This window comes from Pedobacter alluvionis, from assembly GCF_003664035.1.
Lineage (GTDB): Bacteria > Bacteroidota > Bacteroidia > Sphingobacteriales > Sphingobacteriaceae > Pedobacter > Pedobacter alluvionis.
This window is the reverse complement of the sequence record NZ_RCCK01000018.1, coordinates 1-50,212: the sequence shown is the minus strand read 5'-3', so window position 1 is coordinate 50,212 and position 50,212 is coordinate 1. Positions and strand designations below refer to the sequence as shown.

Genomic DNA, 50,212 nt, shown 5'->3' with positions numbered 1-50,212 from the left:
TCTTTTTCAGCGAATGCAGCCGCTTTCTGGCTTGCTTCGCCTCTTCAGCCGTTTCTCTGGCAACTTCTTCCGCATAGGCTTTTTCCAACGCCTCGTTTTCCAGCTTGATGGTGTTCTCTTCCATCGCCTTGGGATTACGGATGTAGGTCGTATCCGCCCAATGTCCCCATTTAGGGGCGATCTGCCTAATCGCACGAAACTTGATGTAGTTGGCCGCAAGAAGGTTGTTTTCGTGGTTCAGGTACAAAGCTGTTCCGACAGATGAGGCTGTAATTAGGAAACAGGCTGCAACACCAATGATGAGGTTTTTTGACCATGCCCCGAAATGGTGGTGATGTTCGTTTTTTACGGTGATTACCTTTGGCATGGTACCCACGAGGTCTTTGACCTTATCGATCTGTTGGCTGATTTTCTGATCGTCATAACGCTTGTTGGATTTTTCTATCTGCCCGGAGATGCTAGCTAAAGTCTCTTTATACTGTTCTAAAAACGACTTTAAAAATTCCGGCAGTTCGCTTTCTATGACTTCCATTCGCTTAACTAAGCCCAGAATAAGCTCTTCGGCCATGTTTACTTTTTCTTCTAATTCATCTTGTTCCATAACATTGAATTTTGTTGGTGGATAGTTTGTTTATTTATCTGGTTACTCCCTGAGATTGCTCTGCCTGATGTTTCTTTCGTTTCCTGCGGGCTATTTCTGCGTCTCCGACCGGGTCTGGTGCCGATGGCACAAACTCTGGGCTAAGCAGGATATTCAGCAGGTTTTCAACTACACCAGACGCATTCGGACTATGCCCATGCTCGGCATGAATGTCATGTCGGATGGTCTCTCTCGACTGCTGCGCCAGTGAGGGCTGATGTGCCTCCCTTGCTGCATGGTAAGCCTGTACCTGCTGGTTGCGGTTCAACTGTGCATTCATACGGGAAAAGCTTAAACTCCTATCAATAGCGGAACCCTTCATTTTCAGCCCGCCCTTTTCAAACGAAATGCCCTGCACTTCTTTGGTACCGCTTTTGAACTTATAGGCGATACCGATGCCCCGGAAGGTCAGCTTCGCTTCCAACTCTTTCCAGTTCGTGGACGTTTTCATAGCCGCCTTGATGGCATCGTAAAGTTCATACCTGATCTTTTCCTTGCCATTTAAAGCCTGCCTGTTGACCTGCTCTTTGCCCTTGCCCCAATGGTAACCGTATTTTAAGGTAAGCTCCCTGCAGGCTTTGATATTGCGTGCGTAATTATTCTTATCGGTGATCGTAGCCCCCTTGTTATCGACCCGGTTATAAACCACGTGCAAATGTGGGTGTAGTCTATCATGATGACGTACCACCATGTACTGCGTATCTCGGATACCCATCTTCTGCATATACTCTTTCGCATGTTCCAGCATGATCTTGTCGGTCAGTTTGGCCAAGTCTTCCTTGCTCCAACTTAAGACCAGATGCCCGACCGCCTTACCCAGTTCCGGCCTCATTTTGCGTTGCAGGTTAAAATCATTTGTTAACGTGGTGGCGTTCTGCATCCTTACACCCTCGGCAAAAAGGATCTTCGCTTCGGGCTTGTCCACGATGTAGCGGACACAGCCCCCGAAGCTTCTTCCTGTGATCGGTTTACCGATCATGGCTATTGATTTTGGTTAACAGTTCTTCGATCTGCCTGATCAGTGCCTGGCATTTTAAAGCCAGCGTAGGCAAGCCTTCCACATGGGCAAGGTGGGTCAACTGGTTAAGGTTATTGGCCATGCCTGATAGCATCCTGAACCATCCGCTTTCCTCCGGGGTAAAGCGGGGAAAAACTCTTGCACTCTTTGCCGCCTTGCGGAACCATTCACTAGGTTTCAGCCCCGCATTTTTTGCCCGTTGCCCGATCAGTTGTTTTTCCGTCGGGGTTAACCGGATCATCAGCAGGTCACTACGGCTAACCGTTTTTTTTGGTCTGCCGGGGACTCTTTTTTTCTTTATTTCGTTGTTGGCTGTCGCTGTTTTCATGCGCTGTGTTCCTTTCCAAAATCTTCAGTAGATCCTTTCTTTATTTCTTTTTTTAACCGACCAACGGGAGCGAGTCCGGGGCATCCCTTTAGGGTGAATCCGGGTTTTTGTATAGCAAAAACATTAACTCGCTCCCTACAAAGCGCATAAGTTTGACGTACTAAAAGCTTCGGCAAACCTTAGCGGTTTCCATGACCTTGATGGCTCCTGTAAGGAGCGTCAGTGCTCAATACTTCGCCGGGTTTTCCGGCTCCTTTTTTGGTCGGTTGACCCGGCTCAACCGGGTGGCCAATAGACCAGGCTGCCCCTGATCGGATGGTAAGATGGCTGGTAGCAGATGTACCCAAATGCATCTAATTCTTTGATGCATTTATGGTATGTGGCAACCGATACGATACGGCTGTATGCCATGAGCTTTTTACGTGTAACGGCAAAGGGACTGGCAAATCCGCTATGTTGCCAGCAGACAAAAAGTGCGGCAAACAGGCTGACATGGGTAGCCAGCATCCGGCTGTCTGCACCCATGCATCTCACTAGTTTGCTGTAGTCAGCCGTCTTGTTATGGATGCATGTTTCTGTCATTGGTTACCTCCCTCTAATAGCCTGGTAATGTCTTCCAGTTTGTAATACATCATGCCCCCAATCTTTGTAAATCGTAGCGTACCGTTAATGCGCAGGTTTTGCAGGGTTCCCGGTGAGATGTTAAGCAGCTTTCGCACTTCGGCGCTTTTCAGCCATTGCTTACTCTGCCTGTCTTCCGGTTTAATAAGCTGCCTGATCTCGGCAAGCATTTCGGTCTTTAGTTGTTTTAAATCTTCCTTAGTGATGATTTCCACGTGCATAATAATTCCCTCCTTAAATTAATCTGTAATGTCTTGTTGCATGATTTTAAGCACTTCGCTTTTTTTAAAATACACACGTCTGTGCAGGCGTAAAAAGGGCAGCCCCTTTTTCATCCAGTCCGTCAGGGTGACCAGCGATACGCCTAATTCGTCGGCTAGTTCCTGTTTGGACAATAGGCGTTCTTCCTGTTCCTGCCTGGAACTGCCGCCCGTTTTAAAATGCGTTTGTAATTCTGCCCTCAATGCATCCCGGATGCACTGGCTAAGGGCTTGTTCATTGATAATTTCCATAGCCTTTGTTTTGGGGACAAAAGAATGCTAATGGATTGTTTTTCTGGTACCATAGCGATCTGTATGGTAATTTGACGGGTAATAGGTTAAGCTATAAATAACTCAATATCAGAATGATACTGTTTATATCAGTATTATATTAAATAAAGTTTTATCTCCGTTTTCTTAGGCGTTTAATTTCAAAAAGTTTTTGATCTTCTGAAACATAACGTGCTCGGTTGCCCGGATTTTCTAAGTTCTGGTAGAAATAACCGCGAATCCCTTCGAAGTCGATCTCCTGGTCATCATTTCGGAAATACTTGCAGATCAGCTTAACCCAAACTATTGGAAAATCGGTAAACAAAAGCTCGTCTTTTTCTTCAACTTTGAGGGTTCGCAGTTTTACGCACAGGTCTATAAAAGCCAGCAGCCTGCCTTTGGGAATATTGATATATTGTTTGGTTTCCAGTTTATTTGCCTTTAACAGGTCGGCTTTTAGTTGTTTTACCTGTTGTTTGAGTTCATGGTTTTCCATTTCTAGCTGAGCAACTACAGCGAAATTAGATTTATGGAAATTCCACTGGTCAAGCGGAATGAGTACCTCGGTAAATATTTTAAGCCGCTTGATCTCCCGCTGGTTCCGAACATGGTTGCTATCGTAGACATCCTTACCCGTTAATACCTTTAATTGTCCTTCGATCAGTTCCCATAGGTGTTTAAAAAAGATCTCTTCGGTTCCATTGAGATGGCTGGTTAGGAAATAAGACAGATGATGGCGGTAAAATTCCTCCAGCCGATCTTCACTGATGGCAAAGACCCTTTTAAAAAAGTGTTTTAGGAATGTGGAGCGGTTCCAGCTTAAAGGGTTGCCGATATCTAGAGTATCATTACTGAAATCAAAACGGTCACGGGGCTTAAAATAGCTGATAATCATAAGCATTTAGTTGGAAGTGTATTTCCAAATTTAAACATTCTAAACCTTAAATAAATCACACTAAGCTTAATCAGGAGCACCGTGCATGATGGGGATATGTATTCAATTATTTTTGCTAAAAACAAAGAATAATGTCTTTAACAAATTAGCTTCTATTAATAAAATCTTCTTCTAAAATTGCGTAATGAAAATTATCTTTCCATTCTCCTTTTATTGGTAGGATTTTTCTTCGCATCCCTTCTTTCTGCATTCCAATTTTTTCCAGAACCTTGATGGATGCGATATTTTCGGTAGCTACGCCAGCTTCAATTCTATGAAGAGCTAATTCCTCAAAACCGAATTTTAAAATAGCTAGTGCAGCTTCCGTAACATATCCATTGCCCCAATATTTAGGATGTAATTTAAACCATAGTTCAGCATTCTTAAACTTACTTAAACTGTTACTAAGTCCAATTAATCCGAGTGGCTCTCGATTAACTAAAGACACACACAAACCATACTCCTCTCTAGGGTTATGATTTTGTTGATCTATATATTTTCTAAGATAATCTTCTGATTCAGCTATGGAATTTGGGATGTCAAGAGTAGCATATTTTTGAACTTCAGCAATAGAATGTATCAAATGAATGAAATTTAAATCATCGCAATTTAAGTCCCTAATTAATAAACGATCTGTTGATAAAGTTATAATTTCAGACATATTAACTAATTGATAAATATTCCAATTCTTTTAATAAATCATAGCAATTCACCAGTCTAACTTGTTTTACGCACAGGTTTATAAAAGCTAGCAGCCTGCTGGTAATGGTTTCATGTAATTGAATATTCGAGCACTCAATTTCTAAAATAGAGTCAATTTAACAATTAAAAATAACTTTCTGCAAGAGAAGCCTGTAAACCTTCTTGTTTCATTAACTGAAGAACCAAGGCATGAGAATAATCTACCTGCTCAATTTTTTCAGTTAAAGGGTCATGTGTGATAGACAGATTGAGATCGAAGTAGACGCTAGCTTTAAGTACTACTCCTAAGTGAGTGTTTGAGTCAAAAAGTTCCTCAAGACTAGGTGCCAAGGCTACTATATTTACAGATAGCCCATTAACATCTCTTTTTGGATCTGGTCGGAAGGCAATCCTGCTTAGCCGCATGCTGCCGTCTGGCATAATTTTCATCAAGTCATTTTGATCACGATTCGGTGGGGGAAGTTTCACCCTCCTTAATATATCATTATCAGGCAGCACTGTATATTTTTCAATTGGCATAGCTTTAACTTTGATTAACGAAATCATCCAGTAAATAAAGAGAGGATACTGATAACTCATGTTTTGTGACAGTGTTATCAGAGCCAGTATAGCGCCTAACCTCAATTGAAGTAGAATCAAGTATCTCTATATCAGCCTTAAGGTATTGTCCATCAAGTTCGATCTGTATACCATTGTCTTGATTAGAAAAAATATGGATTGCAACATCTCTTTCAATGAAACGTTTGACAGAAAGCCATTTTAAAATTTCCTTTGTAACGTAGAAAGTAGAGCCTGAGATATGATATTCTGAGTCCTCCTGACCAATTTCTTTTGATGCGAAGTAATCTATTTTTGACAACAGTTTAAAATATCTCACAGACACAATGCTCGATAGAGGTATAGACTTGGGTGTCTTGGTATAGGTTATTGCCGGAGGTGGTGTATCTGGGAATAACGTCCAGATATTTTTAAATTCTACGTCCGATTTTTTTTTTACAATTGTCGCCATATTTAAACCTGTGGAGTGTTTTCAAAATTATAATGCGCTAATTTGAGTATGATAGAAAGTACCAGAAAAGGTGATTCAATACCATATTCAACATTATCTACCAATCCGTGCGCTATCTTATTTCGGAGGTTCAGTCCCATCTTATCGCTCATTACGAATCTTATAAAAGTATAATTATCCTCTTCAAGATCGTCTTTTAAATCTCTTAATAGGTCATCAAAAAGCTTTTCCATAACTATATTCTGTTCTCTTTTGTCTGGACGCTGCTTAAACGTAACGATCCCTAACTTGAGACAAAATTCTCTTAGAAGATACTCAATCTTTAATGTTAATGAATCGGTGCTGAGTATGTAATCTGGCAGAACTTCTTCGCCATTCAGCCATTTTTCAGTCTCTAAAAATAGATTTCTGATACCTGGTTCTATTAATTTCAAGTGGCTTATTGGTATGTCCTGTCCACTGATACGCCGGGCTGAAGATTCACCTACCCAAGTTTTTGATAAAACCTCCAAGACCGCGTTTGCCGACAGCTTACCCGCCTTTATACTTTCGACGATTATCTGGATTAGTGTTTGCGAAGCAAGCTGAAAATGGTTGGAGTAATGTTGTAGAAAAGAAAACTCCTTTTTTTCATCTTCTAAAACATAGGACTCTATTGTGTTTCCAAACTTGTCCTGAACATATTTGGGAATCATTTCCATGAAAGGGGCTGTTCCTTCAAGTGCAACCGCCATACTCCTGATTGTTTGAACATCTGCAAGCATGGGTGTCTGCGTAATTACTGCAATAATATCAGCGGTTCCACCATCAGTTATAAGCCTATTAATGTTTCCGGTAATCCGTTCGGTGGCTTCATCTGGAATTGCCATCGATATTTCAGAAAGACTTGTTTCAGTGCGTTGCTTCTGATATTTTTGAGATAGTCGTTCATAGTCGGCATCACTTTTTATTTCTCGATAAATCCTTAATGCCTTATCGATAAATGTAACAGCGACATTATTATAATTTGGTGCGTTTTCGGCAAGCCTTTCATATTGATATGCAATTCTATTTTTCCAGTTATATCGCTCGTCCGTTATTTTATTAGCGAGGCGATCACTTTCACTGCATATAGGAATAATCTCCCATGGATCGTTAGCCGCGATAGCATCAATAACCTGCTCATTTTTGTCGAGAATTACTTTTAGATCCAAACCCATCTGTAGAATATCCTTTGACCGTTCGTTTATCAATCCTGTTGAGTCCACGATGAATCTCATAAGACCAAAATTGTTTATATTCCAGCTTAAATGTCTTGAATATATCTTATTTAACATCTTATCATAAACACTCGCAATAGTAATTTCCGCCCTTCTCCTGGCAGATGCGATATTCAGTAGCTGCTTTATTGAAGCAAAATATTTGAGCAGGTTATAATTTTTTTCTTGTGAGTCGGATAAATCCCAGAGGATATCACATCTTTCTTGCAACACCTCCAACAGCTCTAATAAATCTTCATTCCTTTTAAGCCGCTTGGAATAGAAAAGAAAAAGCCCAAATTCTGTTTTAAGATATTTGTTTTGGGTTGATTTGTAGCGTTTTTCTATATTAGAATAATCTTCCTCCCGGAAACTATTACTATCAGGCCACTGTATCGGAATTTGATTACCACCTTCATCAGTTCCTGTTCCTGTCATTTTTGGAGTCAAGCCTTCTTCTGCTGTTTTAACAAACATCAATGCCTCTCGCTCTCTGTTCAGGAGCACCGCCTGATCCAGATCCGTCTTTTCCATCTCTTCAATAATCCCAATATATTGGGAATTTATTTCGATTTCAGATTCATCTCTTAAAAAATCAACTTTTTCTAGACTTTTATAAAAATCAGATATGACGCTCATAAAGTTAAAGGTATCGATATTTTTGCAAATCTTCTTCTGTAATTTCTAACTAACTATTTTAAAACGGTGCTATCATTTATATTATTCCTTTAAAATAGCTAATCAATTTACTAATTTATTTAGTAAATTGCGTGCCGACATTTCTGCAATGATGAATTCAGCCAATAAATTAATAACTTCACGATCTGATGTTGATATGCCATTTTCGCATCATAATGTAAACAGAGAGGCTAAACACTTAAATACAATGAAGAATAAGGTAGGTGTAAACAATAACAGTATTGATTCCGCTGGAATAACCAAAGACTACATGGACGCTGTTTCAGAATTGGTCTGGAACGGTTTTGATGCAGGAGCTTCCAAAATCGACATCAAATTCAGCTCCAACGAGATAGACCATATTGATGAAATCAATATCGTTGATAACGGTACAGGCATTTGCCTTTCAGACTTAAGTGAGACATTTGGCTCTTTTTTAGACTCTGTAAAACGAGGCTCTTTCCAACGATCTTCCTATGTGCGGGGAAAAAAAGGTAAGGGTCGGTTTTCCTTTATTGCCTTTGCAGGTACAGCTGTTTGGTCTACCGTTTTTTTAGATCCTGATTCCGAAAAGTGCTTAGCCTATGACGTAACAGTACACGCTAATGATAAAGACCACTATAACGATGAGAATAAAAGAATAGCCGATACCGAAGAAACAGGCACGTGGCTAAAACTAACCAATCTCCACGGCGTGACGGCCTATTCTTTTCAATGTGATGATTTCATAAATTATTTAAAATATGAATTCGGCTGGTTTTTACTTCTCAATAGTAAGAAAGGATATACGCTGAGCATCAATGGAAGACCTTTGGAATATGATGACATATTGGGAGATCATGAAGTTTCCAACAGGATAATTGCTGATATTAAAGGCGTAGACCACAATTTCATTATTACTTACGTCAGATGGAATGAAAAAATCGGCGATAAGTTCTATTATTACTTTTTAAATGGAGAGAAAAAAGAGATTTTTAAGCAACTCACTTCATTTAATAACAATGCTATTAATTTCTTTCATAGTATTTATATTGAGTCAGACTTTTTTAACGATTTCACTTTTTCCGACAATGAGGATTCGGAGCCAATTTTTGGGCAAACACAGAACAGCCCGGTATTTAAAATACTAGTTAAGGAACTGCAGAGAATAATCAATTTAAAGCAGAAAGAATTTGTTCGAATTAATGCTGCCGATGAACTTATATCCCGGTATGAGAAAAATGGCGTTTTTCCAAAGTTTAAGAACAATAAATATGAACAGGAAAAGCGAAAAGACCTTGTAGAAGTTGTAAGGGAAATATATTGTATTCAACCCAAAATATTTAAGGGCTTAAACGAGACTCAGGAGAAAACAAGCATTGGGTTCATCAATCTTTTGTTGGACACAGATGAACGTGAGAATATATTGTCTATTCTTGAAGGTATTGTGAGTATATCAAGTGAAGAACGTGAAAACCTTTCCATCCTTCTTAAAAAAACGAGCTTTGGGCATATTACGAAAACTATAAATCTGATAGAGAGCAGGTTTAAGACAGTGGAGCTTTTAAAAACTCTAGTATTTGACCTCAAACATTTTTCTAACGAAAGGGATCATATTCAACATGCAATTGCCGATAATTATTGGCTTTTTGGCGAGCAATTTCATTTGGTAACCGCCAATGAAGGTTTTGAAAAACTTTTATCTAATTATTTATATCTGGTTGACGGTTTATCCAAACCGTCTAAATCCAAGCTAAAAGATGAAGAAAAAAACCGCAGGCCAGATCTATTTATGTGTCGGCAAAGAAGTATTCCTGATCCTAACAATCACGATGATGATATAGAGGAAAATATTATGGTAGAACTTAAACGCCCTAACGTAACAATTGGAAAGGATCAACTTAGGCAGATCGAAGATTATATGGACTTCATTACACGAGAAGATCAGTTCAATTCACAAACCAGAAAATGGAAATTTTTCGTAGTCAGCAACAAGGTTGACGAATATATCGAAAAGCAATATGATGAATTTAAGGATAAGGGTAAACGATACCTAGTAAAGTCATGGGGAAACCTAGAGGTTTTTGCAATGACATGGGATGATGTATTCAGAAGCTTTACTATTAAACATAAATACTTGCTGGATAAACTTGATTTCGATCAGAAAGCAATCCAAGAAGAACTAAACATTAAGGGGATTAAATTGGATGTTTCAGGCTCGCAAACCATTACTAATACTGTTAGGTTAAAAGCAGTACAAAACAATTGATATAGAAAATACCAAGACTAAATTTTTTAAGCCCAATTAATATCTAAATGGAACTTACAACGCCTCAAAAAGGGAAATGGAAAAGATTAAAAGCAGAAATAATTGAACGACCATTTATTGCTTATTCAATGGGGCTGAGCCCTAAAGATATAGAGCGCCTGTTTCTAGGCGGCTATCCAACGCTAAAAGAATTAGATGAATTACTTGCTAAAATGCTGGACGTGAGAGAAGCAAAGATTGAACGCCTAAGGCCGGTATTGACAAGAGTCGTGGGACATAGAGGATCTGCCCAGTTTGCAGCTAAAATTCATACAGACAGCATGAGCATTAAATATATTATTGACAAGAGATATAAGTCTGTTCCTTCTCATGACCTTATTTCTAGGATTGAAATTTATCTAAATTATCTATGCGATTTTGAATTATCCCTGGAATACCAAACAGAGGCCAAATTATTCTTTTCAGGCAAAATTGAAGAATTATCATTAAAAGCCAGTAAGGTTTCTGCGAGTATTAACACGCTGCCAGGATATTTGGAAAAAATTAAGGTCTTTGATAAAAAAAATACATCCCAGCATTACGGTGATAAATACGCCATTGGTAGCTTAACCTATCATTTAGACAAGGCCATTGAAGACTTACAGGAAATGAGGTTGGAAGTAGAAACTATCCTCGAAAATTTGATTGATGTGTAAGGTTTATCCATTAAACATTATGATAGTATTGCTCTCTTTAACAATCGCTACCTAAACTTAAATAACATTAATCTCATCTAAACCATTCTTAATATGTCTCCTAGAAAAAAGGTAACTAATCCAACAACACAATCTGAAAATGAAAACATCAGCTCAAATATTAATCCATTAGTATTTATTAGCCATGATACTAGAGATGCAGCACTGGCCGAAGAATTCAGCAATCTATTAAAAAGTGCAAGTGCTGGAGCACTAAAGTCATTCAGATCATCAGATAAAAAAGGAACTCAAGGAATAGAATATGGTATGGAATGGTATCCAGCAATTATGGATAAGATTGATGAGGCATCTGATGTTGTTTGCTTGTTGACCCAACACAGCGTGGACAGGCCTTGGATTCTATATGAAGCTGGTGTGGCAAAAGGTAAACTTGATAAAAAGGTGATTGGAATCGCACTAGGTATTCCTTTTAGTTCTGCCATAACTGGGCCATTTGCCCTATTTCAGAACAACAGTGGTGATTCAGAATCCATTACCAAGCTCGTACTTGAACTGGTCATGAAGGTTCCAGGATTAGATCCTGACAAAAGCCTAGTAAGGCTACTAGTAGATAAATTTGTCGAAAAGGTTAAGGAGATCACAGAAAAAAAGACAGAGGATGGAGGCGAAATTGAAAAAGCCGAAAGTGTAGATGAAAATTCTGTAGCCAAATTATTTGAAGAGGTTAAGATTATGTTTGATAGCCTCCCTTCGAGAATTGAAAATAGAATTGATCCCGATATGCGTAGAAAGAGAAGAAAATCACATCCTATGATGCTGGAAGAAATGCTTCACTTTGGATTTGAAGATGAAGAGCCGTCTATCGGATTTTTGATGTTGGTCAGTCTGTACAAAGATGATTTTCCCTGGTTTTATGAAATAGGTGTTGATACCTACCGAGGTTTAAAAGTGGTTAAAAGTAATGCTGAGCGTGAAAAAATCATCCGCACCTTTGAACGTGCAACTGAAATGCTTTCTCATCCAATAATGAGAGAGTTCCATGGAGAATCGAAAGATAACTATTTCCTTTTCAAGGAAACAAGGCATATGTTCCATCGTTATTTGGAACGCTTTTATACAGATAAGAGATCAGAGAAATAAGAATTCATAAACGTAATAAGAGTAAAAAAAATGTTGTGGGTTATGACAGAATTGAATATAGAAGATACTTTGATTTGCATTTTTTAGTATAAAATGCTATATTTATGCATAGCATTTGCAGCTATTTTCTATTAAATAAAAGGTGCGTTATTCGGGGAGTTCGAATTTCAAAGCCACTCTAAAATATTGCAAACGTTTATTTTTACACTAGGTGTAAATCCCAGCGGGATCACAAGAAACCTCACAGAAATGTGAGGTTTTTTTGTTTTATCCCCCTCTGGGATTCGAACAGAAGCGCCGGCCTGGGTTCGATTTGTAAAAGGCTCAGGGCCGGGTTCGGGGTTTTGCGGGGCTGAGCCAATCCCAGCGGGATCACACCAAAGACTATCAAAATGTATAAAACCCTGCAATCGCACGATTAGCAGGGTTTTTGCTTTTAGGAAATTGCCAAAAATCGCACGAATTCACAAAAATTGGTGAGTAATTCGGTGAGTAAGGCAAAACGGTTAAAATTGACTCACCGAATTGTACATAATCATTTATTGTACAGGTTGTTACAAACTGAACATCTTGTGTAGATTTAGTTGCCAAGCTATTTTTGTTTCACCTTTAATCGTTAGATTATGAGGACCAATTTTAGCCTGCTTTTCTATTTGAAAAAGCAAAAGAACTATGTAAGTGGAAATGTGCCGATCTACATGAGGATTACCGTAGAGGGAAATCGTGTAGAGATGGCCACCAATCGGGATTGCGACCCCAAACGATGGAACGCCAAGGGCGGCAGAGCCATCGGCTCAAAAGAAGAGATCAAGGTGTTGAACACCCATCTTGACCAATTGCAGAATGCAGTGTATTATGCCCATCAACGTGTTTTCGATATGGGGTTGCCTATTACTGCCGATGCCATCAAATCAAGTTATCTAGGTACGCTTATTAATTCAAATACCCTATTGGAAGCGGTTGCCGATCATAATTTAAAGATGGAACAGCTTGTAGGTAAAGATTATGTACGTGGCACATTGAACCGTTATAAAGTTTTGGAAAGACACCTTAAAGTTTTTATCCCTTTGAAATATGGTGTAGCCGATATGGACATTAGAACTATCGACCAGGCATTTCTGAACGGATTTGACCATTACCTAAGGTCTGACAAGAACTGCGCAAACAATTATGTTGTAAAAAACATTAAGAACCTCGGGAAAATCCTTCGCATCTGTATGGAGAACGAATGGATAGACAAATCGCCATTTACAGCTTATAAGGCAAAACAAAGAATGTTGATCGCTTTTATCTGAACAAGGAGGAATTGGCTCATATCGCGGGCAAAGAGTTTTTATCGGAGAGATTGAAGCAGGTAAGAGATGTTTTTATTTTCTGTTGTTTTACTGGTTTGGCTTATGTCGATGTCTTCAAACTGAAACAGGAGAATATCAGAAAGGGAATTGATGGCGACCGATGGATCTTTACCAATCGGCAGAAAACCAAAACAAGGTCATCGGTTCCGCTACTTTCAACAGCTGTTGAGATTGTCGACAGATACGCAACCAACAAAGTTTGCCTTAATAAAGGCTTTCTTCTTCCTGTTCCCAGCAACCAAAAGATGAACGAATACCTTAAAGAAATTGCTGACCTGTGCGGAATTGAGAAAAAACTCACCTCACACATTGCCCGCCATACCTTTGCGACGACGGTAACGCTTTTGAACGGTGTACCAATAGAGAGCGTTTCGAAAATGCTTGGACATACGAACATTAGGACTACCCAGCATTACGCGAAGATTTTGGATATCAAGGTAAGCGAAGACATGGCAATGCTAAAGAAAAAGTTAGCTATGATATAAATCAATAAATTTAATAATCACAGCTAACTGACAAATATTTAAAAATATTAGGCATTAATTTCTGTTTTGATTAGATTTGTAGGATGTTAAAGGAATTGAACAAAAGAGTAATCGTTGTGCACTGGAAAAGATTTGCCAGTACAGATATCGATGTGTTTTCAAGTCTGAAAGGATTTTGCGACAGCTACCCAACCTATAACTATCATACATTGAACAACTATCTTTCGAAAAAAAAGGTTCCATTCGAAAACGATGAAATCAAAATTGAAAGACATCCACTGATACAAAAGGTCAGAAGACCAGACCTTCCAAAGGTACTGTTCTGGGATTTCGATTTCGAAAAACTGGACTGGAACAGGAGTTACAAAACCGTTATCGAACGGGTGCTTGATAAAGGCAATACAATGGATTGGGAAGAGATGATCAGGTTTTATGGTAGAGAAAACGTAATCCGAGCCCTCAAAGAAGACATCACCTATCTTTCTGATATGACCATGGAGGCCGTTTGCAAATATTTTCAGTTGAGCAAAGAAAAACTCAGATGTTACACAAAGAAACAGTTACACCAGGGACACTGGATCTAATCCAGACACTGATGCAAAGACCATCAGCTCAACTCCTTTTACCTTGTAGGAGGTACCGCATTATCCCTGAGGATCGGCCATAGGGAATCCATAGATATCGACCTTTTCAGCTCATCGGACTTTGATGGTGATGGACTCTACGTACACTTAAGGAACAATTATGGTGCAGATGTAAAACGCCACAAGGGCAACTATGTAAGTGGTAGCATTGGCGAGGTTGATTTTGATTTTATCTCGCACAAGTATCCATCTATCAGACCAATAGAAACCATTGAAGGAATAAGGATGATGTCCAATCAGGATATATCGGCCATGAAGATCAATGCAATTGTGAATAGCGGACAACGGATCAAGGATTTTATCGATATGCATTACCTGTTAATGGAAATGCCATTAGATGAAATATTGGATTACTACTGCCAGAAATATCCAAATGTCGATCCCAGCACAGCAAAGTCATCCCTAATGCACTATAACGATATCGACTTTAATGTTCCCGTAAAACTTATGGACACAAAGCTAAAATGGCAGGATGTGCAGAAAAGTATTTCAAAGGCGGTACGTGAATATACCCGTGTATTAGAAAGCAGGGAATTATACCGTAAGTGTCTTTCGTTCAATATTCTTCAGGTAGCTACTTCTGACTTTACCAATTTCTAAGCAACGAGGCATTTCAGGAATTAATGAATAGCAGGTTTTAAAATAAAATGCCTAGTCTTAAAGCATTCTATTGAAATTTTAGCTCGAAATCTCTCCAATAATTATAATATTTAGGCTGCAAGATGGCTGAAGATTTCTAACCAAAAAGCGTTCGATTTCAAATTTCTAAGTTTGCGAAATTAATATCAACTCCAGTTTAGGAGTTCTATTATATTCCCGTCCGGGTCTGAGATGTAAATAAACCTAAATACACCGATATTATCAAAATGATGTTCGCTTAGCTCTCCAATTTTCGATGCTCCATTCTTTAATGCTATTGCTAAAACCCCCGCAATATCCTCTACCTTAAATGCGATATGTCCAAATCCTTTTTGATTAGCTAAGTGTCTTTCAGCATTAATCATTTCTGAATACTGATAGATTTCTAATGTCGGTCCATTATCCCCATAGCCAGGTAGCCGTAATTGTACCCCTTGTAAATTCGCGTTAAAGACGCCGGTGCCTTTTTCAAGCCACTCCCCTTGATAGTTTCGTATAGGTGGAACCGCTATGCAATTAAACACGATTTCATAGAAACGTGCAAGTTCCTTCCAATCCTTTGTTATAATGTTGGTATGCGCATACTTTATGTTCATGATGTAAATTTTGACTTGATTGTACGTAAAGGTATTAAAGGTAAGATTTTTTGCAATTTGTCCTTCTCTGGCGTGATAAATTTTTTTGTTCTTTAAGCCATTTAAAAGTATTGTTTTGCATTCAAATTTCCTGCAATAAACCAACAAGAAATATCAAGTTTATTGCCTGTTGTGTTCTCCTGAAATTGCCATTTATAATAAACTATTCTATATTACCATTAAAAGGTGCTAAATGTATATTTATATAATAGCAATTGCAACTAAAAAATACAGACAAAAAGGTGAGTGATTCGGTGAGTCGCTTTTTAAAAACCTTCCAAATAGCCTTTAAACGCTGAAAAACTGAATAAAGTTCACATCCTACACCAAGCACTGTTCTAAATCATCCTTCCATACAATAAAACCTTTCAGTTCCTCAGTATAATCATGTAATACACGGCTAAAATTAACAGGGGCTGATTCTAAAAATGCTGCACGCCCTTCGTTACGTATTTTCAGAAGATCATTATCAATCTCAAGGAGTGAGGCTTTAAGCGCTCCAATATCTTTCGGAATTTGCCAGATATAGGTTGCCTCGTCTGTATCCAAGGTTTCCATAATGATATGATATTGTTCGATTCCCCCGATAAGAAAAACAAATGCGAATGGACTAATGACAAATCTCAGTTTTAAGATATTGCCACAATGCTGTTCAGCGAGATATTGCAGATGCAGCTTATGCCTATAATTACCTTTGGACAGGACATCTTGAAGTAATTCTTCTCCAGAATCGTATAACGTATTGGGATCACTGGTATTTAATTGGGATATTTTATTGACCTTGCCTAACAGGTTTGATTTCATTAAAATATTCCTTTCGGCAAAGCGGAACCGAACACTATCTACAACTTCTCTGTTTAATTGCTGTAGGTCTTGAGAGGTTGCGGATTTGGCCACAATACCTCCATTTTCGATGATGATACAGATAGCTGCCTCTATCGATTTCGTTTTTAGAAACTTTTCAAAATATGGCTTCAATACTTCAAATTCGGGGCGGATGTGGATGTTTTCTATATCGAATGATACTTCATGTCCAACTTCACTGATAGGGATACGAAAACCAATGCTACCGTATAGAAAATCAAGCGATTCGATAGTTATTTTAATCTTCCGTTCTATCACCTGATCAGCTAAAATGCTTTTTACGTTATTTGTTTGTTCTACTGGCTCATCCTCTTCAATCGGGTCGTCAAATAATGTTCGGTGTTTGACCAACTTTTTGTAATAGACATTTCGTTTCAAAAACATGGCATTCAGATAGTCGATCTTGATATCACGGTAATCATAAATGATGGGGGTTAACTCAGAACGCTGTACCCGACCGATATACTGGATCAGTTTGCCTTCAAAAGAGAATGGATAGACCAGAAACAGACATTGGGCACTATGAAGATCGGAACCCTCACCAAAATATTGCCCAGTAGTAATCAATATCTGATAATTTCCTTCCTTTAGCGTTTTCCATTTGGCATTACGACTGGTTTCAGAATCATCACCGCTTAGAGTTACCGTTTCGTAAGATTGTTTTAGATGTTGTTGCAATGTTTCGATATGCTCTTTTCTCTCTGTGAGTATCACACTTCTTTTTCCTGCACCCATCTGAAATGCCAAATCTTTTAATATCAGCTTATTTCTGTCAGCATCATGGATCAGTATATTGGACAACGTTTCAAAACGATCTGTTTTGGGATTGTATGGCACATCAAGTCCTGTGTTCCTAATGATGATTTCTGGCTGTTTTGAAATCCCTAAATCAGCAGATTTCAGTTCGGAAATTATTTCGCCCAGATGGATAAAAATCAGTCTGTCATCACTATTCTTTCTGAAAGGCGTTGCAGTTAGCCCATATAGATAATAAGAATAGAAACGCGAGATGGCATCCTTAAAGGTTTCGGATGCAATATGATGGCATTCATCAACGATGATGGTTCCAAAAGCTCGAACCAACTTTACTGCATCAGGTTTTTGCAGTTCTTTCGCAAGACTTTGTACCATGGCAATCGTAACCTGTTTTCCAATTGTCGCTTTTCCCTGCCCTATCTTACCAATATCCTGTTTGGGGATCCCTAGAAATGCTTCTATCCTTTCAGCCCATTGATCGGCCAATTGTTTACGATGAACAACTATCAAAGCTGGCTGCCGTTTATCCGCAATAATTTTTAGTGCCACCACAGTTTTACCAGAACCAGGCGGTGCAACGATTACGCCAATACCCTTTTTAGCAGCAGCTTCTACTGCTGGAAGTTGATAGTCTTTCAGGGAGGCATTAAAAGAAAATCCTATTGCGGGCAGTAATTTACGATTGTCGTTTAGCTGATACGGGATATTATGCTGAATACAATGTGTAACCAACTTCCTGATAAAACCTTTAGGGATATTGGCACGTCCGTTTACTTCCTCAATGAACCTGAAATATCTCTTGGTACCAAACGTACTTCGTCCACTGTTCTTTTTAATGATGAAATCCGTATTGAAGAAGTTGAGCTCCTCTTTTAGAAAATGGGTTAATGCGGGACTTATCTCGTTGCTCTTTATTTCGATTGCATTTGAAAGGGAGATATTAAGCGTTCCAGATGCGGTGGCTTCTTCTACTTTTGAATTGGTTAATGAAAAAAATATTTTATCCAGTTGGATGGTAGAGATCCGCTTAATACTTTCGAGAAACTGCCACTGGTCTACGTACGCCAAAGTAGTGTCCTTATCAATAAAACAACTGTTTCAAGCTTCCATTGCTGTTTTATGAAAGGGCATGGCGATCAGATTTCCAAATCCCTTCCCCGAAAGCCTATCCTGATTTGGAAACAATCTGTCGAAGCTTGAATTTTTATCGAAGGCCGAAACCACACCTGATTTTTCAAGGAGCGCAAGGACAATACTTCGACTCTTAAAAGCGGTATAAGCCCTATCAAAAAAAATCCAAACATGACCGCCATTTCCAGAACGAGAGCGCTCCAAATAAGATGGAATTTTGTAGTCGGCACATAATTTGATGAAACTTCTGCAATCGTCCAACCAGCTATTCTTATCAAAATCTGCTGCAATTAGCCAAGAACTATTATCCTGTAATAGTGGATATAAACCAATCAGCTGCCTTCCTTCAAGGTGTCTCTGGACTTGATCATTCGTTAGTGGAAGATAAGTTACAGGTTCTGAACTTGGAGAACCAGAAGGTTTTTTATAAGTTCTATTGAAATAAGGATCATATAACTTTGCAGGCATATAGCCACTTTTGGCTCCCTTTGTCCAATGAATGGCAAAAATATCTTCACGACCTCGAAATAGAGATTGGTATAATAATATTCTGGCTTCTTGTGACGAGTGACTCAATCTTTTAAAAGTGTTTTTTTATTCAGTTTCTCTATTTAACTGGTCTTCGATTACCTTTCTTAATTCTTCTTTGTTGGGTAAATACAACTGGTATTTTTGTACAAATAATTGTGAAGACACATTATGCATAGCATATTGTATTACCAATTCGTCTTTTTCTTTTGCTAAAACAATTCCTATAGGCGGGTTATCACTTTCTGTATTTTCTTCATTTTCAAAATAACCCAAATACATATTCATTTGCCCTACATCCTGGTAATTGGCTTCTTCTCTTTTTAAGTCTATCAGGACAAAGCATTTTAATATACGGTGATAAAAAACCAAGTCTACATAGTGGTTTCGGTTGCCTAGTGTAATCCGATATTGTCTACCAATAAATGCAAAGCCTTTGCCTAGTTCTAATAAAAAACTTTGCAGATGAGTAATTAATCGTTGCTCTAAATCAGTTTCAGATAAGTGGTAAGGCTCGGCTATTTTAAGAAATTCAAATACATAAATGTCTTTTAAGATATCAGTTGGCTGTGCTACTATTTGTCCTTGATGTGCTAGTTTTAAAATGCCTTCTTTATCTTTTGATGATGCCAAACGAAGGTATAATGAGCTGTTTTTTTGACGAATCAACTCGGTTGTACTCCAGTTCTCTAATATGGCTTGTTGCTGGTAAAAACTACGTTCTAATGGGTCGTTTATTTTTACTAGTTCGCAAAGGTGTGTCCAAGTCAATTTGTGAGGAAGCTCCTCACAAATTGGAAAGCACACATAAACCAACCGCATATAATTAAGGTTGCTACGACTAAAACCTTTTCCATGTAGCTTATTAAGATCTTTTGATAAATTTTCTAATAAGGCCTTGCCGTAGGTGGCCTTAGCTTTACCACCTTGCTCAAACTCTACTATGTGTTGCCCTATTTGCCAATAAGTAGTTAACAACTGGTTATTTACAGCCCTTAACGCTACTACCTTGCCATTGGTATAGGTAGTAGAAATGGTTGCTATTAAGCTACTATATGCCGTATGTATGGTTTCCATTATAAATATATTAACTTCCGTTATGCCGCAGCGTTTTAAATTTGTATAGCGTTGTTCGCTCATGGTTTCAAGAAGCTCTACAGAAACGACAGGCATTAAAATCGAGAAGGTTTTGATGTGGTAGCATTGAACCAGCATTATATACACCCTATTACAATTTCATCTAGACAAAGGTAGTAGATTTGAAATAAAAATACTATTCGATTTTATTGGCGTAACTCTCCTATTTTAGTTATATTCGTATCACAGCAATTGCAACTAAAAAATACAAACAAAAAGGTGAGTGATTCGGTGAGTCGCTTTCTAAAAACCTTCCAGATAGACCTTAAACGCTGAAAATTGAACCAAGTTCACATCCCAGCGGGATCACGAAAAGCCTCACATTTGTTGGGCTTTTTGCATTTATGCTAATGGTAATGTAAAACACAATTTACCCTACTCACTGATACCAGAAAATCTAGTAATTAGGCAGGTACATTTTTAGCCGTAAGTAAGGTGTTGAGGCGTAAAATTCCATTTTTAATATCATTTGCAAGACCTGCTGCCTGGTCTAAATTGACATCAGCATTTACTCCTGCCTTAGCTTGGTTAATATGTGTATTAAATGTGGTAACATCAGCCCGGACTAATGCACTAACGGTGCTATCTAATTGATTTTCATCCGGTGTTAGAGGGTCGTAAATACCAGAAAACCATCCTTTAATATTATTTGTATATACCCCATGTCGGGTGTTGTAATAATCTCTGAGTTGATCTATGTAATCTTTTAATTTATCCGCTTCCTGCGTGGGTGTTTGTCCGGTTGCAGCTAATGATAATCTATGAGCTGTTAACCCTGCACCACGATTTCGAATATTATATTGTACGCCAAAGTTATGGGCTATATCCATTACCTCATGTAGGGTATGGTAGGCATATTCACTGGTATGGTCATAATCCTTCCTCCAAAATGCAAAAATAGCCCAGGCCAAGGCCGTTTTTTCGGCTGTACTGCCTCCTACCCATTCCGCAAGATTAATCATCCGCATTGCTGTAAATGATTGTCCCGCCCAAATAGGCACGTTTTCTGCCCTTGTCAACAGTGTACCTGCCTCTGTCTCATTTCTGGTAGCGTGCGAACTATGTCGCCCTGGCGCAATAATACCATCCATTTTTCCACGATTAGCAGTGGCTGCTGTACGTGCTCCTGTAGCATCTATTGCAGTAGTTTTACGAGATACAGCGCTTGATGACTAAAAAAGAAATAGTGAAAGAGTTTCATCAGGTATCTGTAGTACTATGTTTTAATCAAAAGCTCCATCACTTAGTTTCTCATCATCTATGTTATCACTTTGCTCCATCCGTGAAATATTTTGGTGTGAGGTTCCTGGGGCTTTTGAATACGTACTTTGCTTAATGCCTTTCAATAATCTTAGCTTGACATTTTTTTTCCTATTGTGGGCATTTCGGCAAAAATGGCCGCCCGTTCCGCGTTTAAGATGTTATCCCATTTCGTTTTCACCGAAATACACAGTAATCATCTCTACCCTTTATCCCAGCCAACAACTTCAAATCTTCTGATAAATGGTTCGAGTTTTGTCTCATAGGGATCACACCAAAGACTATCAAAATGTGTAAACCCCTGCAATCGCACGATTAGCAGGTCTTTTTGCTTTTACGGGTTATACCAAAATATACACGAAATCGCATATAAAAAGTGAGTGATTCGGTGAGTAGTTTTACAGAGTGGCATACTCACTGGGAACAACGTAAATTATTGACTTACATAAAGTTAAATAATTGAACGACTTAATACGATTAGACTGCAAGGCTAACTTTGTTAACTTTAAATCAGTCGATTATGAAAACTAATTTCAGTCTGCTCTTCTACTTAAAGAAACCAAAAAACTATCTTAAAGGTGCTGTTCCAGTTTATCTAAAGATTACCGTTGACGGAAAACCTGTGGAAATGTCCACCAGTAGAAAATGTGAACCGGAATTTTGGAATACCAAAGCGGGTCACATGATCGGCACAAAAGAAGATGCCAAAACATTAAATTTTCTGGCGGGACGGGGTCAATATATTCTGGTTTGTCCACTTTATGTCTAAATACCATCTCTTCAGCCATTCGTTACTAGTTGAAAACGGTAAGGTAATCGGTTTTGCATTAGCTATTATATGGTTAAGACTATGCTGAGATCGTGCAGTCAAACCAAATGATAATGCAATAAGAATAACAAAAATTTTCATTATGAAATAAAATTAGTATTTGAAGTATCCCCAAAAACTTGTGCCCAACTTACTCATAACACTATACGCATCGTTTATATGTTTGAATTAAAAATACGATATTGGTATAAATAAAGAATTAACATGCAACTACTGCCCTCTCAATTGAATGAGCTTTTTGACCTGATCATCAGTTCAAAGCATTTTTCGCCAACTCAATTTTCTAAATCTTCTACAGGAGATCAATTTCAGTTCATAGGTACAGGATATAGGCACCATTGTAAGCATCATTATTCAATTTGGTGTAAGCAAAGAAAACGCGCTACTACTTTATGAACTGGTCAAAAGAACATTCAGAGGTTTATTTCTATGATAACCTTTAATTATTTTTCGATGAGACCGACTAAATAAAAGCCAACCTTAGCCGCTCTATATTTTAAGTCGACAATATTTTCGTACATCTGATTAAAATTTTCCCTTATCATGCAAAAACTAACCGATTACAGCGATCATCATCAAAGTTCTGTGAATTATGGCACAACGAATGCTCAAACTTTAGAGGACATTACCCGGGTGATAGCAGAGGCATATCGTCAAAAACGACCGCTTCGCATTCGCGGCAATGGGCATTCTATGAACAGTTCGTCTTTACCCAAGGATGGCGAGTTACTGTTACTGACCACTTCTATCAGGCATTTTCGTTTTGAAAAACCAGGCACTATTACGGTAGGAGCCGGTGCAGCGATATGGAACGTAAACCTAACACTCAGGAAATATGGTTATGAGCTATTGGTTTACAACGATGGTACAGCACCGGCTTCTACAGTGGGCGGCTATCTGTCAGCAGGCGGTATTGGCGCTACAAGTCAGCGTTACGGAGGTTTTTGGGAAACAGTCGAGCACGTAATACTGGTTAACGGTTGTGGAGAGGCTGTACGCAGCGCTTTTGGTGATGGTGTATTTGAATGGCTTTTTGGCTCAATGGGCCAATTGGGTTACATTTATGAAGTATGCCTGAAGATAAGGCCAATCAAAGGCATTGAAAAATATCCGCAGAACATTACTGGTGAAATATCCTCAAACGATCATCACTGGAATAAACTGGCCTGGTATAACCTGTTCACCACGCCTGAGCATGCAGAAGAAGCCATTCGGGGATTGAAAACGATCAGCCATGTACACAAACGTACGTGGGTAAATTTGCCCTTATACAGGTATGATATCGCTTTCAAAAAGTTTAATCCGCCGCTTATTTACCCGCGGCAAGAAAGCCTGGTGGCGCTCGGGATATGGGGAGAGCCATGGCATGACAAAGGTTTTGATATCGGGCTGTTGCGTTTGCTCGAAGCTGATTTTGCCGAATTTATTATTGAAAAACCATATTTCCGCCGCTATGTGCAGACTGAGTTTACATTTGAAGATTTTGATTATACAGGATACTTTGGTAGCGATGTCGTATCAGGTTTCAAAAAGGTAAAACATCAACTCGATCCGCAGGGAATTTTCACAAACCTTATACGGTAAAAGGTATGAGCCAAGCTACTGAAAGTGATTTCAGCAAGCACATTAGATTGCAAATCAATAACTTAATACCACGTATGCTGAACCGAGAGATAAGCCTTTGCCAGCAGGGGGCGACCCGGATCATAGGTTATTTTTAAATGATGTAAGTATTGCCAGATGGTACTTACCGCGTGGCGTTCCATCAGGGCCATAGCCCGAACAAGCTCCTCCGGCAGTTCCTTAAATAGTTGCCCCGTGGCAGTATAAGCACCAAATTCTTTCAAAGCAACACTCTTTGCAGCATCTATCAAATCGCGTTCTGCAAACTTATCTATCATTTTCGTCCAGGCGGACTGTTTCTCAACTGCCGAAAAATTGGGGTTTACATAACATTCCAGGCCGATCTTTGCACCGACACCTTCACTCAAATCAATACTGAAGGCAACGTTGTGCACTAGCGGCTGAAGAAATATCAATATCTCTTTGAGCTCTTCGACGGAACCGGGGTATGGTATCTTTTTGAGGAAAGTTAAAATTGCATCAAGCGAAATTTCGTGAATACATAAGCGGATACCATGAACAGGGCGTGAACGCATGGCTCCAATCTGAAATATCCGTGCCCGATCGGGTAATAAAGCAACCAATTGCAATACCAATGAGCTGAGTTGTGCTGTGCTTTCGTTGCCGGTAAGCGCGCTCAAAGAATAATTAAGAATAATTTCGAGTTCGGCTAAACTATTGTATAATGGCCTAAAAAAAAGACTTGGTACCAGGGGTGCTTCCCCTTGTATATCAAACTCAAGCCAGAAATCATCTATCAATTGTTTACCGGCCCAAAAATCGGCTAACTTGCCAACATCGTTCCAAACAGCGCTTCGTCCGAAATTTTTCTCCGCCGATAACTTTAACAGAAACGGTCCATTATTTTTCTTTTGGAATGACACCAGGAAATCGGCCTCGGCTTCTTTGCTACTCAAGGGACATTCGAAACCAAAAGTACTTAACACTACAGAGCCTGGCAACAAATGCGCTGTTCCCAATATACCCTGAAATGATTTTTTCCCTATCAGATCTTGAGGTGTTTGCGTAACAAGTTCCCGCAAATAATCATCCAGCATCCGTTCATCGCGCATCAGCTTGTTATCTCTAAAAATCCGCCCTCAAACAACTTCCGGATAAAATTTATCCTTACCAGCTCACTGTTCTCTTGCGGCAGGTCAGCGATCATAAATTCCTTTTGAGCCAGTATATATTCCAGCACACCGGACAACTCATATTGAACTAACAAATAGCTACCCGAATAATAAAATACCATCTCGCGCCGATTTTCTTCAACGCGGTACACCATGTCTGGCCGGATACGTATTCTGGTTATTAAGCTGAACTCAGGTACCGGCACCGTATTGCCAGGCACGGGATTCCTGGAAACAACGAAACGACGAGCCATTTCATTAACTGAATCTCGCATGATCTCTGGTGTGAGGTGTTTCTCAAGATCCGCTTTAACCTCAGCAATCCGGTTGTTGAAGTACGGTGTGTTAAAATTTCTATTGCTAATGTCAGGCGGTAGCGCCTCACGTAGTGCATTGCTTTCTTTTAAAGTTTCGAGCAGCGCCTGTACCACCACCTCATACCAGGTAACTACGGTAACAGCTACGGTAAGATGCAGCGATTCTTCATCTTCCGAATATACCTGGTGCACATGCCCACGGGGTACATACAGCAGGTCACCGGCCTGCATCTTAACAGACCACTCTTCATCCGGTATCGGGAGCGGGCGCACTTTTTTGCTGCCAGGTATGTCTTTTTTCAACCACCCTGCCCTGCCGCGGTGAAGTACCTCGACAGGCGACTCTTCGGCCAGTGAAAATAATTTCCAGATCTTGCTGCCGCTTATTTGGACAATAAACACATCGTGGTCGTCATAATGCGCGCCAAATGCGCGTGAACCGGGAGGCGTAAGGTAAAGGTTAATGTTGATATCCGTTTGAAGATTGGCTTCGAAATGCTGTTGCAATTTGCGTATGCTTAGGCAATGACTTGCGATGTTTCCAAGCCTGATAGTGCTTCCTTTTTCAAAGCTTTCAAACACATTTTCGGCGGTCCAGTAACTTGGTGCTTTGTGACCTACACCTTTTTCCGGATTGACAATCTTCCCCCCGATCAGGGAAATAACGAAATCGGTCTTTCCTCCATTCGTTTTGATGAGGGTATCGATTTCTTGCCGCGATATCAGGCTGGCGAAATATTCAGTGTTTTGCCCTTGTACATAGTAGCTTTTTTTTTGCCAATATTGCTCAATGAAGCCTTGCCAGGAGATTTCTCCAAAAAGTTGATTGATATCACACTGATTATTCATAGGCCAAAACGCTTGGAAGTTGATCAGGGAAACCAATTCTTAATAAACTATAGGCGATGCCTGTTGCGCCAACGAAAAGGCCGGGCGAAAACACTTTGATCGGCGCGTCTATAAAAAGCCGGAAACCATCATTTTCATAGAAGCGGTTCACAATATAAGCCGCTTCTCTTTTAATACGCTCGATCGATGCTTCGTCTTTAATAAACCGGGCATATTCTAACCCGATATCCAGCCGCCCAAAGTTGCCGCAACAGATATGATCCAGGTGTTCCAGTGAAAATGTGCTTGTAACCTGCATATTTTTTTCAATCTGGGGTTTCAGACTTTCGTCATGGGTTATTTGGTAAGCTATTAACCGCGTCAGGCCGATACCAGGTGCACCATGACACCAGGCCGTAATAAATTTATTTTCCGTAGGTGTACTTTGATAAGTAGGATAATTTGCAGCATCGGCATCATACATTTTTTCTTCAAAATCGATATGGGCCATTGCTGTCGCCCGGTAACGCTCATCTTTCGTTAAATCGAATGCTTTCAATAATGCAAGTGCAACACCCGATGCGCCATGTGACATGCCCGTAATAACTTTGTTGCCATAAGTTGGCACCAAGCCCTCGCCCTGCGCCGTGTCTCTACAGTTTTTCAACAAATGATCTGCGGTCATCGTTATTTTATGCATGACTTCAGCATCGCCTGTTACACGGAATAATTTGATCAGCCCAAGTAACAAGCCTGCCGAGCCAAAAATAATATCAAGCTTTTTATCAGCTTCAAGCACTTCGTTGTCTATGCGTGTCGCACATTTAAGTGCATAAACGGTTGCAGTTTTGCCGAACGCTGCATCCTGAAAAAAAACAGCAAGCGATGCAAAAGCATATATCAGAGAGCCAAGCCCTATGCCGCCACCTACGCCACTGTAGCGCACCAGTTCGTTCATTTCTTCATCAACAATACGCATGATCGGGGTCATGGCCGCTTTTGCCAAAAGATGATATTTTTCTTCGCCGGTGACTTTAAACAATGCACCAAAGAAGAAACCTATCCCGGCTGCACCGCTGTATAAATTATAAGAGATGGGTTTAAATTGAAAAATATCGGCCTCCTTCAGGTATTCAAGTGCTATCCACGCCATGGAGCCATCCGAAGACCTTAACGCTTCTTGTTCAAGTTCAGACGCTATGATTTTGGCAACCGAGATACAATCACTGGGAGCAATTGCAAGTATGTCACCAATATCCCGCTTTTTAGAGCCATTATTTAAGATCGCTGAACGTGTATCGTCATGGAAGCTTTTTGCAGCCCTGGCATAAAAAGCATAGCGAATATACCGCTCCTGCAGGGCCAGGTCATTTTCGTTCAGTGCTTTCGTTTTTTCTATAATGCGTTCAAAACACCGCATAGTAAAATAGTTTTTTACCAGTGTCTTGTTTTCGCCATCTTGTATATCAAGGCTGTCTGCTTTGAGTCTGAAATAAGGAATATCTGACCTGATCAAAGATTCATATTCCGATCTTAGCAGGTTCCACTGGCCGTAATTACCCAGGTCGGCCGCCAGGTATAGTCGCGCCATACTTTCGCATCCTATGCTCCAGTCCATACCATCCCGCAGAAATTCTGGTTCTGTCAGTTTCGCGATCATGTCTGAATATACCCTGGTAGGCTTACGCACGAAACGTACCACTACGTGTTCCCACTGCCGTATTAACTCGCCAAAACTTTCTTTATTCCGCATGATATAGGTGTACATATCGGAAAAGCCCTTCGTTATCTCGTCTATGTAATTTTCCGATGAGCCAGGGTCCTCCCCTTTAATAAAAGGCTGGTTGCCCATCTTCCTTACCGGCCTTTCTACCGGTTCCAACCTGATATCATCTGTACCCACATCAACCCAGCGCTGCATCTTTTCAATGCCTGCGCCTTCCTCACCGCCCAATCCGCTAATGTCTTTTTTTGCGCCTTCTTTACGAATATTCCAGCTCGGCAACATCCCGGTGCGCAATACCGAATAGTAAACTTTTTCGCTGGCCATTTGGGCCGCGTTGAGCACGCCGGTTTCTGCCATCTCCATTTCTTTGTAGGGGTTAAAAATGGTTTCCGTATCGATGAGATATGGAAAAGCACCGTCTGCAATAAGGTTTTCATAATGAAAGTCATAACCTTCCATTACGTACACAATCGCCATCAGGTAACCGGCCCTGATGTAAAACCTCCTTACGTCTTCTTCGGTATCGCAACCATTGTTTTCAATGAACTGCTGCCAGCCGTAATCGCCTTTATCGATCACCGACGCTACGTTAAGGCCGATAAGCTCTTCTTCAAGGTTAACCCAGTTTACTATGGCCTCAAGCACACACTCAGTGGACAAAGGTTTGGGTTTATATACCATTTTAACGCCGTTGTCAAATGTCAGGATTGCAGTCGTTTTTCCACCGTTATGCCTGTCGGACAAACCAAAGCTGATTTTGCTGATCTGTCCAAGCGACTGCCCATTATTAAATAACTGTTCCAAACCGGGACGGTCACCCCGGTACCGCTCCATGAAAAGATGCATGGAGGCAATCCAATTTTGGGCAACTTCGCACAGCTGTCGTGTAAGCACCGTATATTCAGAAAAAAAAGTGTCCCATCGGTTTACATATATCTCCCTGATGAAACTTCTGTATAATGATTTATTGTTTTCCGTTGCCGTTGCCTTGCGCAGCAAAGCCCCTAGCCCGCTTTCACGCCCGGCTTTAAATATATTGAATTCAAGTGCTGCAGCATTAGCCAAACAGCCCGTAAGCAGGCTCTTCAGGCAATTACAAGCACCATCAAGGGGGATCTCATCAGAATGTTCAAAAAATCTCTCCACCTGCCGCAATGCATACAGGTAAAAAGGTAAAGCAATAGGAAAGAAAGCATGTTTATCATGCTCCGGTCTAAAAATTTCGATAGGCTGCAATTGTTTGGCCAATTTGCTTACCTCATCGAAAAAAACAAGCCAGGCCGGGTCTTCTGACTCCGGCCAGACAAGGTTTTCGGTATTTAATACAGCATAAGCTTCCCATTCGGCAATACCATCCTGGCTCAGCCTTTTTTTAAATTTTGCTTCATCACCCAGGGCGGATACCTGCTGCCAACGATCAATGCGGTCCTTTTCCAAAGAATCGGTCATTAACGCATCGTCTGTATTTTTTAGTAAGATAAGCCGCTCGTACAAATTCAGAGCCTTGATTGCGGTATCTGTGTGATATAATTGTTCGTTCATTAAAAATAGCTGGTAATCGCGGACTGATAAAAAATGGCAAAAACTAGTACTACTCCACTTTTTTTAACGCGACAATTAATCAAATTCGCTGAAAAGAGAGGCTATGTGCTACTTAAACCGGGAAAAAAGAAATTATTCTTCAGTTGGGCCAGGCTGGCAAGTGGTATCGTTGTTGCCGCACTGAGTACATTCAGCAGCACACTCAGCCGCTGACGACCAACCGCTGCAATCTGCTGCGCTACCGATATCGGAACCCATTTGCTCTGATCCGCTTGCTGCCGGTAATACCATGTTGAAGGAAGTTGCAGTGTCCTCATAAACGTTAACAGAAACATTGGCAGGCAACGTAATACCTAACGTCTGTTCAATTGCTGATTTTGGGTCTGCGATAAGGCTTGCGCGGAAAGTACTGTCTTTCATCGCTTTTTTGATAATTTGCGCTTCTGCTGAAGCACGGTCTAGTGAATCCATTATTTCGAAAGTTTTAATTTTACTTGAAAGTAAAAATTTATTGGATCAATACCAAATAAATCTATTTGATTAACATCAAACTGGATGAAAATAAAACAGGACAAGTAAACACTAAGATTGCAATTGGAAACAATTAAGCTGGATCTGCACAATTCGGTGGCGAATATTGCTTTTGGTGATTAAACACTATGCCTTTATATTATATTTATCCCATCATAAAGCCTTTATCGTGAAAAAAACCCTTACACTCTTATCAATCTTTATTAAATTTACCTTTGGCTTAGCTGCACAAACCATCATAACACCACCCCTGGAAAGCTACCTGGGCATTTACAGTAGCAAAAAATCGTCACTCAGAATAACCATCAGCAAAAATGATACGACATTAATAGCCCAGGCAAATGGACAGAATGCATTTCCACTGGAGGCCCATGCCAAAGATCAATTCATGTATTATAAGGCTGGTATCGAGTTGTTATTTAATACTTCCAAAGGTGAAATGACAGTGAACCAGGACGGTGACATATCTTTGTTTATCAGGGATAACTTTACACCTGTGATGGGAATTGCACAAAACCCCACAATCTATCAGCCTGAAGACATGCAGGCAGATCTCAATAAATTTAAAAGTGCGCTTATCAAAACACATCCGGGACTTTATACAAATCAATCACCAGAGAAATTTGAGGAGACGGTAGACAAATTAATGTTGGAAACTTCCAAACCTTTGCTGGCAACAGATTTTTACAAAATTGTACTTAAAATGATTGCTACTATTCATGATGACCATACAAGTGTAAAGGCTTTTAACCATCTGGGCGATATTATAGCTAATCAAAAATGGCTACCCTTTCAAATTTACGTTAAAGATGAGCGGATTTTCATAGTAAACAACCTGAGTAATCTGCAAATTCCAGAAGGGTCTGAAATCCTAGCAATAGATGATCATTTAAGTAATGAGATTTTATCTGAAATTTTGGAACATTTTTCTTCCGATGGTATAAGTGAATCTCCTACACTACATAAATTAGGAGTTTCCTACTTTACCCTATTTGGTAAAATATATCCGCAGATCTTTGGAGAAAAATCATCTTACAATATTTCCTACCGGGATTATAAGTCTAATAAAATTTTAACCGCACAAGTGGAACCACTCTCTGAACAAAATTACATAGCACTGAAAGAAAAACGTTATCCATTAACGATCCCATCGGCAGATGCTTTTAATTTTACCCTCAATAAGCAAAGAAACCACGCTATTATAAAGATCAATCGATTTTTCAAAGACAGTTTCCATGAACCTGAAAATACATTCCCTGATTATTATAAAAAATGTTTCAAAGAAATTTCTGCTAACAAAATTAAAAACTTAATTATCGATTTAAGAGATAATAGTGGTGGTAAGGCAGGGAATGCCGCTTATTTACTTCAATACTTTATTGATAAGCCGATAATTCCAGCTAAAGAAAAAATTACACTGGGAAATGATGAATACTTTTTGAAAACAACAGGGGTTAAACTTAGATTAAATGAAGACTATGGCCTGGCCAGGCAAATGAATGGAACTTTTAAGGTGACTAAATACGATGCCTTACGTGAATTGGAGAAATTTGATCCAATAGAAGAATATCATTTTAACGGAAAGTTAGTGGTGCTGATTAATGGCGGAGTGGTTTCTGCTGGTGGTACAGCCGCAGGACTTTTCAAAGAGTACACGAATGCTATTTTGGTCGGACGTGAAACGTCCGGATATGCCGGAACTGGTAATGGCGTCCAAAAAATATCAATATTGGGTGGCCATACTGAAACTGCCATTACAATACCGCTTTTACATGGCGTATATGCAATAAACCCAATTATACAGAAAAGAGGAGCCATTCCTGATTATGAAATATCAAATTCTGTTCAGGACGTATTAGAAAACAGGGATGCAGCCATGGAATTTGTATTTAAAAACTTATTTAAGATAAAAACTAAATAAAAAATGGCCTTCGAAGTAAAGAACTTTCAATATTTGTCACCTCATTCATCAGCCAAATTAATTATGCGTTTTAAATCTGACACACAGTGGTTCGGGAAAATGTCAGAGAAGTTCACAGAAAACCTTTCAGAAATGTGAGTTTTTTTTGTTTATCCCCTCTGGAATTAAGAACAGAAGCGCCGGCCTGGGTTCGATTTGTAAAAAGCTCATGACCGGGTTCGGGAATGCGGGAATGAACCAATCCCAGCGAGATTACACCAAAGAATATCAAAATTTATAAACGCCTGCAATTGCAAGATTAGCAGGGGTTTTGCTTTTAGGGAATTGCCAAATCTAAAACCGAAGGCTTTTGTTTATGAAAACAGGGTTTATTTTTACAGTTTAAACTTCAACGAGCATTTTACCCTCATTCTTTCCTGAGAAAAGGCCGATGAAAGCTTCAGGCAATTTGTCAAATCCTTTAATTATGGTTTCCCTGTAATGAAGCTTACCTTCGTTTATCCACTGTTCCAGTTGCTTTCTGCCTTCCGGAAAACGCTGTGTATAGTCGCCGATTAAAAATCCCTGCATCAATAATTTTTTATAAACAATCAGGGGTAGTAAGTTTAATCCACCTACGGCCTCCTTATTATTATAACTGTCAATGGAACCACATACCACCACCCTGCCGTAATCGTTCATGCAGCTAATCACTTCATCCGAAACAGCGCCACCCACGTTATCAAAATAGATGTCAACTCCTTCCGGGCACAGATCATCTAATGTCTGCCCAATGTTGGCATTTGTTTTATAGTTAATTGCGGCATCCATTCCTAAACCAGATACGATAAAATCTGTTTTCTCATCACTTCCTGCAATACCGATAACCTTGCAGCCAAAGAGCTTCCCTATCTGCCCCGCGATGCTACCTACTGCACCTGCAGCACCTGAAACCACTAATGTTTCCCCCGATTTGGGCTTACCTATTTCACTTAACGCAAAATAGGCCGACAGGCCTGTAGATCCTAGCACACTCAGGTAGGCGCTTAATGGAAGGCCCTGCTCGCTGATTATGCTAAAATCGTTGCCGTTGCATACCATCCGGTCCCGCCATTGCATATAGCCCATTACGATATCACCCGTTTTGAAATCTTTATGCTCCGAACTGATCACCCCGGCGATACCGCGCGAAATGATGACATCGCCAACATTAATCGCCGGCGGATGCCCTCCGGCCATAGCCACCCTAAGATATGGATCAACTGAAATAAAGATTGGTCTGAGTTCGATATCACCTTCTGTTAACGGGAGAAGTTCTTCTGTATCGAATTTAAAATCATCTGCTTGTGGTACTCCCTCCGGCATCTTAGCCAGCCTGATTAAATTACTTTTCATTACAATTGGTTTTGATTAAATACCATAATTTCCGGTAAGCGCTTTCTTTTCAATGCTTTTGGCAAAAAGAGGGGTTTCTTCATGATTATGTGCGTCAGATGCAACTTGCCGGTCATGGGCAGCTTGCTCAAGTGTAATATTGTGCGCTTTCATAAACGCAAAGAACTCAGGCGTTGCCGTGGCATGAATTTCATTGGTGTACTCACAGCGGTTATTATCCAGTTTGGTCACTTTCAGCTCCCAAAGTACCTGCACTTTACTCCTGCCATTTGTAGTTATCGAATCAGATACTGATAACATGCGGCAATAATCGGCCCGGTATTCGGTAGCCACATAGTGTTGAATGATAAGCGCGTTTCCAATGGTTTCCACATTGATAGACATAGGTTCGCCTTCAATCGTACGGGTAAAGCCAGCCGCAATGTGGGCGGTAGAACATTTTTGATATTCTGCATCCGGAAGGTTAAACAGCCAATCGGCGATATTTACCATTTCAATTGGTGCGTTAATAACTGCTTTTACAACAGAATGTGAAAGTGCGTTTTCGGAGGTTTGTTTAATTTCCATATTTTTTTTAGTTTGATAAGTCAAAGGTCAGGATAAATTCATTATCGTCTAAACACTTATTTTCAATAAAGTTGATCGTTAAAACCGATTAACTCATTATATTTGAAAATGGAACTACGCCAACTCAAGTACTTTATTAAAGCCGCTGAATTACAAAACTTCACCGAGGCCTCCAACGGGCTGTTCATCACCCAAAGCACTTTATCGCAACAAATTAAACAACTCGAAGACGAACTTGGTATCCCATTATTTGACCGTATTGCAAAAAGGGTGCGCCTAACAGAAGCTGGAAAAACTTTCCTCCCCTTTGCCATAAAAACGGTAAAGGATGCCGAGGATGGAAAAAGTATGCTGAAGGATCTGATGAACCTTGATATTGGAACCCTAACCATCGGGGTTACTTATGGCCTTACAGACTTGTTAACCAAAGCGATACTCGACTTTTCCAGCAGCTACCCGAATATTCATTTACAAATAGGTTTTGGCACTACGCAGGATTTATTAAGCAAACTTGAACAGGGCCGCCTCGACCTGATGTTATCTTTTTCACAGGAGGAAAAAGCCGGGAGCTATAATACAGAATCACTGTTTTCTTCATGCCTGGCACTTATTGTGCATCAAAGTCATCCGGTAGGATTACGAAAACAAATCAACATCAAACAGCTGGAAAGCCTGCCATTGCTTTTGCCCTCCAGTGGTTATAGCATCCGCAATTATCTTGATGGGCTATTGGATAAACACGATTTGTCCCTCGATATCAAAATGGAAGTAAATGATATCAATGCACTTTTACAGTTGGTGAACAGTGGCCGCTGGGCAACGATCCTAATGGGGTCATCCATATTTAATTACCCTTCTTTAAAAGCCATTAAAATAACCGGTGAAGGAATGAACCGGCTTGCTACTGTAACCTGGCCGACGGGTTCTTATCGAAAAAAAGCGGCACGCTTATTAATGGAAATTTTAAAAGATCATGCGACGGATTATCATGTCAACAATTAATAAAAAGCTAAATCAACAAATGCCATGGATAGACTTTCATTATAAAAACAGCTTAATCTAAGAAAGAACATTACAGGTTTGATAGAGTAATTAGTTATGCTGACTCCTCTGTTAACCTCATTAGCCTAATTCTTTTTACCCGAAATATCCCGACATAAAACATTTAATTTCGTGTAGACATAAACATTCATAATTAAGTTAATAAGTGTATTTAAAAAAATACATAAAATAATAAAATCAGGATACGTTTTTTTGTGATTATATATTTACGAGATTATATTTCAAATGTTTTAGAATCCGTAACCTTTCTTTTGGACATTTTAGCCAGCCTCACAGTGGATTCTACCCATTATATATTGATAACGAGAAACATATTTAACCAAAAGGGATTGATTTTTGATTACTAATTATTAATAACCTAAAATATTTTTAATTTAAAGACGTAATAGATGTGATATAAATTAAAATAACATTTATTTACATTAAGCATCGTATTGGATCTACCTTAAGCATATTTAAAGGCTAAATGATCTTGATCCAAGTATAAAATATAGCTTTATATGCATACATGTTAATCTAATTAATAATTAAACGCTCATGGAAAACAAACTCATTACCGAAATTAATATTGGAGATAAGGCGATTAATCATTTCGCTTCATTTAGTTTACAGCAGGAATTTAACAGTCACCACTATTTCCAATTGCGCTTTAACCACGATCAGATGGGGGCGCCAGGCTTAATCAGCCTTGATGATAGCCGTGATTTTGTAGGTAAAACCTTAACCGCATCCTTTGGATATTCACAGGAACAGCTTCAAAATTTTTCAGGTTTAGTTACCCGGGTAGAACTGGCTCAAAGCCATGGCTATCACGGTGTGTTAATTGTAAGTGGTTACAGTCCGACGATTTTAATAGACCGCGGCGAAGATCTGGGTTCCTACCTGGATAAAGATTTAAACGACATCGTAAAACTGGCTACCAGTGATACCCCCGCCAACGATTTAAAAATTGTAGCCAATGCCAGCCGTAAAACCAGCATTGATTACCTCATTCAGTACAAGGAAAGCGACTGGGAATTTCTGAACCGCTTATCAGGAGAATACCACGAATGGCTGTATTATGATGGGCAACAACTCAATTTCGGCAAGCCCGATCAGCAAAAAGATATTGCCCTATTTTATGGCCGCGATGTACACAACCTGCAATATGCCATGGAGGTTTCGCCCATTAAGAATAAACGCTTTGCCTATAATCCCAAACAGAATAAAATACTGGAAAGCGAAAGTATTGGACAAACGGACGGCAACCCAGATTTGGCACATGCCATTCAGGCATCGAACATGATGTACAGTAAAACATTTAATCAGCCCGCTATGATCAGGGTTGATAACGATGGCGACATTAAAAGCCATGTAGAGAATGAGGAAAAGGCACACATCAGCGAGTTATTAAAGGTAAACGCCAGTGGCGATAATGCCGAACTGGGGATCGGTACACTGGCCGAAATTACCATGAGCATCAGGCAGGAAATTGCTTTTGCTACCCAAAGCCTGGGCCGGTTTTTAATTACCAGCATCACCCACAACCTGGATGGAACAGGAAAATACCACAACACTTTTGAAGGAGTAGTTTCCACTACCGAGCGGATCCTGGTGAAAAATTACGATAAGCCCAGCCCGGATATGCAACTGGCTGATGTAATTGATAATGATGACCCTCAGGGACAAGGCCGGATTAAAGTGCAATTTAAATGGAAATGTTTAACCAATGATGTTACTGAATGGCTACGGGTAATTACACCAGATGCAGGTAGCAGTGATAAAGTAAGTAAAAACAGGGGCTTTGTGTTCATTCCGGAAAAAGGAGATCAGGTAGCCGTTACTTTTGAAGAAGGCAATATTGCAAGACCTATCGTTTTAGGGTCAGTTTTTCATGGAGAAAGTGGCAGCGGTGGTAGTGCAAGCAATAATAGTAAAAGCTTAACCTCAAAAAGCGGACACACCGTTCAACTGGATGATGGAGGAGGCATGACCATAAAAGACAAGGATGATAACTTGATTGTGCTGGATGGAGAAGGAAATATCAGCATGCATAGTAAAGTTAGCATCACCATTAGTTGCGGTGAAGGTGAAAGTGCCGCAAGCGCAATTAGCCTTGATAAAGATGGAAATATTTCGATGAAAGCTAAAAATATAACCGCTCTGGGTTCTGAATTGATATCCATGGGTTCGGGCGCAACAAAAGGAGATAGTTTTAATGGATCTGGCTTTTCATTAGATCCAAAAAATGTGAGCATAGGTGCCAAAGATAAGCTGAGCCTATCAGGTGAAAAAAGCGTGGAAGCTGGTTCAGAAGGTGGAACAATTAAGTTAAAATCAACGGGCGATACGATAATTGCCGGGAAAAACGTAAACATCAACTAGGCTATAAATGGAGCGTAACGCAATTATGCAAAGGGTAATGATGCTTTCCGAGATGTGGACAGAAGCATTACAAAAATATCCAAATGTAACTACATTTGCCTGGGTTGGTTCTTCTTCTGTAGAATTCAAGACAATCAAAGGATTTGTAATATTCCAAACATCCTATGAGAAAACATTACAAGACACGATCTTATGTTTGGCGCAGCCTTTCGAACCTGAAATTCAATCTTATGGCGCCAGAATAATTGGCGATTTGCAACAGTATTTTAATGAATGGAATAAAGATCCAACACTTACCGAAATAACAGGCTTAATAGAATGGCAGCCAACCGCCTGGACAGAAAACGTTAACGAAAGTGAATGGTTTGTTGAAAATATGAATTTATTGGCTTTAGCACTAAAAATTTCAGCGGATGACGAAAAACTTGTGCTGGCTTTGTTTCCAAGTACATTAAATGATGTAAAAGCCTTTAGCAATTGGATTGAATTGTTGATGCAAGAGAAAATCGACCCCCGTATTCGTATCATGTTATACGAGTCCCGTGATTCGATGTATTTCGAAAGTTTATCTAAAAAACAGTCTAACCAGTTTAAATACCTGTATCCCGACCTGGATATTGCCGGAGCAATGGATCAGATTTTGGAAGATACAAAAGCTGCGAAAACTTCACCGGAAGAAAGGGAAATGGTCAGTTTTCAGCAGTCATTAATTAAAATGAATGAAGCCATTGGATACAGAGATGAAGAACAGGTACATTATTATAGCGATACCTGTCTAAAAATAGCGCAGAAATATGGCTGGGCAGCTCAACAGGCATTGGTTCATTTTTTTGAGCACACATTCTATGCATCAGTAAATAAACCTGAAGAAGCGCACCATGCCATTGATAAAGCAATAGCAATTGTACAATCCGAAAAAAATAATATCAAAGATCAAACACCATATCAATACTATATCGCCAAAGGAAATTTGTATTTCATGAGCAGTAAGTTTGAAGAAGCTGCGTCTGTTTATAATAACTGTTTAACATTAAATAGTAATGAAACCAATACCTTATTACTTGCCGGTATTTATCAGATGCTGGGTAATAGCTTAAGAAAAAGCGCCGGTAAAGAAGAAGCCAGAAATTGCTTTATAACCGGTTGGGAGTTACTGGCCCAGGATCAGCAAATGGAATTAAAAGATAATGCTATGGCTATGTTTTACGCAAAGGATATGCTGAGTATAGCAGATCAGGCGATGTTAAACAAATACCATCCCGTAATGGATGAACTATGGGGACAAAACTGGAGAAATAATTTAGATCATCAATATAAAGAACTTACCAAAGCTAAATAACATGAATACTAATAATGCCATATGGCTTGGTGCCATTTTTATCATCATATCCATCATTTATACCGGCTGCAGTTATTTTAAAAAGGATAATGAAACCGACATCAAATATAAAAACTATGTGGAAGCAAGGGCGGTGATAGATGAAAAAATGCCGGTTCGTATCACCAGATATGGCGCCAAACAAGCCAGGTATAACATTACGATTATAGCTGCTAATGGGGAAAAAATCAGCCGCTTTAACTGTGAGTTGGGTGGCGAGTATAATGAGAAGGATACAATAACGGTATATTATGATCCAACCAATGCTGATAGTGAGGTTAAGACTAGCCGACCATAATTTATAATCTTATATCCTATGGCATTTAAAATAGAAAATAATCCAATAGTGCTGCCAGCCTCTGTTGATCCACAACCGGCGGCAAAACATTTCGATATCGTTCTGGGGCTTGATTTCCATGTACTAAAGGTGCCCTGGCCGATTACGCCCTGCCCTATTACGCCCTTTGCGGCATTAATTTTTGATCCGATGGATTATATCCATTTTACGCTTCCGGCAATGCCGGTGTACGCTGAAGGTTCATTTACAATTGCTAAGGATGTGCCAATGGGCGGCACGGTGTTAATTAACGGATGTTATAGAGGTGCTGCGCAGGGAGCGCTCTGGGGTATGCCTTCTGTACCGCCTATCATGGGCAAACTTAAAGGTTTGGGTAAAGCGGTTAAAGCCTTAAATTTGCTGCATTCGGTAATCCCCCACCCTTTATTCCTGCTGCCAAAATTTTTCCACCCCCATGAGGGGCAACTCTCTCACGGCAGTAAAACCGTGATTACCCAGGGCATGTATCAAAGCACTTTTTTATGCCGGGCATATTCCTGTCAGGATATAGGGAAAATTTTGTACAACAATCCCACCGGAGGTTTTTATTTAAATTTTTTAACTGCCGTTATGGTCGTTCTTCCGCTAGGGAGGCCTGTTATTATTGGCGGTCCAAAAGAAGAGCAACCGCTTACATTTGCAGATTTAGTGAATAGCTTAATGTTTATGGGCCTTATGCATGGACTTAAGTTTGCCATAAAAATGCTGGGTAAACTGCTCACCAAGCTAATGGCAAAAATTGAAGCTAAGTTTCCGGGCTTTAGCAAGTTTAGAAATGCGGTACAACCTTTTGTTTGTAAATATTTAGGCGAACCGGTAGATGCAGCCAGTGGCCACATGGCCAGTTATTTAGAAGGTTTTACCTTGCCCGGGCCAATACCTTTGGTATGGGAGGCAAATTATTACAGCGATAGCCAGTACAACGGCCCTTTGGGCAAGAACATTTACCACAGTTACGACATTACCCTGCTGATCAATGAAGCAGATAAAATGGTTGTAATGAACGATACTGCAGGCCGGCCAGTTGTGTTTCCCGTTTTACAACCAGGTACCAGCTTTTACAACCCCATAGAAAAATTTGAGCTTCACCGAGATGAGCAGGGCGAATATTTTATTGGTAGTAAAGATGGTTTGTTTTATTATTTTAATGCACCGCTGGCCAATGCGAACAACCATGGTCTTTTACGCAGCATTGCCAATAGAAATGGCTTTGCCATCAGGTTTAGTTATAACGAACAAGGACATTTAATTCAAATTAAAGATAGTGCAGATCGAATAATTACGGTCGAAAGTAACGAAGAAGGATTAATTACCGCACTTGTTCTGCCAAATCCAGGTATTGCCAATAGCAGTCTTACCTTTCAGGCGGTGAGGTACACTTATACCAGCGAAGGCAATTTAAATGGCCTCTACAATGCTGAAGGCTTTAGAAATCGTTTTGCCTGGAAAGACAGGTACATTACAGCCCGCAGTTTTAATGATGGCACCATATTTACGTTCGAATATGACGATAAAGGAAGGTGTACGGCAGCCCTTGGGCCAAACGGTTTATTTAGCTATACCTTTGTATATCAAAATGGGCTAACCCTGGCCACCAACAGTTTGGGGCACACCAAAAACTATCATCATAAAAATGGCATCGTTACTAAAATTGTGAACAGCAATGGCGGCGAGCAATTATTTACTTATGATGATTGCAGTAATTTAATAGCCACCAGCAACGAACTGGGCATAGCCACCACCTACCAATACGATGATTACGGAAACCTGACCGAAATTAATTTACCGGGGCAGGGAGCTGTAATCATTAAATACAATAAGCTTAACAAACCAACCGAAACCACCTTGCCCAACGGAGGGCTGTGGCAGTATGAATATGATGATGCCGGTAATTTAATCAGCAAAACGAACCCTGCAGGAGGCACAACAGGTTACACCTATAACCACGATGGTTTAATCAATACCATTAGTAATGTGATGGGGCAGGTTACGCAGTTGTACTACGATACCGACTATAACCTGCGTGGTGTAGAATTGCCCAACCAGACACAAATAAGCTACTATTACGATGCCTTAGGCAGGTGCATAGAAATTAAAGATGCGCTTAACAATTTCCAGTATAGAAAATACAACCTATCGGGTAAGTTAACGGAACTAAAAGATACCGATGGCAACCTGCACCGGTTGGTTTACGATAGCATGGGCAATGTTATTGAAGCAAACAACAGGCATAGCCAGGTAAAACTGGCCTACAACTTTTTTGGCGATGTCATTAACCGTACCCAGGGCAACACCAACATTGCTTTTTTATACGATAAAGAAGGACAGCTTACCCAGGTGATTAACGAAAACAATGAAAGCTACCGTTTCGAATTGGATAGTGAAGGCAATGTGCTTACCGAAATAGGTTTTGATGGCCTTACCCGCCAATACCTGCGTAACGAAGCCGGGCAAGTAGTACAAATCACCTTACCCAACGGACAGCAGCAAGGTTACGAATATACCCCTGCAGGCCAGCTAAGCACGGTTTACTACCATGCCGATAACAGCATGGAGCAGTATGACTATGATGCCATGGGCAACCTGATTACGGCTACCAATAACCTGGCAAAGGTACAGTTACAGCGTGATGTAATGGGCAATATTATACAGGAAAGCAGCAACCAGCATAGTTTAAACAATACCTTTAATTTATTGGGGCAACGTACGCATTTAAAGAGCAGCCTGGGTGCCGACCTTAACTTAAAGTACAACGCCCAAATGAACTGGGTGGAGCAAATTAATGCCAATGGCTGGCAGGCCGATATCAAATATAACCATGCCGGGCAGGAGGTACAACGCAACACCACAGGTAAAGTAGAACAGCACAACAGTTATGATGATGCCGGGAGGCTTAGCCAGCAAACCATACAGCAGGGAAATAAAAGACTGCAGCGCCAGTACAGTTGGAACGGAGATCGGTTAACGGCCATTAGCGATAGCAGTACAGGGAGCAAAACCTTTAAGCACGATGTACATGGCAACCTGGCCGAGGTAATTTATGGCGATGGCACGGTAGAATTTAGAATGCCCGATGCCGTAGGCAACCTGTACCAAACGCCAGAACAAAAAGACCGCAGATACGATAAGGGTGGGCGTTTGTTAAAAAGCAGAACTGCCGCCTACAGCTACGATGCGCTGGGTAATTTAATTAAAAAAGAAGAAAGGAATGGCCAGGTGTGGCATTACAGCTGGAATGCCGCAGGCATGCTGGTTAAAGTTACCCGGCCCGATGGCCACGAGGTAACTTTTGGTTATGATGCCTTGGGAAGAAGAATTTTTAAGAAATTTAAACAAACCATTACTAATTTTGTATGGGATGGAAATGTACCTTTACATGAGTTTAAAACCTTTGATGTTGAAAAGGAGATTGACGACAACCAATTAACTACCTGGATTTTTGAAGAAGAAAGTTTTGTACCGGTTGCTAAAATAAAACGAGATAAAAAGTACAGTATAATTGCCGACCACTTAGGAACGCCAACAGCGCTTTATGATGATGAAGGCTTAAGCACCTGGCGTATTGAGTTGGATAGTTACGGAAAAGCAAAGTTAAATACCGGTAGTTCTTTAACAGAGTGCCCGTTTAGGTATCAAGGGCAATATGAAGATGTAGAAACGGGGCTGTATTATAACCGTTTTAGATACTATGCACCTGAGGAAGGAGTTTATATTAACCAAGACCCTATTGGGTTAAATGGTGGAATAACTTTGTATGGATATGTTAGAGATGTAAATAGTTGGATAGACCCATTTGGACTAACTGGTATTGTTTATTTAAGAACCGACCCTTACACTGGTAAACAATACGTTGGTAAATCCAAAAGCATAGAAGCATTTAATCGCCGACAATCAGCTCACAATAGTGCACTGAACAAAGCTAATCCTAACGGAGGTCAAAAATATGATTTTGAAACCCTTCAAGATAATATTGCAGGTAAGAAAAACTTGTCTCTTGCCGAAGAAAACTGGATTAGAGATAATGGCGGCATTGCCAAAGACGGAGGACCGTTAGAAAATAAAATTCACGCAATGGCTGATGAAAAGTATAAAGACGCAGGAGGAACAAAAAATAAAGTAAAAACAGGTTGTCATTAAAAACGTTACTATGGCTAAAACAAAAATAGTATTAGAGGAGGGAATGTTATTCTCAATAAAATTAAATGAAAATGCTTGGACTTTGGGACAGCTTTGCAACTTATTTAAGATAGAGGGAAAACGTTACGAACAATATACACTTGCATTCTTTAATTATCTTTTTCCTATAGAAGAAAAACTAAAGAGCGAGATAGAAACTTTGGATTTAAGTAAGCCGATAATAATTCTTACTATAAACGGCAATCCTATAAAAAATTATGGGCTTAATATAATTGGGAAAAGGGAAATCAATTACCAGAATGTTCCAAATTATAAAAATGAAATATCCCAGTCATTAGGGTTATATAGAAATAAATCCCAAGATTTTGACCACATTTTAAAAACATTTTTTGGGCTTCATCCTTGGGACGGATTTTATAAAGATAATTATGTAGATGAAGTTCTAACAGAAGGAACAGTTAAAAGAAAAGATGTAAAATATCTGAAAGATTTTAGTGTTGAGGAATTAAAACAAATATTACCTGCCAATAGCATTAAATTAAAACAGATATTGGAAAATCAATAAACTTTAACCGCTTCAATCGAAGCGGTTTTTTTTGTAGTGAAAAAGAAAAAAAGGTGTGGCAAATCCACGCATTAAATTTGATAATTACTTTACAAAAACTTACTTTTTGTTCTCAAAAACAAGAAAAATGAAAAAGTTATCCATACTTTGAATTTTTCAGAGCATCTTGTTTTTTGTCTAGCATCTCTTTCTCATTTTTCACCAAATATGATTGATTTTCAACGTTTTAAGAACAGTAAAAAAGCTCAAAAAGCAAGAAGAAAAACCCGCCAAATGACTCTAAAAATACATTTTGGCTAATTGATGAGAATGGAAACTTACGGCAGGATCGGAATGGAAATGGTAGCTGCTCTAAAATCTAATAGAATGAATTTTATTGAAAATTTCGAAGTGTTCGGCTTTACTTGCTTTCGTGCCACAATAAATGAAATAGAGGAAGTACTAAAAGATAAATTTGATGCAAATGTTAAATACGAGATGAAGAAGAAATCATTTCTCTTTGATCTTTATCTAAAGAGACCACCGAAGGGTGGGGCTCATTTAATTAAAGCATATTTTTTTGTACCTGGTTCTAATTCGTCAATGGTGGTAATGGTTACCAATTATAATGATGAATGGCAGACCTTAGCGAATTATATTGCTAATGAGTTAAAATTAGATGCGTTCAGTTTTCATATGACATCAGATTTGAACATAAGCGATGCAAGGAACTCATTTACACATTGGGCAAATGGAAACAAAGCAAGAGTTGTTTATGCAATGAAGGATCCGAAATGGATATTTTATGAAGAGGGAGATCCTTTGTGGCTGGAAAATATAGAATTTTATAAAAGAAAAATAATAAAAGATCGATTAAATCACAACATCCTTATCTCTTATTGTGAGAAATTAAACCTAAATATAACTGAAAAAAGCTTTTGGAAAAATAATGATGCAATACTACTTGAGAAGATTTCATAAAGCGTTTTTTGATACTAAAAGCTGCCATTATCCATTTTATTTTTGGATGGAAAATTACCTTTACACGAGTTCAAAACCTTTGATGTTGGAAAGGAAATAGCCGACAACCAATTAACTACCTGGATTTTTGAAGAAGAAAGTTTTGTACCGGTTGCTAAAATAAAACGAGATAAAAAGTACAGTATAGTTGCCGACCACTTAGGAATGCCAACAGCGCTTTATGATGACGAAGGCTTAAGCACCTGGCGTGTGGAGTTAGATGCTTATGGCAAAGCAAGGTTAAACACTGGTAGTTCTTTAACAGAATGCCCATTAAGGTACCAGGGACAATATGAAGATGCAGAAACGGGGCTATATTATAACCGTTTTAGGTATTATGCACCTGAGGAAGGAATGTATATAAGTCAGGATCCGATTGGGTTGTTGGCGGTACGGCGGTTTACGGATATGTGAATGATCCAACTTCTAGTACAGATCCTTTTGGATTTAGCAAGAAGAGGAAATTGCGCTACCCGCCTGCACATGGATCAAGTAAGAGATCAATTTTTAGCCGATAATCCAACTGCAACTCACTTAGCTGGAGGAAGAGACAAATTCACCGGTAGCAATATGCCAGAAACATATCTCTCACCAAATACCCAACTCGCTAGCAGTAAGGTAGGCGGATCATATACAGACATGACATTCGATGTTAATGGTGAAACTGTATATGTTCAGACAGTTGATAAAGGAAATATGCATGGCATGTCACAGCGTGAGTGGGATAACGCAAATAGAATACTTAGGCAAGAGCCAGATGCAACAGTTATTACGGTTGGAAAAGGAACTCAAATCAATCCTGGGGATTGGGATGTTGGAAATATGAACTCAGGAAGTATATATAGATTTTAGAAATGAAAATAGATAATAACATTGTAAAACAGCTTGGTTTTTTTATGACCGAATCTGACTCAAATAGTTTTTCTGAACTAATAAAGAAACATTTGAATGACATATTATTCATTGATACTGAACGAAGTAGCGAAAAGACTGTAAAATTAGTTCCCTCATTAAGTTATATTAAAGTTGCTGGCGTTATTCTAAACACTTCTATTTTTTCGCTTGAAGAGTATGTAAGGTTGGTAGATGCGCAAGAAACAGCCCCTTATAGTTTTCCGATGATTGGTAAAGGAATAATCCAATATTTACCTTCTTTACCTGCAACCTATGATTCTAATTGTTTAAAAAATGGTCGTTTAGGAGCTTCTTATTTAACTGAAGATATTAAGACTGCAGATTTTTTTAGAAAAGTTTTAAAGCTAATTGGTGAGGGGAGCAAAAAAGTTTACCTAGTTTCACGGAATAGGGAAATTTTGTCTGACATACCTGAAAAACATTTTGTCGCTTTGCATTATGCTTCTAAAGAATATGACGGTAGTAATGAAAAATATCTTACTCAATCTAAGAGTCGATATTTAGTAGCGAAATGATTAATTGGGATTTAAATTTCCCTTAATTTTTGTTGGGAAATATCTAAAATAAAAGGCCAAATATGGTAGGAGTATACACTAACCAAATTAGCAGAAGATATGAATAAAGGTATTTTATTTTTTTTATGAATTATATTGATGTAAATAGATGGACATTTCCAAAGTTCAAACAAAGTTATAAGAATAAAATAAATGGAAAATCAAATAATAATCAGTCTCCCAAATTTAATTAATTCGCAGATACGGCAAAAGGATAAGGATGAAACCTTAGCATTGTGTAAGTCTTTATTGATATTTTCATATCAAAATGAACTCCTTAAAAAAAATATATACGATAAGGGTATCTTCATAGATGATATTGAAATATTTGAAAATGATTTAACAGATAAAGGAAAATTAACCTTTGAGAAATTAGTTGATAAGTGGTTGGCATATACTGATAGAACTCAAAAATATGACAATGTATCTATGTTAGAAAAATGGTTAAATCAACTTAATAATCAAAAATAAATATTAAATCTTTTTATAAATGATGCGATAACCTGGGTATTTAACCAACGTAATTTTGCACCAGCGGCCAAAATATAAGGCAATAAAAAATACAGTATTATTGCAGATCATTTGGGCACACCCATATAAGGTTATGATGATGAAGGTTCGTTAATCTGGCAAAGGGAAATAGATAGCTATTGCAATGTTAAAATGCAAGTTGGCGAAGCAGGTTTTTGCAACTATCTCTATCAGGGACAAACTTTGGATACCGAAACTGGTTTAGCTTATAATCGTTTTAGGTATTACGCGCCGGAAGAGGGGACGTATATTAGTCAGGATCCGATTGGGTTAGCTGGTAATAACCCGACAGTTTATGGGTATGTTAAGGATACCAGTATTTGGATAGATGTTTTTGGATTAGTGCCGAACGTGGATAAAGCTAATCAAGATGTTTATGGATTATACAGACAAGGGGAGAAAGATCCATATTACATTGGAATTAGCCAAGATGCCGACGTTAGACTTGATCAGCATGAAAGAAATGGAAGATTTGATCCTGAAACAGATGAAATGCGTTTGTTCCATGAAGATTTGCCTTATGCACAAGCCAGAGCTTACGAGCAATTGTATATCGAAAAATATGATACAATAAAAAAGACAAATCCTAAATCGAACCAGCAGAATTCATTTGTAAAGGAAAGAAGTGATCCAAATGGCAAAGAATATAAGGAAGAATACGATAAAATAAAATCAGGATGTCAAAAGTAAAAAAAAAATATGTAGAGGGTGGTGAAGTTTTTTGTATACCGTTATTTTGGATAGGTGAAAATTATGATCCAACTAATCCACTAATATTAAGCAAGCAAGATGATAACAAAGCTTTTGCTTTTGGACGGGCTATAGAAGATAGAGGCGGTGCAGGTATTTTAGTAGAAATCTTCGATCTTTTAGGCCCCATTAAAACGAAATGTGATGAAATTGTTAATTCGAATCGTTTGTTCGATCCCATATTAATGTTTTGGCAGGGAGTGAGGAAAAAAAGATGGAAAGTTGTTTGTAAAACAGCAAATTATAATAAATATGTTGATTCTGGTTATTCGGATATTAAAATGGTAATGGAAGAAGGGGATGGATTTTATCTCAAAACATTTGATACAGGGGAAAAAAGTATTTTGTCTGCAAGCGACGCGAGTAGTTATGAATCAGCTAAAATCTGGCATCCGATCCATTTAGAAAAAAGAATTGCTGAGAGAATTTTATAGGGAACAATTATTAAAATCTTGAAAAGATTAATACTACCCATGCTTCTTACCTGCGAAATACAGGGACAAGATAAAGCAAATGGCAGTGAACTTTTAAAGAGTTGGAACAAATATGGACACTAATAGTTTTAAGGAATTAATCAAGCCCTTTTTCTGGGTAGAACACGAAAATAATGTTTCTGTATGCCTCAATGTTGGCGAATATAAATCAGAAATTTTCCAATTAAGAGAAGACGAAGGCTTTGAGGGAAACGGCTATGATTGGGGTTCTTTAGCAAAAATATTTTTAGAAGAACAAAAGCCCGAATTAATGGAGGTAGTTAAGTTTGACCCCGAAGCAGGAATGTTTTGTGCTTATTCCTCAAATACAGATGCTTTAAAAACATTTATAATTGCGTTTAAAGAAACCTGCGAAAATGAAACTTTAATACGAGATTTGTTTTCAAGAGCAGAATTAGATTAAAAAAATTCAATATTATAATTATACAAAAAAACCGCTTCGATTGAAGCAGTTTTTTTGTAGTGAAAAAGAAAAAAAGGTGTGGCAAAGCCAAGCATTAATTATAATTGCTTTGCAAAACTCTTTTTTTCCAACAACCAGAAAAATGAAATAGTTATTCATAATTTTTATTTTTTTTTCATAACTGCTTGATTTTTTTCGCCTTGCACTCTTTTAGCTTTTTATCATTTTTACCCAATCCACTTGATCTTCAACTGTTTTATAACAATGTAAGATTCCACACCAATTGGTACGATATATAAATTTTAATGTAAAAACGATGCAGACAAAAAAAGAAGCAATAGTTTATTTAATGGAAGAAGTTGAAAAACTAATTCCTGTCAAAACATTAGATAAACAGAAAAAATTAGGAACTATAGTTTTCGATATAAAAAATGATTGTAAAGTTAGCTTTTCTTTTGATACTGTTTTGGCTGGTTCAAAAGGTAAAAATAGTTTTGTAATCTCATTTCACATGGCTATTTTCAATCCAACGTTAGATAAAGTAATTACTGCACCTTTTGGAAAAGAAAATATACATGATATTAATTATGGCTTGGTTTTATCTTTAAGCTATTTAAATTCTTTGCCAAAAGAATGGGCTGTTTATTCTAGATATATGTTTGATAATTCAAAGGACTATTTAGATGTTGCAGGTGTAATATTAGAGGATATTAAGAAATATTTTATCCAATATATACAACCACTGGCAGGTGATTATAATCAACTTTTGGATATGTACAAAGACCCAACTTTAATTAAAAATATAGGAAATTGGCGGCAATTTATTACAGGAGTTGCTGCTGCAATTCTAACAGATAGGGAGTCTGAAATTGAAGATACAATTGTTCCTTTGGCAAAAGCTAATGATAAAAAAATTGAGTTCTTAGAATTTAAAAAGTCAAAAAATTACGAAATAGAACTTATAAAACCAATAAAAGACTACATATATAAAAATCGCATAAAATAGGTTCTAATGAAATGATATGTTTCCTTTAAAGTATAGGGTAATGACCACAATGCAAGAAATCCATTGTGGCTAATTGATGAGAATGGAAACTTACGGCAGGATCGGAATGGAAATGGTAGCTGCTCTAAAATCTAATAGATGAATTTTATTGAAAATTTCGAAGTGTTCGGCTTTACTTGCTTTCGTGCCACAATAAATGAAATAGAGGAAGTGCTAAAAGATAAATTTGATGCAAATGTTAAATACGAGATGAAGAAGAAATCATTTCTCTTTGATCTTTATCTAAAGAGACCACCGAAGGGTGGGGCTCATTTAATTAAAGCATATTTTTTTGTACCTGGTTCTAATTCGTCAATGGTGGTAATGGTTACCAATTATAATGATGAATGGCAAACCTTAGCGAATTATATTGCTAATGAGTTAAAATTAGATGCGTTCAGTTTTCATATGACATCAGATTTGAACATAAGCGATGCAAGGAACTCATTTACACATTGGGCAAATGGAAACAAAGCAAGAGTTGTTTATGCAATGAAGGATCCAAAATGGATATTTCATGAAGAGGGAGATCCTTTGTGGCTGGAAAATATAGAATTTTATAAAAGAAAAATAATAAAAGATCGATTAAATCACAATATCCTTATCTCTTATTGTGAGAAATTAAACCTAAATATAACTGAAAAAAGCTTTTGGAAAAATAATGATGCAATACTACTTGAGAAGATTGCATAAAGCGTTTTTTGATACTAAAAGCTGCCATTATCCATTTTATGTTTGGATGGAAAATTACCTTTACACGAGTTCAAAACCTTTGATGTTGAAAAGGAAATAGCCGACAACCAATTAACTACCTGGATTTTTGAAGAAGAAAGTTTTGTACCGGTTGCTAAAATAAAACGAGATAAAAAGTATAGTATAGTTACCGACTACTTAGGCACACCAACAGTGCTTTATGATGATGAAGGCTTAAGCACATGGCCTATTGAGTTGGATAGTTATGGAAAAGCAATATAACAGTTTAAGTATTGGCAGCTGTTGTTTTTCAATTCCATTCCGTCTTCACTTTTTCACGGTGTAATAGTCCCCACTCTCTCAATGCCACAATTACAGC

Annotated in this window: 48 protein-coding genes and 1 pseudogene; 27 read left to right on the top strand and 22 right to left on the bottom strand. The window is 38.8% G+C overall.

Going from position 1 to position 50,212, the window contains the following annotated elements; genetic code table 11:
* The 11 genes from BCL90_RS25370 to BCL90_RS25315 form a co-directional block, all read right to left on the bottom strand.
* A partial coding sequence (locus BCL90_RS25370; protein ID WP_147438331.1) for a hypothetical protein occupies positions 1-601 on the bottom strand: 601 nt, incomplete at its 3' end.
* Between the two features lie 34 nt (positions 602-635).
* Positions 636-1,619: a relaxase/mobilization nuclease domain-containing protein gene (locus BCL90_RS25365; protein ID WP_121288104.1), complete on the bottom strand. Its 984-nt coding sequence runs from the start codon at positions 1,617-1,619 to the stop codon at positions 636-638.
* Positions 1,609-1,986 carry a plasmid mobilization protein gene (locus BCL90_RS25360; protein WP_121288103.1) on the bottom strand — a complete coding sequence of 126 codons (378 nt, stop codon included), beginning with the start codon at positions 1,984-1,986 and terminating at the stop codon, positions 1,609-1,611. The genes BCL90_RS25365 and BCL90_RS25360 overlap by 11 nt, the downstream gene beginning before the upstream one ends.
* Before the next feature lie 179 nt (positions 1,987-2,165).
* Entirely contained in the window at positions 2,166-2,339 is a 174-nt protein-coding gene (locus BCL90_RS25880; protein WP_166792206.1) for a hypothetical protein, read from the bottom strand.
* Between the two features lie 225 nt (positions 2,340-2,564).
* Entirely contained in the window at positions 2,565-2,828 is a 264-nt protein-coding gene (locus BCL90_RS25345; RefSeq protein ID WP_090496438.1) for a helix-turn-helix domain-containing protein, read from the bottom strand.
* An 18-nt stretch (positions 2,829-2,846) separates the two neighbouring features.
* Complete coding sequence (locus BCL90_RS25340) at positions 2,847-3,119, bottom strand: helix-turn-helix domain-containing protein (RefSeq protein ID WP_121288100.1); 273 nt, start codon at positions 3,117-3,119, stop codon at positions 2,847-2,849.
* Between the two features lie 151 nt (positions 3,120-3,270).
* Positions 3,271-4,032, bottom strand: a complete 762-nt coding sequence (locus BCL90_RS25335) for a hypothetical protein (protein WP_134380633.1) — start codon at positions 4,030-4,032, stop codon at positions 3,271-3,273.
* Between the two features lie 145 nt (positions 4,033-4,177).
* The gene (locus BCL90_RS25330; RefSeq protein WP_121288098.1) at positions 4,178-4,732 is read right to left on the bottom strand and encodes a GNAT family N-acetyltransferase; all 555 of its coding nucleotides are present in this window, start codon (positions 4,730-4,732) and stop codon (positions 4,178-4,180) included.
* A gap of 164 nt (positions 4,733-4,896) precedes the next feature.
* The gene (locus tag BCL90_RS25325; RefSeq protein WP_134380630.1) at positions 4,897-5,292 is read right to left on the bottom strand and encodes a hypothetical protein; all 396 of its coding nucleotides are present in this window, start codon (positions 5,290-5,292) and stop codon (positions 4,897-4,899) included.
* 4 nt (positions 5,293-5,296) lie between these two features.
* Positions 5,297-5,782 (bottom strand): hypothetical protein, encoded by a 486-nt coding sequence (locus BCL90_RS25320; RefSeq protein WP_121288096.1) that lies wholly within the window; start codon positions 5,780-5,782, stop codon positions 5,297-5,299.
* 2 nt (positions 5,783-5,784) lie between these two features.
* Positions 5,785-7,659 (bottom strand): DUF4209 domain-containing protein, encoded by a 1,875-nt coding sequence (locus BCL90_RS25315; RefSeq protein ID WP_121288095.1) that lies wholly within the window; start codon positions 7,657-7,659, stop codon positions 5,785-5,787.
* Between the two features lie 247 nt (positions 7,660-7,906).
* Between BCL90_RS25315 and BCL90_RS25310 the strand changes: the two genes are divergently transcribed.
* The 7 genes and pseudogenes from BCL90_RS25310 to BCL90_RS25280 all read left to right on the top strand — a co-directional run.
* Positions 7,907-9,946: an ATP-binding protein gene (locus BCL90_RS25310; RefSeq protein ID WP_121288107.1), complete on the top strand. Its 2,040-nt coding sequence runs from the start codon at positions 7,907-7,909 to the stop codon at positions 9,944-9,946.
* A 47-nt stretch (positions 9,947-9,993) separates the two neighbouring features.
* On the top strand, positions 9,994-10,641 hold the full coding sequence (locus tag BCL90_RS25305) for a hypothetical protein (protein ID WP_121288094.1): 648 nt from the start codon (positions 9,994-9,996) through the stop codon (positions 10,639-10,641).
* Between the two features lie 93 nt (positions 10,642-10,734).
* A complete protein-coding gene (locus BCL90_RS25300) occupies positions 10,735-11,781 on the top strand; it encodes a toll/interleukin-1 receptor domain-containing protein (RefSeq protein WP_121288093.1) in 1,047 nt (348 codons plus the stop codon).
* A gap of 623 nt (positions 11,782-12,404) precedes the next feature.
* Entirely contained in the window at positions 12,405-13,076 is a 672-nt protein-coding gene (locus tag BCL90_RS26165) for a phage integrase SAM-like domain and Arm DNA-binding domain-containing protein (RefSeq protein ID WP_317126846.1), read from the top strand.
* Between the two features lie 11 nt (positions 13,077-13,087).
* Positions 13,088-13,621: a site-specific integrase gene (locus BCL90_RS26160; protein WP_317126845.1), complete on the top strand. Its 534-nt coding sequence runs from the start codon at positions 13,088-13,090 to the stop codon at positions 13,619-13,621.
* An 83-nt stretch (positions 13,622-13,704) separates the two neighbouring features.
* Positions 13,705-14,205, top strand: a complete 501-nt coding sequence (locus BCL90_RS25285) for a DUF6922 domain-containing protein (protein ID WP_121288091.1) — start codon at positions 13,705-13,707, stop codon at positions 14,203-14,205.
* Positions 14,206-14,247: 42 nt separating this feature from the next.
* A pseudogene (locus BCL90_RS25280) lies at positions 14,248-14,865 on the top strand (nucleotidyl transferase AbiEii/AbiGii toxin family protein); the annotation flags it as partial.
* Between the two features lie 185 nt (positions 14,866-15,050).
* Here BCL90_RS25280 and BCL90_RS25275 read toward each other — a convergent pair.
* The 5 genes from BCL90_RS25275 to BCL90_RS25260 all read right to left on the bottom strand — a co-directional run bounded on the left by BCL90_RS25275 (position 15,051) and on the right by BCL90_RS25260 (position 21,046).
* On the bottom strand, positions 15,051-15,500 hold the full coding sequence (locus tag BCL90_RS25275) for a VOC family protein (protein WP_227256292.1): 450 nt from the start codon (positions 15,498-15,500) through the stop codon (positions 15,051-15,053).
* 360 nt (positions 15,501-15,860) lie between these two features.
* Positions 15,861-18,227: a DEAD/DEAH box helicase gene (locus tag BCL90_RS25270; protein ID WP_208529877.1), complete on the bottom strand. Its 2,367-nt coding sequence runs from the start codon at positions 18,225-18,227 to the stop codon at positions 15,861-15,863.
* A 30-nt stretch (positions 18,228-18,257) separates the two neighbouring features.
* On the bottom strand, positions 18,258-18,866 hold the full coding sequence (locus BCL90_RS25975; RefSeq protein WP_394341726.1) for a TOTE conflict system archaeo-eukaryotic primase domain-containing protein: 609 nt from the start codon (positions 18,864-18,866) through the stop codon (positions 18,258-18,260).
* An 18-nt stretch (positions 18,867-18,884) separates the two neighbouring features.
* Positions 18,885-19,991, bottom strand: a complete 1,107-nt coding sequence (locus tag BCL90_RS25265; protein WP_208529875.1) for a PDDEXK nuclease domain-containing protein — start codon at positions 19,989-19,991, stop codon at positions 18,885-18,887.
* A gap of 368 nt (positions 19,992-20,359) precedes the next feature.
* Positions 20,360-21,046 (bottom strand): hypothetical protein, encoded by a 687-nt coding sequence (locus BCL90_RS25260; RefSeq protein ID WP_121288088.1) that lies wholly within the window; start codon positions 21,044-21,046, stop codon positions 20,360-20,362.
* A 689-nt stretch (positions 21,047-21,735) separates the two neighbouring features.
* Between BCL90_RS25260 and BCL90_RS25255 the strand changes: the two genes are divergently transcribed.
* Both BCL90_RS25255 and BCL90_RS25250 read left to right on the top strand, forming a co-directional pair.
* Positions 21,736-21,984 carry an Arm DNA-binding domain-containing protein gene (locus BCL90_RS25255; protein WP_121288087.1) on the top strand — a complete coding sequence of 83 codons (249 nt, stop codon included), beginning with the start codon at positions 21,736-21,738 and terminating at the stop codon, positions 21,982-21,984.
* A gap of 603 nt (positions 21,985-22,587) precedes the next feature.
* On the top strand, positions 22,588-23,628 hold the full coding sequence (locus BCL90_RS25250) for an FAD-binding oxidoreductase (protein ID WP_121288086.1): 1,041 nt from the start codon (positions 22,588-22,590) through the stop codon (positions 23,626-23,628).
* Between the two features lie 62 nt (positions 23,629-23,690).
* Here the strand turns inward: BCL90_RS25250 and BCL90_RS25245 are convergent, their stop codons facing one another.
* The 4 genes from BCL90_RS25245 to BCL90_RS25230 all read right to left on the bottom strand — a co-directional run bounded on the left by BCL90_RS25245 (position 23,691) and on the right by BCL90_RS25230 (position 29,684).
* Positions 23,691-24,740, bottom strand: a complete 1,050-nt coding sequence (locus tag BCL90_RS25245) for a hypothetical protein (protein WP_121288085.1) — start codon at positions 24,738-24,740, stop codon at positions 23,691-23,693.
* Positions 24,740-25,966: a JmjC domain-containing protein gene (locus BCL90_RS25240; RefSeq protein WP_121288084.1), complete on the bottom strand. Its 1,227-nt coding sequence runs from the start codon at positions 25,964-25,966 to the stop codon at positions 24,740-24,742. Before BCL90_RS25240 ends, BCL90_RS25245 begins: the two co-directional genes overlap by 1 nt.
* On the bottom strand, positions 25,959-29,213 hold the full coding sequence (locus BCL90_RS25235; protein WP_121288083.1) for a type 2 lanthipeptide synthetase LanM family protein: 3,255 nt from the start codon (positions 29,211-29,213) through the stop codon (positions 25,959-25,961). Before BCL90_RS25235 ends, BCL90_RS25240 begins: the two co-directional genes overlap by 8 nt.
* 132 nt (positions 29,214-29,345) lie before the next feature.
* A complete protein-coding gene (locus BCL90_RS25230; RefSeq protein WP_121288082.1) occupies positions 29,346-29,684 on the bottom strand; it encodes an NHLP leader peptide family RiPP precursor in 339 nt (112 codons plus the stop codon).
* Positions 29,685-30,243: 559 nt separating this feature from the next.
* Here BCL90_RS25230 and BCL90_RS25225 point away from each other — a divergent pair.
* A complete protein-coding gene (locus tag BCL90_RS25225; protein WP_208647491.1) occupies positions 30,244-31,665 on the top strand; it encodes a S41 family peptidase in 1,422 nt (473 codons plus the stop codon).
* Positions 31,666-32,046: 381 nt separating this feature from the next.
* On the opposite strand, the gene BCL90_RS25220 is transcribed toward BCL90_RS25225, so the two are convergent.
* On the bottom strand, positions 32,047-33,039 hold the full coding sequence (locus BCL90_RS25220) for an NADP-dependent oxidoreductase (protein ID WP_121288080.1): 993 nt from the start codon (positions 33,037-33,039) through the stop codon (positions 32,047-32,049).
* Between the two features lie 15 nt (positions 33,040-33,054).
* Positions 33,055-33,606 (bottom strand): hypothetical protein, encoded by a 552-nt coding sequence (locus tag BCL90_RS25215; RefSeq protein WP_121288079.1) that lies wholly within the window; start codon positions 33,604-33,606, stop codon positions 33,055-33,057.
* Between the two features lie 108 nt (positions 33,607-33,714).
* Here BCL90_RS25215 and BCL90_RS25210 point away from each other — a divergent pair, with 108 nt between their 5' ends.
* The 17 genes from BCL90_RS25210 to BCL90_RS25130 all read left to right on the top strand — a co-directional run bounded on the left by BCL90_RS25210 (position 33,715) and on the right by BCL90_RS25130 (position 50,115).
* Positions 33,715-34,608, top strand: coding sequence for a LysR substrate-binding domain-containing protein (locus BCL90_RS25210; RefSeq protein ID WP_121288078.1), 894 nt, complete (start codon positions 33,715-33,717; stop codon positions 34,606-34,608).
* 597 nt (positions 34,609-35,205) lie between these two features.
* The gene (locus BCL90_RS25205; RefSeq protein ID WP_121288077.1) at positions 35,206-37,032 is read left to right on the top strand and encodes a type VI secretion system Vgr family protein; all 1,827 of its coding nucleotides are present in this window, start codon (positions 35,206-35,208) and stop codon (positions 37,030-37,032) included.
* Positions 37,033-37,039: 7 nt separating this feature from the next.
* A complete protein-coding gene (locus tag BCL90_RS25200; protein ID WP_121288076.1) occupies positions 37,040-38,371 on the top strand; it encodes a hypothetical protein in 1,332 nt (443 codons plus the stop codon).
* A 1-nt stretch (position 38,372) separates the two neighbouring features.
* Positions 38,373-38,708 carry a hypothetical protein gene (locus BCL90_RS25195; RefSeq protein WP_121288075.1) on the top strand — a complete coding sequence of 112 codons (336 nt, stop codon included), beginning with the start codon at positions 38,373-38,375 and terminating at the stop codon, positions 38,706-38,708.
* Between the two features lie 18 nt (positions 38,709-38,726).
* Positions 38,727-42,884, top strand: coding sequence for an RHS repeat-associated core domain-containing protein (locus tag BCL90_RS25190; RefSeq protein WP_121288074.1), 4,158 nt, complete (start codon positions 38,727-38,729; stop codon positions 42,882-42,884).
* A 10-nt stretch (positions 42,885-42,894) separates the two neighbouring features.
* Positions 42,895-43,449 (top strand): hypothetical protein, encoded by a 555-nt coding sequence (locus tag BCL90_RS25185; RefSeq protein ID WP_121288073.1) that lies wholly within the window; start codon positions 42,895-42,897, stop codon positions 43,447-43,449.
* 309 nt (positions 43,450-43,758) lie between these two features.
* Positions 43,759-44,409, top strand: a complete 651-nt coding sequence (locus BCL90_RS25180) for a hypothetical protein (RefSeq protein ID WP_121288072.1) — start codon at positions 43,759-43,761, stop codon at positions 44,407-44,409.
* Between the two features lie 42 nt (positions 44,410-44,451).
* A complete protein-coding gene (locus BCL90_RS25175; protein WP_121288071.1) occupies positions 44,452-44,862 on the top strand; it encodes an RHS repeat domain-containing protein in 411 nt (136 codons plus the stop codon).
* 69 nt (positions 44,863-44,931) lie between these two features.
* Positions 44,932-45,300, top strand: a complete 369-nt coding sequence (locus BCL90_RS25970) for a hypothetical protein (protein WP_208529874.1) — start codon at positions 44,932-44,934, stop codon at positions 45,298-45,300.
* A 2-nt stretch (positions 45,301-45,302) separates the two neighbouring features.
* Positions 45,303-45,878, top strand: coding sequence for a hypothetical protein (locus BCL90_RS25165; protein WP_121288070.1), 576 nt, complete (start codon positions 45,303-45,305; stop codon positions 45,876-45,878).
* A gap of 192 nt (positions 45,879-46,070) precedes the next feature.
* Positions 46,071-46,388 carry a hypothetical protein gene (locus BCL90_RS25160; protein ID WP_121288069.1) on the top strand — a complete coding sequence of 106 codons (318 nt, stop codon included), beginning with the start codon at positions 46,071-46,073 and terminating at the stop codon, positions 46,386-46,388.
* A gap of 192 nt (positions 46,389-46,580) precedes the next feature.
* Positions 46,581-47,138, top strand: coding sequence for an RHS repeat-associated core domain-containing protein (locus BCL90_RS25155; RefSeq protein ID WP_166792204.1), 558 nt, complete (start codon positions 46,581-46,583; stop codon positions 47,136-47,138).
* Entirely contained in the window at positions 47,126-47,632 is a 507-nt protein-coding gene (locus BCL90_RS25150) for an Imm26 family immunity protein (RefSeq protein WP_121288068.1), read from the top strand. Before BCL90_RS25155 ends, BCL90_RS25150 begins: the two co-directional genes overlap by 13 nt.
* A 112-nt stretch (positions 47,633-47,744) precedes the next feature.
* Positions 47,745-48,095: an immunity 51 family protein gene (locus BCL90_RS25145; protein WP_121288067.1), complete on the top strand. Its 351-nt coding sequence runs from the start codon at positions 47,745-47,747 to the stop codon at positions 48,093-48,095.
* A gap of 316 nt (positions 48,096-48,411) precedes the next feature.
* Positions 48,412-49,101, top strand: coding sequence for a hypothetical protein (locus tag BCL90_RS25140; RefSeq protein WP_121288066.1), 690 nt, complete (start codon positions 48,412-48,414; stop codon positions 49,099-49,101).
* A 138-nt stretch (positions 49,102-49,239) separates the two neighbouring features.
* On the top strand, positions 49,240-49,833 hold the full coding sequence (locus BCL90_RS25135; protein WP_121288065.1) for a hypothetical protein: 594 nt from the start codon (positions 49,240-49,242) through the stop codon (positions 49,831-49,833).
* A 42-nt stretch (positions 49,834-49,875) separates the two neighbouring features.
* A complete protein-coding gene (locus tag BCL90_RS25130; RefSeq protein WP_121288064.1) occupies positions 49,876-50,115 on the top strand; it encodes a hypothetical protein in 240 nt (79 codons plus the stop codon).
* Positions 50,116-50,212 lie beyond the last annotated feature (97 nt).

Excerpts from the sequence above, each read along its gene's own strand:
- BCL90_RS25315 (WP_121288095.1), bottom strand. The coding sequence starts at position 7,659 with ATGAGCGTCATATCTGATTTTTATAAAAGTCTAGAAAAAGTTGATTTT.
- BCL90_RS25300 (WP_121288093.1), top strand. The coding sequence starts at position 10,735 with ATGTCTCCTAGAAAAAAGGTAACTAATCCAACAACACAATCTGAAAAT.
- BCL90_RS25135 (WP_121288065.1), top strand. The coding sequence starts at position 49,240 with ATGAATTTTATTGAAAATTTCGAAGTGTTCGGCTTTACTTGCTTTCGT.
- BCL90_RS25165 (WP_121288070.1), top strand. The coding sequence starts at position 45,303 with ATGAAAATAGATAATAACATTGTAAAACAGCTTGGTTTTTTTATGACC.
- BCL90_RS25145 (WP_121288067.1), top strand. The coding sequence starts at position 47,745 with ATGGACACTAATAGTTTTAAGGAATTAATCAAGCCCTTTTTCTGGGTA.
- BCL90_RS25275 (WP_227256292.1), bottom strand. The coding sequence starts at position 15,500 with ATGAACATAAAGTATGCGCATACCAACATTATAACAAAGGATTGGAAG.
- BCL90_RS26165 (WP_317126846.1), top strand. The coding sequence starts at position 12,405 with ATGAGGACCAATTTTAGCCTGCTTTTCTATTTGAAAAAGCAAAAGAAC.
- BCL90_RS25365 (WP_121288104.1), bottom strand. The coding sequence starts at position 1,619 with ATGATCGGTAAACCGATCACAGGAAGAAGCTTCGGGGGCTGTGTCCGC.
- BCL90_RS25345 (WP_090496438.1), bottom strand. The coding sequence starts at position 2,828 with ATGCACGTGGAAATCATCACTAAGGAAGATTTAAAACAACTAAAGACC.
- BCL90_RS25250 (WP_121288086.1), top strand. The coding sequence starts at position 22,588 with ATGCAAAAACTAACCGATTACAGCGATCATCATCAAAGTTCTGTGAAT.
- BCL90_RS25330 (WP_121288098.1), bottom strand. The coding sequence starts at position 4,732 with ATGTCTGAAATTATAACTTTATCAACAGATCGTTTATTAATTAGGGAC.
- BCL90_RS25285 (WP_121288091.1), top strand. The coding sequence starts at position 13,705 with ATGTTAAAGGAATTGAACAAAAGAGTAATCGTTGTGCACTGGAAAAGA.
- BCL90_RS25255 (WP_121288087.1), top strand. The coding sequence starts at position 21,736 with ATGAAAACTAATTTCAGTCTGCTCTTCTACTTAAAGAAACCAAAAAAC.
- BCL90_RS25210 (WP_121288078.1), top strand. The coding sequence starts at position 33,715 with ATGGAACTACGCCAACTCAAGTACTTTATTAAAGCCGCTGAATTACAA.
- BCL90_RS25160 (WP_121288069.1), top strand. The coding sequence starts at position 46,071 with ATGGAAAATCAAATAATAATCAGTCTCCCAAATTTAATTAATTCGCAG.
- BCL90_RS25880 (WP_166792206.1), bottom strand. The coding sequence starts at position 2,339 with ATGCATTTGGGTACATCTGCTACCAGCCATCTTACCATCCGATCAGGG.
- BCL90_RS25970 (WP_208529874.1), top strand. The coding sequence starts at position 44,932 with ATGGATCAAGTAAGAGATCAATTTTTAGCCGATAATCCAACTGCAACT.
- BCL90_RS25225 (WP_208647491.1), top strand. The coding sequence starts at position 30,244 with ATGGGAATTGCACAAAACCCCACAATCTATCAGCCTGAAGACATGCAG.
- BCL90_RS25230 (WP_121288082.1), bottom strand. The coding sequence starts at position 29,684 with ATGGATTCACTAGACCGTGCTTCAGCAGAAGCGCAAATTATCAAAAAA.
- BCL90_RS25335 (WP_134380633.1), bottom strand. The coding sequence starts at position 4,032 with ATGATTATCAGCTATTTTAAGCCCCGTGACCGTTTTGATTTCAGTAAT.
- BCL90_RS25235 (WP_121288083.1), bottom strand. The coding sequence starts at position 29,213 with ATGAACGAACAATTATATCACACAGATACCGCAATCAAGGCTCTGAAT.
- BCL90_RS25320 (WP_121288096.1), bottom strand. The coding sequence starts at position 5,782 with ATGGCGACAATTGTAAAAAAAAAATCGGACGTAGAATTTAAAAATATC.
- BCL90_RS25190 (WP_121288074.1), top strand. The coding sequence starts at position 38,727 with ATGGCATTTAAAATAGAAAATAATCCAATAGTGCTGCCAGCCTCTGTT.
- BCL90_RS25205 (WP_121288077.1), top strand. The coding sequence starts at position 35,206 with ATGGAAAACAAACTCATTACCGAAATTAATATTGGAGATAAGGCGATT.
- BCL90_RS25150 (WP_121288068.1), top strand. The coding sequence starts at position 47,126 with ATGTCAAAAGTAAAAAAAAAATATGTAGAGGGTGGTGAAGTTTTTTGT.
- BCL90_RS25240 (WP_121288084.1), bottom strand. The coding sequence starts at position 25,966 with ATGAATAATCAGTGTGATATCAATCAACTTTTTGGAGAAATCTCCTGG.
- BCL90_RS25245 (WP_121288085.1), bottom strand. The coding sequence starts at position 24,740 with ATGCGCGATGAACGGATGCTGGATGATTATTTGCGGGAACTTGTTACG.
- BCL90_RS25325 (WP_134380630.1), bottom strand. The coding sequence starts at position 5,292 with ATGCCAATTGAAAAATATACAGTGCTGCCTGATAATGATATATTAAGG.
- BCL90_RS25200 (WP_121288076.1), top strand. The coding sequence starts at position 37,040 with ATGGAGCGTAACGCAATTATGCAAAGGGTAATGATGCTTTCCGAGATG.
- BCL90_RS25180 (WP_121288072.1), top strand. The coding sequence starts at position 43,759 with ATGGAAACTTACGGCAGGATCGGAATGGAAATGGTAGCTGCTCTAAAA.
- BCL90_RS25215 (WP_121288079.1), bottom strand. The coding sequence starts at position 33,606 with ATGGAAATTAAACAAACCTCCGAAAACGCACTTTCACATTCTGTTGTA.
- BCL90_RS25360 (WP_121288103.1), bottom strand. The coding sequence starts at position 1,986 with ATGAAAACAGCGACAGCCAACAACGAAATAAAGAAAAAAAGAGTCCCC.
- BCL90_RS25260 (WP_121288088.1), bottom strand. The coding sequence starts at position 21,046 with ATGGATGGTATTATTGCGCCAGGGCGACATAGTTCGCACGCTACCAGA.
- BCL90_RS25220 (WP_121288080.1), bottom strand. The coding sequence starts at position 33,039 with ATGAAAAGTAATTTAATCAGGCTGGCTAAGATGCCGGAGGGAGTACCA.
- BCL90_RS25310 (WP_121288107.1), top strand. The coding sequence starts at position 7,907 with ATGAAGAATAAGGTAGGTGTAAACAATAACAGTATTGATTCCGCTGGA.
- BCL90_RS25140 (WP_121288066.1), top strand. The coding sequence starts at position 48,412 with ATGCAGACAAAAAAAGAAGCAATAGTTTATTTAATGGAAGAAGTTGAA.
- BCL90_RS25340 (WP_121288100.1), bottom strand. The coding sequence starts at position 3,119 with ATGGAAATTATCAATGAACAAGCCCTTAGCCAGTGCATCCGGGATGCA.
- BCL90_RS25305 (WP_121288094.1), top strand. The coding sequence starts at position 9,994 with ATGGAACTTACAACGCCTCAAAAAGGGAAATGGAAAAGATTAAAAGCA.
- BCL90_RS25195 (WP_121288075.1), top strand. The coding sequence starts at position 38,373 with ATGAATACTAATAATGCCATATGGCTTGGTGCCATTTTTATCATCATA.
- BCL90_RS25265 (WP_208529875.1), bottom strand. The coding sequence starts at position 19,991 with ATGCCTGTCGTTTCTGTAGAGCTTCTTGAAACCATGAGCGAACAACGC.
- BCL90_RS25155 (WP_166792204.1), top strand. The coding sequence starts at position 46,581 with ATGCAAGTTGGCGAAGCAGGTTTTTGCAACTATCTCTATCAGGGACAA.
- BCL90_RS25185 (WP_121288073.1), top strand. The coding sequence starts at position 42,895 with ATGGCTAAAACAAAAATAGTATTAGAGGAGGGAATGTTATTCTCAATA.